Origin of the sequence: Streptomyces sp. XH2 (assembly GCF_049725035.1) — a bacterium.
Lineage (GTDB): Bacteria > Actinomycetota > Actinomycetes > Streptomycetales > Streptomycetaceae > Streptomyces > Streptomyces roseoverticillatus.
The window spans coordinates 1-54,027 of record NZ_JBMMMZ010000004.1 but is presented as its reverse complement, the minus strand read 5'-3'; the positions used below and the strand labels follow the sequence as shown (position 1 = coordinate 54,027).

57 protein-coding genes and 1 riboswitch (1 of these 58 only partly in view) are annotated in these 54,027 nt (G+C 74.2%); of the genes, 20 read left to right on the top strand and 37 right to left on the bottom strand.

Translation table 11 applies throughout. From position 1 onward, the window contains the following. Positions 1–432: the 3' portion of an NADPH-dependent FMN reductase gene (locus ACOTKD_RS09710; protein ID WP_424888466.1), read on the top strand. It extends 231 nt beyond the left edge of the window; the window shows 432 of its 663 coding nt (coding positions 232–663); its start codon lies off the left edge, out of view; it ends in the stop codon at positions 430–432. Here ACOTKD_RS09710 and ACOTKD_RS09705 read toward each other — a convergent pair. Beyond that, a complete protein-coding gene (locus ACOTKD_RS09705; protein ID WP_424888465.1) occupies positions 410–1,405 on the bottom strand; it encodes an NAD(P)/FAD-dependent oxidoreductase in 996 nt (331 codons plus the stop codon). The two genes, ACOTKD_RS09710 and ACOTKD_RS09705, sit on opposite strands and share 23 nt — an antisense overlap. Positions 1,406–1,658: 253 nt before the next feature. On the opposite strand from ACOTKD_RS09705, the gene ACOTKD_RS09700 reads away from it, so the two are divergent. The 4 genes from ACOTKD_RS09700 (at position 1,659) to ACOTKD_RS09685 (ending at position 5,481) form a co-directional block, all read left to right on the top strand. Continuing rightward, positions 1,659–2,321, top strand: a complete 663-nt coding sequence (locus ACOTKD_RS09700) for a DUF4360 domain-containing protein (RefSeq protein WP_424888464.1) — start codon at positions 1,659–1,661, stop codon at positions 2,319–2,321. Positions 2,322–2,419: 98 nt separating this feature from the next. Continuing rightward, positions 2,420–3,712 carry a cytochrome P450 gene (locus ACOTKD_RS09695; protein WP_424888463.1) on the top strand — a complete coding sequence of 431 codons (1,293 nt, stop codon included), beginning with the start codon at positions 2,420–2,422 and terminating at the stop codon, positions 3,710–3,712. 141 nt (positions 3,713–3,853) lie between these two features. Next, positions 3,854–5,134: a hypothetical protein gene (locus ACOTKD_RS09690; RefSeq protein WP_424888462.1), complete on the top strand. Its 1,281-nt coding sequence runs from the start codon at positions 3,854–3,856 to the stop codon at positions 5,132–5,134. Positions 5,135–5,271: 137 nt separating this feature from the next. Further along, entirely contained in the window at positions 5,272–5,481 is a 210-nt protein-coding gene (locus tag ACOTKD_RS09685; protein ID WP_424888461.1) for a hypothetical protein, read from the top strand. A gap of 4 nt (positions 5,482–5,485) precedes the next feature. Here ACOTKD_RS09685 and ACOTKD_RS09680 read toward each other — a convergent pair whose 3' ends face one another. The 3 genes from ACOTKD_RS09680 to ACOTKD_RS09670 all read right to left on the bottom strand — a co-directional run bounded on the left by ACOTKD_RS09680 (position 5,486) and on the right by ACOTKD_RS09670 (position 8,357). Beyond that, on the bottom strand, positions 5,486–6,622 hold the full coding sequence (locus ACOTKD_RS09680; protein ID WP_424888460.1) for an amidohydrolase family protein: 1,137 nt from the start codon (positions 6,620–6,622) through the stop codon (positions 5,486–5,488). Between the two features lie 31 nt (positions 6,623–6,653). Then, entirely contained in the window at positions 6,654–8,057 is a 1,404-nt protein-coding gene (locus ACOTKD_RS09675; protein WP_424888459.1) for a glutamine synthetase family protein, read from the bottom strand. A gap of 144 nt (positions 8,058–8,201) precedes the next feature. Then, positions 8,202–8,357 (bottom strand): DUF5670 family protein, encoded by a 156-nt coding sequence (locus tag ACOTKD_RS09670; RefSeq protein WP_235482257.1) that lies wholly within the window; start codon positions 8,355–8,357, stop codon positions 8,202–8,204. A 238-nt stretch (positions 8,358–8,595) separates the two neighbouring features. Here ACOTKD_RS09670 and ctaD point away from each other — a divergent pair, with 238 nt between their 5' ends. Together ctaD and ACOTKD_RS09660 are read left to right on the top strand one after the other, a co-directional pair. Further along, entirely contained in the window at positions 8,596–10,200 is a 1,605-nt protein-coding gene (gene ctaD, locus ACOTKD_RS09665) for a cytochrome c oxidase subunit I (RefSeq protein WP_424888799.1), read from the top strand. After that, complete coding sequence (locus ACOTKD_RS09660; protein ID WP_424888458.1) at positions 10,197–10,586, top strand: cytochrome c oxidase subunit 4; 390 nt, start codon at positions 10,197–10,199, stop codon at positions 10,584–10,586. The genes ctaD and ACOTKD_RS09660 overlap by 4 nt, the downstream gene beginning before the upstream one ends. Here the strand turns inward: ACOTKD_RS09660 and ACOTKD_RS09655 are convergent. After that, positions 10,583–11,491: a hypothetical protein gene (locus ACOTKD_RS09655; RefSeq protein ID WP_424888457.1), complete on the bottom strand. Its 909-nt coding sequence runs from the start codon at positions 11,489–11,491 to the stop codon at positions 10,583–10,585. The two genes, ACOTKD_RS09660 and ACOTKD_RS09655, sit on opposite strands and share 4 nt — an antisense overlap. 124 nt (positions 11,492–11,615) lie before the next feature. On the opposite strand from ACOTKD_RS09655, the gene ACOTKD_RS09650 reads away from it, so the two are divergent. Further along, positions 11,616–12,173 carry a TetR/AcrR family transcriptional regulator gene (locus tag ACOTKD_RS09650; RefSeq protein WP_424888456.1) on the top strand — a complete coding sequence of 186 codons (558 nt, stop codon included), beginning with the start codon at positions 11,616–11,618 and terminating at the stop codon, positions 12,171–12,173. Positions 12,174–12,194: 21 nt separating this feature from the next. Here the strand turns inward: ACOTKD_RS09650 and ACOTKD_RS09645 are convergent, their stop codons facing one another. Next, complete coding sequence (locus tag ACOTKD_RS09645; protein WP_424888455.1) at positions 12,195–13,841, bottom strand: cytochrome b; 1,647 nt, start codon at positions 13,839–13,841, stop codon at positions 12,195–12,197. 103 nt (positions 13,842–13,944) lie between these two features. After that, positions 13,945–14,238, bottom strand: a complete 294-nt coding sequence (locus ACOTKD_RS09640) for a hypothetical protein (RefSeq protein ID WP_424888454.1) — start codon at positions 14,236–14,238, stop codon at positions 13,945–13,947. Between the two features lie 96 nt (positions 14,239–14,334). Between ACOTKD_RS09640 and ACOTKD_RS09635 the strand changes: the two genes are divergently transcribed. Then, entirely contained in the window at positions 14,335–15,108 is a 774-nt protein-coding gene (locus ACOTKD_RS09635; RefSeq protein ID WP_424888453.1) for a TetR/AcrR family transcriptional regulator, read from the top strand. Between the two features lie 70 nt (positions 15,109–15,178). Here ACOTKD_RS09635 and metE read toward each other — a convergent pair whose 3' ends face one another. Together metE and ACOTKD_RS09625 are read right to left on the bottom strand one after the other, a co-directional pair. Beyond that, positions 15,179–17,503: a 5-methyltetrahydropteroyltriglutamate--homocysteine S-methyltransferase gene (metE, locus tag ACOTKD_RS09630; protein WP_424888452.1), complete on the bottom strand. Its 2,325-nt coding sequence runs from the start codon at positions 17,501–17,503 to the stop codon at positions 15,179–15,181. A gap of 203 nt (positions 17,504–17,706) precedes the next feature. Beyond that, positions 17,707–17,916, bottom strand: a riboswitch (cobalamin riboswitch). A gap of 40 nt (positions 17,917–17,956) precedes the next feature. Then, positions 17,957–18,349 (bottom strand): hypothetical protein, encoded by a 393-nt coding sequence (locus ACOTKD_RS09625; RefSeq protein WP_424888451.1) that lies wholly within the window; start codon positions 18,347–18,349, stop codon positions 17,957–17,959. 216 nt (positions 18,350–18,565) lie between these two features. Between ACOTKD_RS09625 and ACOTKD_RS09620 the strand changes: the two genes are divergently transcribed. From ACOTKD_RS09620 to ACOTKD_RS09610, 3 genes are all read left to right on the top strand, one after another. Further along, positions 18,566–18,922, top strand: coding sequence for a hypothetical protein (locus ACOTKD_RS09620; protein ID WP_424888450.1), 357 nt, complete (start codon positions 18,566–18,568; stop codon positions 18,920–18,922). A gap of 101 nt (positions 18,923–19,023) precedes the next feature. Continuing rightward, entirely contained in the window at positions 19,024–19,338 is a 315-nt protein-coding gene (locus tag ACOTKD_RS09615; protein ID WP_424888449.1) for a hypothetical protein, read from the top strand. 183 nt (positions 19,339–19,521) lie between these two features. Continuing rightward, the gene (locus ACOTKD_RS09610; RefSeq protein WP_424888448.1) at positions 19,522–19,737 is read left to right on the top strand and encodes a hypothetical protein; all 216 of its coding nucleotides are present in this window, start codon (positions 19,522–19,524) and stop codon (positions 19,735–19,737) included. A gap of 111 nt (positions 19,738–19,848) precedes the next feature. Here the strand turns inward: ACOTKD_RS09610 and ACOTKD_RS09605 are convergent, their stop codons facing one another. Beyond that, entirely contained in the window at positions 19,849–20,196 is a 348-nt protein-coding gene (locus tag ACOTKD_RS09605; protein WP_424888447.1) for a hypothetical protein, read from the bottom strand. 326 nt (positions 20,197–20,522) lie between these two features. Here ACOTKD_RS09605 and ACOTKD_RS09600 point away from each other — a divergent pair, with 326 nt between their 5' ends. From ACOTKD_RS09600 to ACOTKD_RS09590, 3 genes are all read left to right on the top strand, one after another. Then, positions 20,523–21,767 (top strand): sulfite oxidase, encoded by a 1,245-nt coding sequence (locus ACOTKD_RS09600; protein WP_424888446.1) that lies wholly within the window; start codon positions 20,523–20,525, stop codon positions 21,765–21,767. A gap of 143 nt (positions 21,768–21,910) precedes the next feature. Beyond that, the gene (locus ACOTKD_RS09595) at positions 21,911–22,261 is read left to right on the top strand and encodes a hypothetical protein (protein ID WP_424888445.1); all 351 of its coding nucleotides are present in this window, start codon (positions 21,911–21,913) and stop codon (positions 22,259–22,261) included. 138 nt (positions 22,262–22,399) lie between these two features. Continuing rightward, complete coding sequence (locus ACOTKD_RS09590) at positions 22,400–23,692, top strand: DUF1266 domain-containing protein (protein ID WP_424888444.1); 1,293 nt, start codon at positions 22,400–22,402, stop codon at positions 23,690–23,692. A 24-nt stretch (positions 23,693–23,716) separates the two neighbouring features. Here the strand turns inward: ACOTKD_RS09590 and ACOTKD_RS09585 are convergent, their stop codons facing one another. Continuing rightward, positions 23,717–24,523 carry a LysR family substrate-binding domain-containing protein gene (locus ACOTKD_RS09585; protein WP_424888443.1) on the bottom strand — a complete coding sequence of 269 codons (807 nt, stop codon included), beginning with the start codon at positions 24,521–24,523 and terminating at the stop codon, positions 23,717–23,719. A gap of 58 nt (positions 24,524–24,581) precedes the next feature. On the opposite strand from ACOTKD_RS09585, the gene ACOTKD_RS09580 reads away from it, so the two are divergent. Next, entirely contained in the window at positions 24,582–24,974 is a 393-nt protein-coding gene (locus tag ACOTKD_RS09580; RefSeq protein ID WP_424888442.1) for a DUF5997 family protein, read from the top strand. On the opposite strand, the gene ACOTKD_RS09575 is transcribed toward ACOTKD_RS09580, so the two are convergent. Further along, positions 24,934–25,524 (bottom strand): GNAT family N-acetyltransferase, encoded by a 591-nt coding sequence (locus tag ACOTKD_RS09575; protein WP_424888441.1) that lies wholly within the window; start codon positions 25,522–25,524, stop codon positions 24,934–24,936. The genes ACOTKD_RS09580 and ACOTKD_RS09575 overlap by 41 nt on opposite strands. 218 nt (positions 25,525–25,742) lie before the next feature. On the opposite strand from ACOTKD_RS09575, the gene ACOTKD_RS09570 reads away from it, so the two are divergent. After that, positions 25,743–26,021: a DUF1540 domain-containing protein gene (locus ACOTKD_RS09570; protein ID WP_223267682.1), complete on the top strand. Its 279-nt coding sequence runs from the start codon at positions 25,743–25,745 to the stop codon at positions 26,019–26,021. Here the strand turns inward: ACOTKD_RS09570 and ACOTKD_RS09565 are convergent. The 6 genes from ACOTKD_RS09565 to ACOTKD_RS09540 all read right to left on the bottom strand — a co-directional run bounded on the left by ACOTKD_RS09565 (position 26,008) and on the right by ACOTKD_RS09540 (position 31,294). Next, complete coding sequence (locus ACOTKD_RS09565) at positions 26,008–26,790, bottom strand: class I SAM-dependent methyltransferase (protein ID WP_424888440.1); 783 nt, start codon at positions 26,788–26,790, stop codon at positions 26,008–26,010. The genes ACOTKD_RS09570 and ACOTKD_RS09565 overlap by 14 nt on opposite strands. A 77-nt stretch (positions 26,791–26,867) precedes the next feature. Further along, positions 26,868–27,392: a GNAT family N-acetyltransferase gene (locus ACOTKD_RS09560; protein ID WP_424888439.1), complete on the bottom strand. Its 525-nt coding sequence runs from the start codon at positions 27,390–27,392 to the stop codon at positions 26,868–26,870. Further along, a complete protein-coding gene (locus ACOTKD_RS09555) occupies positions 27,386–28,300 on the bottom strand; it encodes an ATP-grasp domain-containing protein (RefSeq protein WP_424888438.1) in 915 nt (304 codons plus the stop codon). The genes ACOTKD_RS09560 and ACOTKD_RS09555 overlap by 7 nt, the downstream gene beginning before the upstream one ends. 44 nt (positions 28,301–28,344) lie before the next feature. Further along, on the bottom strand, positions 28,345–29,460 hold the full coding sequence (locus ACOTKD_RS09550; protein WP_424888437.1) for a PP2C family protein-serine/threonine phosphatase: 1,116 nt from the start codon (positions 29,458–29,460) through the stop codon (positions 28,345–28,347). A gap of 69 nt (positions 29,461–29,529) precedes the next feature. Next, positions 29,530–30,084 carry a GNAT family N-acetyltransferase gene (locus tag ACOTKD_RS09545; RefSeq protein ID WP_424888436.1) on the bottom strand — a complete coding sequence of 185 codons (555 nt, stop codon included), beginning with the start codon at positions 30,082–30,084 and terminating at the stop codon, positions 29,530–29,532. A gap of 109 nt (positions 30,085–30,193) precedes the next feature. Next, the gene (locus tag ACOTKD_RS09540) at positions 30,194–31,294 is read right to left on the bottom strand and encodes a polyprenyl synthetase family protein (protein ID WP_424888435.1); all 1,101 of its coding nucleotides are present in this window, start codon (positions 31,292–31,294) and stop codon (positions 30,194–30,196) included. 118 nt (positions 31,295–31,412) lie between these two features. Here ACOTKD_RS09540 and ACOTKD_RS09535 point away from each other — a divergent pair, with 118 nt between their 5' ends. Then, on the top strand, positions 31,413–31,829 hold the full coding sequence (locus ACOTKD_RS09535; protein ID WP_424888434.1) for a hypothetical protein: 417 nt from the start codon (positions 31,413–31,415) through the stop codon (positions 31,827–31,829). Between the two features lie 46 nt (positions 31,830–31,875). Here the strand turns inward: ACOTKD_RS09535 and ACOTKD_RS09530 are convergent, their stop codons facing one another. From ACOTKD_RS09530 to ACOTKD_RS09520, 3 genes are all read right to left on the bottom strand, one after another. Beyond that, a complete protein-coding gene (locus ACOTKD_RS09530) occupies positions 31,876–32,277 on the bottom strand; it encodes an ATP-binding protein (protein WP_424888433.1) in 402 nt (133 codons plus the stop codon). A 104-nt stretch (positions 32,278–32,381) separates the two neighbouring features. Continuing rightward, the gene (locus tag ACOTKD_RS09525; RefSeq protein WP_424888432.1) at positions 32,382–33,041 is read right to left on the bottom strand and encodes a dienelactone hydrolase family protein; all 660 of its coding nucleotides are present in this window, start codon (positions 33,039–33,041) and stop codon (positions 32,382–32,384) included. A 113-nt stretch (positions 33,042–33,154) separates the two neighbouring features. After that, positions 33,155–33,775, bottom strand: coding sequence for a TetR/AcrR family transcriptional regulator C-terminal ligand-binding domain-containing protein (locus ACOTKD_RS09520; protein ID WP_424888431.1), 621 nt, complete (start codon positions 33,773–33,775; stop codon positions 33,155–33,157). Between the two features lie 94 nt (positions 33,776–33,869). On the opposite strand from ACOTKD_RS09520, the gene ACOTKD_RS09515 reads away from it, so the two are divergent. Then, the gene (locus ACOTKD_RS09515) at positions 33,870–34,925 is read left to right on the top strand and encodes an aldo/keto reductase (protein ID WP_424888430.1); all 1,056 of its coding nucleotides are present in this window, start codon (positions 33,870–33,872) and stop codon (positions 34,923–34,925) included. 53 nt (positions 34,926–34,978) lie between these two features. Here ACOTKD_RS09515 and ACOTKD_RS09510 read toward each other — a convergent pair whose 3' ends face one another. From ACOTKD_RS09510 to ACOTKD_RS09480, 7 genes are all read right to left on the bottom strand, one after another. Beyond that, positions 34,979–35,467 carry a glutathione peroxidase gene (locus ACOTKD_RS09510; RefSeq protein ID WP_424888429.1) on the bottom strand — a complete coding sequence of 163 codons (489 nt, stop codon included), beginning with the start codon at positions 35,465–35,467 and terminating at the stop codon, positions 34,979–34,981. Between the two features lie 108 nt (positions 35,468–35,575). After that, the gene (locus tag ACOTKD_RS09505; protein ID WP_424888428.1) at positions 35,576–36,649 is read right to left on the bottom strand and encodes a M48 family metalloprotease; all 1,074 of its coding nucleotides are present in this window, start codon (positions 36,647–36,649) and stop codon (positions 35,576–35,578) included. A gap of 715 nt (positions 36,650–37,364) precedes the next feature. Then, a complete protein-coding gene (locus ACOTKD_RS09500; protein ID WP_424888427.1) occupies positions 37,365–37,889 on the bottom strand; it encodes a Pycsar system effector family protein in 525 nt (174 codons plus the stop codon). Then, complete coding sequence (locus ACOTKD_RS09495) at positions 37,886–39,055, bottom strand: PE-PGRS family protein (protein WP_424888426.1); 1,170 nt, start codon at positions 39,053–39,055, stop codon at positions 37,886–37,888. The genes ACOTKD_RS09500 and ACOTKD_RS09495 overlap by 4 nt, the downstream gene beginning before the upstream one ends. A gap of 61 nt (positions 39,056–39,116) precedes the next feature. After that, positions 39,117–41,417 (bottom strand): hypothetical protein, encoded by a 2,301-nt coding sequence (locus tag ACOTKD_RS09490; RefSeq protein WP_424888425.1) that lies wholly within the window; start codon positions 41,415–41,417, stop codon positions 39,117–39,119. Next, complete coding sequence (locus ACOTKD_RS09485; protein WP_424888424.1) at positions 41,414–42,316, bottom strand: hypothetical protein; 903 nt, start codon at positions 42,314–42,316, stop codon at positions 41,414–41,416. The genes ACOTKD_RS09490 and ACOTKD_RS09485 overlap by 4 nt, the downstream gene beginning before the upstream one ends. A 187-nt stretch (positions 42,317–42,503) precedes the next feature. Beyond that, positions 42,504–43,187, bottom strand: coding sequence for a Crp/Fnr family transcriptional regulator (locus tag ACOTKD_RS09480; protein WP_030364035.1), 684 nt, complete (start codon positions 43,185–43,187; stop codon positions 42,504–42,506). A gap of 253 nt (positions 43,188–43,440) precedes the next feature. On the opposite strand from ACOTKD_RS09480, the gene ACOTKD_RS09475 reads away from it, so the two are divergent. Continuing rightward, a complete protein-coding gene (locus tag ACOTKD_RS09475) occupies positions 43,441–44,994 on the top strand; it encodes an ADP-ribosylating toxin (RefSeq protein WP_424888423.1) in 1,554 nt (517 codons plus the stop codon). Positions 44,995–45,022: 28 nt separating this feature from the next. On the opposite strand, the gene ACOTKD_RS09470 is transcribed toward ACOTKD_RS09475, so the two are convergent. From ACOTKD_RS09470 to ACOTKD_RS09430, 9 genes are all read right to left on the bottom strand, one after another. Further along, the gene (locus ACOTKD_RS09470; RefSeq protein WP_424888422.1) at positions 45,023–46,099 is read right to left on the bottom strand and encodes a 2-aminoethylphosphonate ABC transporter substrate-binding protein; all 1,077 of its coding nucleotides are present in this window, start codon (positions 46,097–46,099) and stop codon (positions 45,023–45,025) included. 52 nt (positions 46,100–46,151) lie between these two features. After that, entirely contained in the window at positions 46,152–46,943 is a 792-nt protein-coding gene (locus ACOTKD_RS09465; RefSeq protein ID WP_424888421.1) for an ABC transporter permease, read from the bottom strand. Then, positions 46,930–47,820 carry a 2-aminoethylphosphonate ABC transporter permease subunit gene (locus ACOTKD_RS09460; RefSeq protein ID WP_424888420.1) on the bottom strand — a complete coding sequence of 297 codons (891 nt, stop codon included), beginning with the start codon at positions 47,818–47,820 and terminating at the stop codon, positions 46,930–46,932. The genes ACOTKD_RS09465 and ACOTKD_RS09460 overlap by 14 nt, the downstream gene beginning before the upstream one ends. Beyond that, positions 47,813–48,877, bottom strand: coding sequence for an ABC transporter ATP-binding protein (locus ACOTKD_RS09455; protein WP_424888419.1), 1,065 nt, complete (start codon positions 48,875–48,877; stop codon positions 47,813–47,815). Before ACOTKD_RS09455 ends, ACOTKD_RS09460 begins: the two co-directional genes overlap by 8 nt. Then, a complete protein-coding gene (locus ACOTKD_RS09450; protein WP_424888418.1) occupies positions 48,874–49,578 on the bottom strand; it encodes a phosphonatase-like hydrolase in 705 nt (234 codons plus the stop codon). The genes ACOTKD_RS09455 and ACOTKD_RS09450 overlap by 4 nt, the downstream gene beginning before the upstream one ends. A 5-nt stretch (positions 49,579–49,583) precedes the next feature. Continuing rightward, the gene (locus ACOTKD_RS09445) at positions 49,584–50,705 is read right to left on the bottom strand and encodes a TIGR03364 family FAD-dependent oxidoreductase (protein ID WP_424888417.1); all 1,122 of its coding nucleotides are present in this window, start codon (positions 50,703–50,705) and stop codon (positions 49,584–49,586) included. 140 nt (positions 50,706–50,845) lie between these two features. Continuing rightward, complete coding sequence (locus ACOTKD_RS09440; RefSeq protein ID WP_424888416.1) at positions 50,846–51,616, bottom strand: GntR family transcriptional regulator; 771 nt, start codon at positions 51,614–51,616, stop codon at positions 50,846–50,848. Between the two features lie 43 nt (positions 51,617–51,659). Beyond that, a complete protein-coding gene (locus tag ACOTKD_RS09435; protein ID WP_424888415.1) occupies positions 51,660–52,118 on the bottom strand; it encodes a hypothetical protein in 459 nt (152 codons plus the stop codon). Between the two features lie 134 nt (positions 52,119–52,252). Beyond that, the gene (locus tag ACOTKD_RS09430; protein ID WP_424888414.1) at positions 52,253–53,764 is read right to left on the bottom strand and encodes an SDR family oxidoreductase; all 1,512 of its coding nucleotides are present in this window, start codon (positions 53,762–53,764) and stop codon (positions 52,253–52,255) included. Between the last annotated feature and the right edge of the window lie 263 nt (positions 53,765–54,027).

Sequence of the window (54,027 nt, the reverse complement as noted above, 5' to 3'; positions counted from 1 at the left end):
CTGACCGCGTGCCACGCGCTGGTCATCTCCTCCCCGGAGTACAACGCCTCGATGCCCGGCGGGCTGAAGAACGCCATCGACTGGGTCTCCCGCGTCCGCCCCCAGCCGTTCAAGGACAAGCACGCCCTGCTGGTCTCCGCGTCGCCCTCCATGGTGGGCGGCAACCGCGGGCTGTGGGCCCTGCGCGTCCCGCTCGAACACCTGGGCACGCGCGTCTACCCCGACATGTTCAGCCTCGCCAAGGCGCACGAGGGCTTCACCGGCGACGGCGACCTCTCCGACAGCGGACTCCACGCACGCCTGGTGGAGGCGGTGACGTCGTTCCTGCGGCTGGTCGAGGCGGACACGCGCTACGTCTGCCTGCGCCGCCGCTGGTACGAGTTCCTCGGCGACTGCACGGACGCCCCCGTCACCCAGCGCGCCCAGGACTGACCGGGCCCTCCCGGCCGCCGTCCCCGCCCGCGAGCTCCGCCGCCGCGAGCGCGCAGCCCCACGACACCGTCACCCCCGCCCCGCCGTGGCCGTAGTTGTGGACCAGGCGTGCCCCGCCCGGCAGCCGGCCGGCCTCCAGCCGCGCGGGGGAGCGGGCCGGGCGCAGGCCCGCCCGGTGGGCCAGGACCCGGGCCCCCGCCAGCCGGGGGTCCACTTGCGCGCAGCGGCTGATGACCGACCGGGCCGTGGCGGGCGAGGGGGCGCGGTCCCAGACGTGCTCGCGGGCGATCCCGCCGAGGACCACGCCGTACGGCTGCGGGAAGACGTGGAGGAACTCTCCCGTCGCGCTGTCCTCGGCGACGAGCCACTCGGTGACCCCCGGGTTCTCCACGACGGCGACCTGTCCCTGCACGGGGTGCACCCGCGGGTCGGGGACGAGGTCGCGGGCGCCGAGCCCGGTGCAGTTGACGACGACCGGTGCGGCGCGGCCCGCCTCGGCCAGGTGCGCCACGGCCCGGTGGACGACGGTGCCGCCCGCCGCGGCGAACCGCCGCTGCAGATATCCGAGATATGCCGGCATGTCCACCAGGGGCGTACGGGCGCGGAGGCCGTGACCGTAGCCCGCGGGCAGTTCCTCACGACCGGCCGGCCGCAGCCCCGGAACGCCCGCGGCCCAGTCGGCCCGCTCCTCCGGCTCCGTGCTCGCGTGCGTCCCGTCGACGAGCCGGACGCCCGTCTCGTCCGGCCGGTCCGCGAGGCGGGACAGCTGCCGGAAGGACGCGAGGGCCCAGGGGGCGACGGCCTCCCGGGGCTCGATCCGGTACGGCCACCAGAGGCCGCCGGCCACGGCGGAGGTGGTCTCCGCGGGCCGCTCACGGCTCCAGGCCTCCACCCGCAGCCCGGCCTCCGCCAGCACCACCGCGGTGGTCAGCCCGATGACCCCGGCCCCCACGACGATCGCATCGCTCGTCATGCCGACACGGTAGCGCCGCGGGCGCCGGCCCGCGGCCGTGCGGGCAGCCGGTTCCGCACGGGATTGCGGCACCGGTTTCCGGCGCAGAGAACAGCGGGGTTCAGGTGTCCGGAACGTCGTTTCCCAGATATCGCGCTGTTGACTTCTCCACCGCCCTGTGGAATGGATTCCTCACCCGGATCCGGCCTTTCTTCACTCCGATCCTCCGGGAGCGATCCCCTTGAGCACGGCGACGACTAGCCATGGGAGCGCCATGTCCAGATCCAGAGTGCTCGTCCTCTGCGGTGCGGCACTGGCCGCGATATGCGGCCCGGTCCTGCCCGCGCACGCGGCGGCCCCGGCGATCGCCGTGCCGCCCGACAAAATAGTGATCGAAGTCGCGACGGTGAACGGTTCCGGCTGTCCCCAGGGCACCGCGGCCGTGGCCGTCTCCCTCGACAACACCGCGTTCACCGTCACGTACAGCCAATACCTCGCCCAGGTGGGGCTGGGAACGAAACCGACGGACTTCCGTAAGAACTGCCAATTGAATCTGATCGTCCATGTGCCGCACGGATTCACGTACGCGATTGCGAGCGTCGACTACCGCGGATATGCCCATCTCGAACCCGGCGCCACGGGCGAGCAGAAGGCCTCGTACTACTTCCAGGGACAATCGCAGACCGCCGTCAAAGCGCACCAGTTCAAGGGTGCGCTCGACGACAGCTGGCAGGCCACCGACACCAATGAGATCGCGCAGTACGTGTGGGCGCCCTGCGGCGAGCAGCGCAACTTCAACGTCAACACCGAGCTGACCGTCGGAGCGGGCACCTCCGACCCCACGAAGACCACCAGCTTCATGGCCATGGACTCCACGGACGGCGCCATCAACACCGTCTACCGCCTGGCCTGGAAGGAGTGCCCGCCCAAGCCGTAGCCACCCCCGGGGTTGTGGGAACCGAACAAGGCAGCCCTCGCCGGCACTGGTATCGGCCCCGCTGTCCGGAAGCCGCCGGGACCGGCGAGGATGAACAGGTGCTCGACACCCTCGACCCCGCGGACCCCTCGTTCGCACGCGACCCCTACCCGTACTACGCCCACCTGCGTACCACGGGCCCCGCGGCACGCGTGGCGCTGGCCAACGGCACGGACGCCTGGCTGGTCACCGGCTACCGGCAGGCCCGGGAGGTCCTGGCCGACCCGCGCTTCTCCAACGTGCCCCCGCGCGCCGCGGGCCGCCCCAAGCCGGACTCGCCGGCCCAGCGCGCCCGCGGCTGCCTCGCCCGCCACATGCTCAACACCGACGCCCCCGACCACACCCGGCTGCGCCGGCTGACCACCGCCGCCTTCACCCCGCGCCGGGTCGACGCCCTCCGCCCCCGCATCGAGCAGCTCACCGCGGAACTGGTGACGGACGTGGCGGGCCGGCTGGCCCGCGAGGGCACGGCCGACCTCGTCGACGCCTTCGCCTTCCCGCTGCCCGTCCTCGTCATCGGCGAGGTGCTCGGCGTCCCCACCGCCGACCGGGCCGACCTGCGCACCTGGACCTACCAGGTCGGCTCGCCCGCGGACGCCCTCCCCGCCGGCGCCGTCGACCGGGCGTGGACCAGCCTCCACGGCTACTTCACCGCACTCATCGCCCAGAAGCGGCGGGCCCCCGGCGACGACCTCTTCAGCGCCCTCGTCCACGACGAGGCCGAAGGCGGGCTGGACGACGGCGAACTGCTCGCGATGGCGTTCCTGCTGCTCTTCGCCGGCTACGAGACGACCATGAACCTGCTCGCCTCCGCCTCGCTCCTCCTGCTCACCCACCCCGAAGAGCTGGCCGCGGCCCGGAAGGGCGGGCCCGCGCGCTGGGCCGCCGTGGCCGAGGAGGCCCTGCGCCACGCCAGCCCGCTGGAGGGGACGACGTGGCGGCGCACGACCGAGGAGGTCGACCTGGGCGACGGCGTGGTCCTGCCCGCCGACGCCTCGGTCCTCGTGGTCCTCGCCGCGGCCAACCGCGACCCCGGCGTCTTCCCCGAGCCGGACGCGTTCCGGCCCGGCCGCTACGCCGCCTCCGGCGAACGGGCGGCCGAAAGGGCGGGTGCAGGGGCAGCTGAACGGGCGGCGCCCCACGCGGCCTTCGGACACGGCCCGCACTTCTGCCTCGGCTCCCGGCTCGCCCGGCTTGAAGCGGAGGTGGCTCTTCCGATGCTTTTCGGTGAGGACGGCCGGATGCCGGCCTTCACCCTCGCCGCAGACCCCGCCACGCTTCCCTACCGCCCGGGCCTCCTCGTCCGCGGCCCGCGGCACCTTCCGGTGGTCCGCGCCGGCTCCGCCGGCTGACCCGGCCGGCTGCGCCCGGGTGCCGGGCCCGGCACCCGCGGGCCCGCCGGCCGGGCGGTCGGAGGGACTTCCTCCCCCGGCCGTACGCATGGGCTCTACAGTGGCCTGTGCCTTTGTGTGCTGCCAGGGAGGAAGTGCGTAGTGGTCGACACGGTCCGGGGTTGTGTGCTGTTACTGGACGGTACGCCTGACCGGCGGCGAGGTGTCCTGCCGAATCCGACCGCGCACGCCGTCGCGGGCGCCCACCCCCGCCGCTTCCTCGCCGCGGACGCCGTGGACGTGGTCCAACTGCCCGCGGTGGAGGGCCCGCAGAGCGCCCTCGCCTACCTGCAGCACGCCGCGGCGGTGCCCGGCCCGCTCCTGGTCTGGGTGACGGGGCGGCTGATGGTCCCCGCCCGCCGCGGCGGCGAGCTGCACCTGGCCCTTTCCGGCAGCACCCCGGCCGCCGTCCGCTACACCGGGCTGCCCTGGGCGTGGCTGCTGCGCACCCTGCAGGCCCACGCGGGACCGCTGCTGCTGATGGCGGACCTGGAGGCCGACGCCGCCGCCTGGCCGCACGTCGTGAGCGGGGCGGGCTCCGGAGAACTCGCCCAGGGCGTGCCCCTGTTCGGCGTGATCAACCCCGTCCCGCCCGCGCCCGCGCGCGAAGCCGGCCCGTACACGCGGGCCCTCATCGAAGCCCTGCAGACCGGCGACCCCCACGCCGGCCCCGTGCTCGACGTGCCCACGATCCACCGGCGCGCCCTGCTCGCAGCGGGAGCGGGCCCGGACACCGTGCCCCTGCAGTGGGGAACGCCCGGCCCGGTCCTGGCCAACGTCGCCGCCGCGGCCCGACCGCACCCGCAACCGGAGCCTTGGGCGCCCGCCGAACCGGCTCCCCCGCAGCAACCGGCTTCCTTGCGACAGCCCGAGCCCGAGCCCGAGCCGGCCCCGGTCCTGCCCCCGGACCCCGGCCCCGCACCCGCCGCCGTCCCGGCTCCCGTCCCCGCCCAGGACGACCTCCTGCCCGGCATCCTGGCCGCCGCCCACGCCGGCCGGCACAACGAGGCCGCCGCCATGGCCGCCGCGGGCGAGCAACAGGCCCTGCGCCACTACGGGCCCGACAGCCCCGAGGCGGGGCTGTGGGTCGAAGTCCGTGCGGACCTCGCCCGCATGGCCGGCGACCACTCCCGGGCCGCCGAGCTGTGGATGACGGCCGCCGCCGCCCGCTTCGGCCGCAGCGGACCCGTCGACGGAGAGGCCCTGGCAGCGCTGAAACGCGCGCACTACTGCTGGCAGCACAGCGGCGATCAGGCACACCGTCTCGCCCCCGCCCTGCTCGCCCTGTGGGAACGGGTCCCCGGCGGCGAGGGCGCGGCCGGCCACATCCGGGCGCACCTGCAGGGAGCGGAGGAGAACGCCCCGCCCACGGTGGCCCGCTGACGCTCCGCCGGGCGGCCCCGGCTCACCACCGGGGCGCGCGGTGGCGCGCGTCGGCGCGTGCGGGCAGAACGGGGGTGACGGGCGTGCCCGGAAGGTAGCAGTCGGGTGACAGATCCCCACATAGCGAGGAGTTCGTGATGAAGCGTCTGCGCTCCGCCCTGACGACGGCTGCCGCCACCGTCCTGCTGAGCGTGTGCGGGGTGGCGCTGGCCTCACCGGCGCACGCGGATGTCGATGCCAGCGTTCTGGGCGGAACCGTCACGGCGCTGGCGGACGGAGTGATTGACGTGGGCCTCTTCAGCGGCCGCGTGCTGTCCGTTCAGAATCCGCTCGAAGGCATCGTCTGACGGCTCAGGGCACCAGCCCGTACAGCCGCCGCGCGTTCCCGGAGCCGATCAGTGCGGCGATCCGGGGCGCGTCGGCGGCGGGCCACGCCCCCTCGGCCACCCACGCGTGCGTCAACTGCCGGACCGCCTGCGTGAACAGGCGGGCGCCGGCCACGTACAGCTCGGGCAGCCCGTAGGCGTCGGTGGAGAACATGACCTTCCCGAACGGGACCAGTTCCAGCACCTCGGCGAGGACGGCCGCGGCGCGCGCCCCGGTGTACGAGAGCGTCAGCCCGATGTCGGCGTGGACGTGCGGGAAGACGTGGGCGAGATAGGCCGCGTTGCGGTGGTACGGGTAGGCGTGCAGGAGGACCAGCGGGCAGCCCGTGGGCCGTACGGCCTTGATGAAGTCGGTGAGCAGGGCCGGGTCGCTGCGGTGCAGGCGCAGGTCGGGGTCGCCGAACCCGGTGTGGATCTGCAGCGGCAGCGCGGTTCCGGCGGCCGTCCACAGCAGGTGGCGGAGGAGGACGGGGTCGTGGAGGCGGCGGCCGGCGTCGCGCGCGGCCAGCAGCCGGTCCACGGCGGCGCCGAGCTCCCCGGGGCCCGGCGGCGCGGGGTCGAAGCCGAGGCCGTGGCGGTAGGCGGCCACCGATTTGAAGCCCACGGCCGTACGGGCCGCTTCGTGCACGGCCTCCTGCAGGCCGTCGAGGAACTCCCGGCCGGTGCCTGCCTTCTGCGCCGCGTGCTCGGCGACGGTCTCCAGCCGGACGATCTCGTGGGCGCGCCCGCCGCCCGCCGCGGCGAGCTCCTCGGGGGTGGTGAGGCCGTCGGCGAGGCCGGTGTCGACGACGTAGTCGCTGATGCCGGTGGCGCGCAGCAGCCGCCTGCGGGTCTCCTCTTCCCCCAGTGCGGCGCGGCGGGCGAGGTAGTCGGCGGGCGGGCAGTGGGCGGGGAGCCCGAGCAGCGGCGGGCACCAGCGGCGCACGGCGAAGCCCAGCTGGCTGTCGAAGAACGTGGTGCCGCCGGCGGCCGGCGCGTCGGACTCGGTCAGGTAGGACAGGAACCGGGCCTCGTCGAGGGGGCCGCGGGCCACGCCGTGGCAGTGGTGGTCCACCAGGTCCGTCGGGTCCGTCAGGTCCACCGGATCCGCCGGGTTCACCATGGCGCAGCCCCTCCGTGGAGTCGAGTCCTCGTCAGTACCGGTGCCGGAGGCCCGAGACGACGGCCTCCGGGGAGTCGTGCCGCGTGCGCGCGTGCTCGCCCTCGCGGACGGCCAGGAACGCCTCGTAGAGCGGCTCCCCGAGGGCGTCCCGCAGGAGTTCCGAGCCGCGGAGGCGGTCGAGGGCCTCCGGCAGGCTCGTGGGCAGCCGGGGCACGGCGGCGCCGGTGACCGCCGGGTCGCCGCTGACGGGGTCGGGCAGGGTGTGCTTCCGCTCGATGCCGTTCAGGCCCGCGGCGATGACCGCGCCCGCGGTCAGGTACGGGTTGGCCGTCGCGTCGATGCACTTGATCTCGGCGTTGGCGCTGCCCGGGTCCCGGGCCGGGCCGGGGATGAAGCGCAGCGCCGCCTCCCGGTTCTCGGGGCCCCAGCACTGGAAGGCGCCGGCCCACCGGGAGGGGGCGAGCCGGAGATAGCCCGCGGGGTGCGGGGCGGTGATCGCCAGCAGGGCGGGGAGCTCGTGGAGGACACCGGCGAGGAACGCCTCGCCGGGCCCGGTCATGCCGAACGGCCCGTCGCCGCCGCGGAAGAGGTTGCGGCCGTCCCGCCAGAGGCTGAGGTGGAGGTGCGCGCCGTTGCCCACGGTGCCGGGCTCGACGAGGGGCGCGAACGTGGCGTCCAGGCCGTGGCGCGCGGACACGGCGCGGATGGTCTCCCGGACGAGCACGGTGTGGTCAGCGGCGGTGACGGGGCCGGCCGCGGCGGTGGAGACCTCGAACTGGCCGGGGGAGTACTCCGGGTGGATCTGCAGCACGTCGATGCCCTGGGCGGCCAGGGCCCGCAGGACGTCGCGCACGTAGTCGGAGAGCCCGACGACGCGCGTCATGCCGTAGGCGGGGCCGGGGCCGGCGTAGCGCGGGGAGCCGTCCGCCGCGCGGGCCCCGCCGCCCGCAACGGCCTGCTCGCCGGCCCGGTCCGCGGCGTGGGTGACGACCCACTCGGTCTCGTACCCCATGCGCAGTTCGAGGCCGGCCTGCGCGGCCCGGTCGGTCATGCGGCGCGCGAACAGGCGCTGGCAGGCCGCGTACGGGGTGCCGTCCTGTTCGTGGCGGTCGACCGGGGCCCAGGCCCAGCCCGGCTGGGCGGCGAGGACGGTGAGCCGGTCGAGATCGGGGAAGAGGCGCAGGTCCCCGTCGGGGCCGCCGATGTGACGGCTGGTGACGGCGGAGTCGTCGCTGAGGTACACGTCGAAGACGGGCGACATGCCCACGCCCCACTGTGCCGCGTGGGCGAGCCGGGCGGTGGGGACGGCCTTCACGCGGGTGATGCCCGCGTTGTCGACCCAGGTCAGGGCGATGCCGTGGATGTCCTTGGCGGTCAGGCGCGCCGCTTCCTGACGTGCGGCCGAGGCCGCGGCTTCGTGCGGTGGTGTGTCCACGCTCGCTCCTGGGGATGCCCGGTGTCTCGCCACTCCTGTGGGCCATTACACCCCACGAGGGCGCGCCCGGTGACGAAACGCCGTACCCCTGGCCCGATCCGGCCGCCGGTCGCCGGCCGCGGAGCCGAAGCCGGGGCCCGGCTGCTACCAGCGGTACCAGCGGCCCCCGCCGGAGCGGACGAGGAAGCCGAGGAGCCAGAGGACCAGCACGATGATCGCGACCCACCAGAGGATCTTGAGTGCGAAGCCTGCGCCGAAGAGGAGCAGCGCGAGGAGAAGAACGATCAGCAGGGGAACCATGAGTCTTACCTCCTTTTCCCTCGTCTGCCCGCATCCGGGCCGGCTAAGGGCGGTGTGCTTCCGGCCGCCCGTCCGAATGGCCGATTCGTGGTTTGCGCTCCGGCGCACCCGGCTACACACGAGGCGCCCGCCGCAACGGGCACGGGCCCACGGAGGGGCGATGCCGCAGCTGGAGCAGGAGAGAACCGACGGGGCGACGGAGACCGCCGACGGCCCCCCGGTCCGGCTGGGCAGCAGGATGCTGGCGTACCTCACCACCACCGATCACAAGGTGATCGGGAACATGTACCTGGTGACCGCCTTCTGCTTCTTCCTCCTCGCGGGGCTCATGGCGATGGTCATGCGGGCGGAACTGGCCCGGCCGGGGCTGCAACTCGTCAGCACCGCGCAGTACAACCAGCTGGTGACCATGCACGGCACCGTCATGATGCTGCTGTTCGCGACGCCCATGTTCGCCGGGTTCGCCAACGCCGTGATGCCCCTGCAGATCGGTTCCCCGGACGTGGCGTTCCCGCGGCTGAACGCCATGACGTACTGGCTGTTCCTCCTCGGCGGGCTGATCGTCGTCTCCGGTTTCGTCGTCCCCGGCGGTGCCGCGCCCTTCGGCTGGTTCGCCTACGCCCCGCTCAACAGCGCGGTCTACTCGCCCGGCGCCGGCGGCGACCTGTGGGCGATGGGCCTGGTCGTGGCGGGCCTGAGCACGGTCCTGGGGTCGGTGAACTTCATCGCCACCATCGTCTGCCTGCGCGCGCCGGGCCTGACGATGTTCCGCATGCCGGTCTTCACCTGGAACATCCTCTTCACCTCCATCCTGGCGCTGCTCGCCTTCCCCGTCCTCACCGCCGCCCTGCTCTGCCTGGAAGCGGACCGGAAGTTCGGCGCCCACGTCTTCGACGCGGCCAACGGCGGCGCCCTGCTGTGGCAGCACCTGTTCTGGTTCTTCGGCCACCCCGAGGTCTACATCGTCGCGCTGCCGTTCTTCGGTGTGATCACCGAGATCATCCCGGTGTTCAGCCGCAAACCGCTCTTCGGCTATGCCGGGATGGTGGGCGCCACCATCGCCATCACCATGCTGTCGGCCTCCGTGTGGGCGCACCACATGTTCGCGACCGGAGCCGTCCTGCTGCCCTTCTTCTCCCTGATGTCCTTCCTGATCGCCGTCCCCACCGGAGTGAAGTTCTTCAACTGGATCGGCACGATGTGGCGCGGCAGCGTCTCCTTCGAGACGCCCATGCTGTGGGCGGTCGGCTTCCTGGTCACCTTCCTGCTCGGCGGCCTCAGCGGCGTCCTCATCGCCTCGCCGCCGCTCGACTTCCACGTCACCGACACGTACTTCATCGTCGCCCACCTGCACTACGTGCTCTTCGGCACCGTCGTCTTCGCCATGTTCGGCGGCTTCTACTTCTGGTGGCCCAAGTGGACGGGCCGCATGCTCGACGAACGGCTGGGGAGGATCCACTTCTTCACGCTCTTCGCCGGCTTCCAGATCACGTTCCTGGTGCAGCACTGGCTCGGCGAGTCCGGAATGCCCCGGCGCTACGCCGACTACCTCGCCACCGACGGGTTCACGCTCATGAACACCGTCTCGACCATCGGCGCGTTCCTGCTCGGCATCTCGACCCTGCCGTTCCTGTACAACGTGTGGCGCACCGCCCGCCACGCGCCGAAGGTGACCGTCGACGACCCCTGGGGCTACGGCCGTTCCCTGGAGTGGGCCACGAGCTGCCCGCCGCCGCGCCACAACTTCCGCGCACTGCCGCGGGTGAGGTCCGATTCCCCCGCCTTCGACCTGCACCACCCGGAAGCCCTGGAGACGGCGCCGACGAGGAGCATCCCGAAGTGAAGACAGAGGCGGTCCTCTTCGCCGGCGTCGCCGGTTTCTTCCTGGCCACCGGGGCCGTCTACGTCTGGCTCTCCGGCCGCGAGCCCGCGGGGACCGCGGCGCTGACGGTCTCCTTCGTCATGGCGTCGCTGATGTCCTTCTTCTTCGCCATGAACTACCGCCGCCGGGGCGCCCGGCCGGAGGACGACGAGAAGGCCGCCATCGCCGACCGCGCGGGCCCGCTGGACTTCTTCCCGCCGCGCAGCGCCTACCCGCCCCTGACCGCCCTGGGCGCCGCCCTCTCGGCCCTGGGCATCGTCTTCGGCCTGTGGCTGTTCATCATCGGCTTCGGGGTCCTGGCCGCGGGCGTGGCCGGGATGTCCTTCCAGTACGTCCAGCGCGACTAGGCGGTGCCTGACGGCCCTTCGGCGTTCCGCCCGTCCGGCCGCGGCCGCGGTCGTGCGCTCAGTACGGTGAGAGCGGCGTTGAGGCCGAGGGAGACCGGACCGACCGGCGGCAGGTCGGGGGCTGTCCCGAGCGCCTTCGTGACGGCCCACGAGACCGCCAGGGCCGTCACCAGGAGGGCGACGTAGGCGAGGAGGAACCGGCCTGCTTCCGTGCGCGCCCGCAGTGCCCACACCACGGTCAGCGGGACCGTCCAGAACAGCACGCAGCTGAAGAGCCACATCGCGTACAGGGTCAGTTTCGGGCCGAGGGCGGTGTCGCTGTCCAGCAAGTCGGCCGGCCAGGAGTCGAAGGTGCCGCTGACGGTGTGGAAGGCCGCCATGAAGGCGGAGAAGGCGATCGCGAGCCACAGCAGCACCAGCCGTCCGCGGCTGCGGCGGGCCTTCGGCGCCGGCCCGCCCGGGGGCCGGGCCGGACGGGCCAGCCAGGCCAGGACCGCAACGGGGGCGTGCAGTGCCCACTCCGGCAGCGACAGGAGCCCGGACACGCCGTGGCCCGCCAGCCCGGTCGCCGCGTACATCACCGCTTGTGAGCCGTTCAGCAGCGCGACGCAGCCGAGCGCCGGCCTGGTGACGGCGGCCGGCCGGTGCCGCAGGAGCACCAGGACGACCGGATAGCTCCAGGCGATCGCCGACATGCCGTGCCACATCATCCGGAGCCCCTGCTGAGCCTCCGCAGCGGCGTCGCCGGCCATCAGCGCGTCGACGGTCGGGGCGGCCTGCACGAACGTGTGCAGCGCCGCGGTGACCGTCGCCACGGCCACGGCGGCCCACAGGGCCCACGGCCGCGCGACGGCCGCCGTCGCGGCGCCCGTGTCCCGCGTCATGGTCTTCGCCGAGGTGTTCATGCAGTACCTCCCGCTGTCGGGGAATCAGCCGTACTCACCCTGCGCACTTCCGTACAGCGCTGTATGGAAGACGATAGGGTGATCCATACAGTGCTGTATAGATGCTGGAGAGGTGACCTGTCTCATGGCGACGACGCGTACCCCGCGCGGCAGTTGGATTGCCGCCGGCCTTCAAGCTCTGACCTCCGGCGGGGTGGAGGCGGTGCGGATCGAGTTGCTGGCCAAGGCGCTCGGCGTCACCCGGGGCGGCTTCTACTGGCACTTCGCCGACCGGCAGGCCCTGCTCGAGGAGATGCTCGACGCCTGGGAAGGGGACGCGACCACGGCGCTCATCGAGAAGGTCGAGGCCGCCGGCGGAGACGCGCGGACCAGGCTGCGGCGGCTGTTCACCGTCGCCGCTTCCGGCGACGGCCTGCTCACCGACATCTTCACCGACTTCGCGGTGCGCGACTGGGCGCGGCGCGAGCCGGCCGTGGCGGAACGGCTGCGACGCGTGGACAACCGGCGGATGGAGTACCTGCGCGAGCTGTTCGGCGGATTCTGCACCGACCCCGACGACGTCGAGGTCCGCTGCACGCTGTGCTTCACGGTGTGGATCGGCAACCGCCTCTTGGACGTCGACCACGGCGGACGCAGCCCGGCCGAGGTCATGGAGCTCATCCAGCGCCGGCTGCTGCAGTAGGGACAGTGCCCGTCCGGACGGCTAGGTGCCCCGCTCGGCCGGTGCGTTCGGTCCCGCGGGCGGGGCCGGTTCGGCGGGCTCGACCGGCGCGGCCGTCCGCTCCTCGATGGCACGCCGCTGCTCGGGCGTCACCGGGACCTCGACGCGGTCGCCGTAGTACCAGGAGCTCAGGGCCAGCCGTAGCCGCTGCCGGCGGGGCAGCTCCCCCGCGGGGGCCGCGAGCGGCCGCGGGATCTCACGCACCATCAGACGGTAGCCGCGGGTGGCGGACAGCGCCTCGTGACCCTCGCCGAGCCCGCCCTGGACGTCCTGCTCGACGTTCCCGCTCTCGTGGCCCTCGGTGAGCAGTCTGCGGTCGTGCGCCTGCAGGGCCAGGCAGATGCGCCGGGTGACCCAGAAGGCGAGCGCCGGGCCGAGGACCACCGCGATGCGGAAGATCCAGGTCAGGGTGTTGACGGAGACCCGGAAGGAGAACGCGATCACGTCGTTGCCGCCGGCCGCCAGCAGGACCGCGTAGAAGACGATGCCGGCCACGCCCAGGGCCGTGCGGGCGGCCTGGTTGCGGGGGCGGTCGGCCAGGTGGTGCTCCGAGCGGTCCCCGGCGATCCACTTCTCCAGGAAGGGATACAGATAGAGGCCCGTGAACAGCAGGCCCGGCAGGACGACCGCCGGGATCAGCACGTTCCACATGAAGGTGTGCCCCCACAGCACCGTCTCCCACGGGGGCATCACGCGCAGGGCGCCCTCCAGGAACCCCACGTACCAGTCGGGCTGGGCGTCCGTCGCCACCTGGTCGGCCCGGTAGGGCCCGTACGCCCAGACGGGGTTGACCTGGGCGAGCCCGCCGAGCGCGGTCAGCAGGCCGAAGATCATCAGGAACAGGCCCGTGGACTTCGTGACGAACTGAGGGAACATGGGCTGCCCGACGGCGTTGCGGTTCGTCCTGCCGCGCTCCGCCCAGTGCGTGTGCTTGAGGTAGACCACCAGGATCAGGTGCACGGTGATCAGGGCGATCAGCACACCGGGCACGAACAGCACGTGCACGACGTACAGCCGGGGAAGGATCACGTGCCCCGGGAACGGCCCGCGCCAGATGAACGAGCTCAGGTACGTGCCCACGACCGGGATCGACAACACGATCGTGTTCGCCGTCCGCATCCCCGTCCCGGAGAGCAGGTCGTCCGGCAGCGAGTAGCCGGCGAAGCCTTCGAGGAGCGCGAGGACGAACAGCGTCAGGCCCACGACCCAGTTGACCTCCCGGGGCCTGCGGAAGGCGCCGGTGAAGAACACCCGGAGCATGTGGACCGCGATCGCCGCCACGAAGACGAGCGCGGCCCAGTGGTGGACCTGCCGGATGAGCAGCCCGCCCCGCACCTCGAAGCTCAGGTCGAGCGTCGACAGGTACGCCTGCGACATCCGCAGGCCCCGCAGCGGCTCGTACGGCCCGGCGTACACGCTCTGCGTCATGCCCGGGTCGAAGAAGAGCGTCAGGTAGGAGCCGGTGAGCACCAGGACGGCGAAGCTGTAGAGGGCGAGTTCCCCCAGGAGGAACGACCAGTGGTCGGGGAACGCCTTGCGCAGCAGCGCCTTCGCCGCCTCGGCGGCCGGCAGTCGCCGGTCCAGCGCCACGAAGCCGGTCAGGGCCGCCTCCCGGACCTTCTCTTTCACCCGCCACGCTCCCTGTCGGCTCGCCGGCACCCGCTTCCGCGCGCGGGACCGCGGCTGATGGGTAACCGGCGTGCCGGGAGCTCAACCGCACGATCGCCGGGTGTCACCCGGACTGCGCGGCGCTCCGGGCGTCGTCCCGCGCCTTCTGACGGGCCAGCGCCTTCTCGCGCCCGGCGTCGAGCACGGCCAGCACGCCGTACAGGAGGACCGCCGCCGTGACCGCCGCGGGGTAGCACCAGGGCGAGGGGAGGTAGTTCGCCGCTCGCAGGACGGTGCCCTCGTCGTCGCTGACGAGCCGGTAGAGGATCGCCAGCGGGCCCTCCCAGACACCCACGACGAGCACCACGATGGACATCACCCTGTACCAGGCCTCGTGCACGACGCCTCCTCCGATCATGGTTCGGTTGGTTGATACGACTGTATCCATGATGCAGGAAAATCGGGCATGTAGGAGTATTTCATCACGGAATTCCTCGCGGAGTACAGTGTTTTCATGCGTGACGAAAATCCGGTGGGGTGTCGTGTCTGCTCGGCCCCGCTCGCCGCGGCCGACCGGGGCCGCCCGCCCGTCTACTGCTCGCGCAGCTGCCAGGCCAAGGCGTACCGGCGGCGGGCCGGCGCACGTGGCCGTGCGGCTGCCGCACCGCCCGCGGCCGCCGGGCCCGCCGCCCGTGCCGAGGGGGGATCGCGGCGGCAGCAGATCGCGGAGGCCGTCTGGCGGATCGCCGCCGAGCGGGGCCTGGAGGCCGCCAGCATGCGCGAGGTCGCGGCCGCGGCGGGGGTCTCCCTGCGGGTGGTCCAGTACCACTTCGGGAGCAAGCACGGCCTCCTCGTCGCCGCGCTGCACCTGCTGCACGAGGAGAACGAGCGGCGGGCCCGGGCGCGCATGGCGCGCCTCGCCCACCCGGCGGACCCGAGGGCCGTGCTGGGCGCCGTCCTCGGCGAGTTCCTGCCGCTGGACGAGCAGCGCCGCCATGCGCTGCGCGTCTTCGTCGCGTACTACGTGCGCAGCCTGAACGACCCGGCCCTCGCCGCGGTCTTCCTGCACGGCGCCCAGCCCGTGGAGCGGCTCGTCGCCGGCCTGATCCGGCAGGCGTGCGCGGCGGACGGGGGGCCGGCGCCCGGCCTCGACCCCGAACGGGAGGCCGATCTGCTGGTGTCGGGGGTGACGGGGCTGGGCATGGACGTGCTCCACGGCCGGCGCACCCTCGCCGACGTGCGGACGACGCTGGACTACCACCTCGACCGGATCCTGCCCGCGCGGTGACGCCACGGCAGGAGGGGCGGGCGCCGTGCCGCACCGGCGCCCGCCCCTCCGTCACTTCGTCACTCCGGCGTCAGGAAGCGCCGCCGGGCAGCTCCGCCCGGACCTCCCGCGCCGCCGTGACGAGGTTCTCCAGCGAGGCCCGGACCTCGGGCCAGCCGCGGGTCTTCAGCCCGCAGTCCGGGTTGACCCACAGGCGCTCGCCGGGGATCGCTTCCAGGCCCTTGCGCAGCAGCGCCGCGGCCTCGTCCGCGCCGGGGACGCGCGGGGAGTGGATGTCGTAGACGCCGGGCCCGACCTCGCGCGGGTAGCCCGCCGTGGCCAGCTCGGCGGCGACCTGCATGTGCGAGCGGGCGGCCTCCAGGCTGATGACGTCGGCGTCGAGGTCGTCGATGGCCCGGAGGATGTCGCCGAACTCCGCGTAGCACATGTGCGTGTGGATCTGCGTGTCCGGCCGGACGCCCGCGGTGCTGAGGCGGAACGCCTCGGTCGCCCACGCCAGGTACTCGGCGTGGCCGGCCGCGCGCAGCGGCAGCGTCTCGCGCAGCGCCGGCTCGTCCACCTGGATCACCGAGGTGCCCGCGGCCTCCAGGTCGGCTACCTCGTCGCGCAGGGCGAGGGCGACCTGCCGGGCGGTGTCGCCGAGCGGCTGGTCGTCGCGGACGAACGACCAGGCGAGCATGGTGACCGGCCCGGTCAGCATGCCCTTGACGGGCTTGCCCGCCACCGACTGGGCGTAGCGCGTCCAGCGGACCGTCATCGGCTCCGGGCGGGAGATGTCACCGGCGAGGACCGGCGGGCGGACGTAGCGCGTGCCGTACGACTGGACCCAGCCGTGCTGCGTGGCCAGATAGCCCGTCAGCTGCTCGGCGAAGTACTGCACCATGTCGTTGCGCTCGGGCTCGCCGTGCACGAGGACGTCGATGCCGGCCTTCTCCTGGAACGAGAGCACCTCGCGGATCTCGGCCTTGATGCGCTCCTCGTACGCCTCGGCGTCGATCCGTCCCGAGCGCAGGTCGGCGCGGGCGGTGCGCAGCTCCGTCGTCTGCGGGAAGGAGCCGATGGTGGTGACCGGCAGCAGGGGCAGGCCGAGGTGGGCCCGCTGGGCGGCCGCCCGCTGCTCGTACGGCTGCGAGCGGCGGCCGTCGGTCTCGGTGACGGCGGCGGCGCGGGCGCGGACGGCCGGGTCCCGGGTGATGGCCGAGCCCGCCCGCGAAGCCAGGTCGGCGCGGTTGGCGGCCAGCTCGGCCGCGATCGTGTCGGGGCCCTGCGCCAGGCCGCGGGCCAGCGTGACCACCTCGGCGGCCTTCTGGCGGGCGAACGCGAGCCAGCGGGCGATCTGCGGGTCGATGTCCCGCTCGGCCGCCGCGTCCAGCGGCACGTGCAGCAGGGAGCAGGACGGGGCGACGTCGACCCGGCCGGCGAGGCCGAGGAGCGTGCCCAGGGTGGACAGGGACTTCTCGAAGTCGTTGATCCACACGTTGCGGCCGTTGACGACGCCGGCGAGGAGCCGCTTGCCGGGCAGCCCGCCGGCGGCCGCGAGGTCGTCGAGGTTGGCGGCGGCGGGGCCCGTGAAGTCCAGGGCGAGGCCCTCGACGGGGGCCTTGGCGAGGACCGGGAGGGCCTCGCCGAGCCGGTCGAAGTAGGAGGCGACCAGCAGCCGGGGCCGGTCGGTGAGGCCGCCCAGTTCGCGGTAGGCGCGGGCGGCGGCGTTGAGCTCGGCGGGGGAGCGGTCCTGGACCAGGGCGGGCTCGTCGAGCTGCACCCATTCGGCGCCCGCGGCCCGCAGGTCGGCGAGGACCTCGGCGTACACCGGCAGCAGCCGGTCGAGGAGGGTGAGCGGCTCGAAGCCGGCGGCGACGCCCGGCGCGGGCTTGGCCAGCAGCAGGTACGTGACGGGGCCGACGAGCACCGGACGGGCCGTCAGGCCGAGCGCGAGGGCCTCCTTCAGCTCCGCGACCTGCTTGGTGGAGTCCGCGGTGAAGACCGTGCCGGGGTCGAGTTCGGGGACCAGGTAGTGGTAGTTGGTGTCGAACCACTTGGTCATCTCCAGCGGCGCCACCTCCTGCGTGCCACGGGCCATGGCGAAGTAGCCGTCCAGGGCGTCGGCGTCGACGGTCGCGCGGTGCCGCGCGGGAATCGCACCGACCATCACACTGGTGTCCAGGACGTGGTCGTAGAACGAGAAGTCGCCCGTGGGCACTTCGTGCACACCGGCCCCGGCCAGCTGCTGCCAGTTCGTACGGCGCAGTGCGGCGGCCGTGTCCCGCAGGGCCTCGGCCGTGACACGGCCCTTCCAGTACCCCTCGATCGCCTTCTTCAGTTCCCGGCCCTGACCCTGCCGGGGGTAGCCGTGGACGGTGGCCTGTGCTGCCGCGGCTGCGGACTTGCTGGTCACGGAACTCTCCTTCGCGAGCGTGCGTGCGTCCATGACCCCGGGACGGACGGAGAGCGCGAAGGAACGGCAGACCGGGCGGGCCGCCGCCGCGGTGCGGTCGCTCGTAGCGCCGCCGCGTGTGCCCGCCTGATGTGTGCTCCCCCAGACTTCGTCCGGGGGTGCCCCCAACCGCCCTCGAGGTCACCGGGATCTCCGTGCGCTCGGCAGCGCACGGGCAGTTGGCAGGTCTTCGGACTCGCGGGCACGCCACATGGCACCTACTGGCCGTCGCTTCCCGGACCCGTACGGATCCAGTGCGTATGACGGCGGTCGTTCCCGCTCACCGCTGCGGGGCAGTCCCGGATTCCCACCGGGTTCCCTCTTGCGACGCGCCTGCCTGGCGAGCAGGGCGAACCAGCTGCACCGTCACTCTAGGCCGCGGGGCAGGGTCACGGAAGAGTGAAGTGGCGCGCCTCACGAGGCGGTTCGCGTCGCCAGCCGCAGCCGCAGCTCCATCTCGTGCTCACCGGAGACGTGACCGCGGTGCTCGGCGGCGAAGGCGCGCTCCAGTTCCTCCTTGACCTGGCGGACGGGGTCGGCGGCGCCGAACAGGTCGGCCGTGACCGTGCCCGAGAGGGGAGCCTTCCCCGGCTGCGCCGCGCCCTCGCCCAGCCGCGTGCGGGTGTCCACCGTCATGCACCAGATCATCGGGCCCGCGCCGGGCGCGCCCGGGCTGGTCTCGCTGCGCGGCGGGCCCGCTTCGGGGAAGGCGGCCTCCAGAACGCCGAAGACGGCGCCCGCGTCCTGGTGGCCGCAGTCCGTCAGATGCACGCTGACGTGGTCCGCACTCTCCCGGGCATCCGTCACCTGCTCCTCCTCCGCCGTCGTTGCCGTGACCGGGGCCGCCGCCGTGCGCGGAGAAGCCCTGCTCCGACCGTACGGCGCGCCCGGGTTCCGTGCCGCGGGCTGTGCGACCATACGGGCCAGGTGCCCCGTTCCCGCCGGGAGATGCCGCCCCGGTACCGGTGGCCTCACCCGAACGGTGGAATGCGCCCAAAGTAATTGACTGATTACGCTTGGTGCATGACCCTGTGGAGCCCCGCACCGCCGCCGTCGCAGCCCGCGTTGCGCGCCGCGGTCGCCGTGCTGGTCTCCGTCCTGCTGCTCTTCTCCGGGGGGAGCGGCACGGTGTTCGCCCTGGGCTCCGGCCCGGAAGAGACCCCCGTGTCCGTGGAGTTCGCCACCGCGGACGACTGCGTCGCGGACAACCGCACGCCCCGCGTCCAGGCGTCTCCGGGCAGGCGCACCTGCGTCCCCGCCTCGCGGGACTCCGCGGGAGCCGGATCCCCGCCGGCCCCCGGCTGCCGGCCCGCACCGCCGGCCCCCGAAGGCCCCGCGGCCACCGCGGGCCGCGCGCGCAACGACGTCCTGCGCTGCTGAGAGGAACCCCCGCCCGTCCCGCCCCGTACGGGACGGGCCGCCGCGTCCGGCACGCCCGGAACTTTCCTCACACCTGCAGGCACGAGAAGCAGAGAGACGTCATGCCCCTCGATCCCGCGCGTGTCCTGAGCGCCTATCTGCGCGCCCAGGTCTACCGCGCCCCCGAACCCGACCCCGAGCACGCCTCCGCCGGCGGCGAGCAGCCCCCGGCCACCGCCCCGGATCCGCAGGACCCGCCGAGCCCGCCGAGCCCGCCGGGCGGTCCGCGCACCACGCCCCCCGCGAGCCGGGCCGGGGAGAAGCCGCCCGCCGCTCCCGAAGCCCCCGGCGCGGAAGCCGGGCCCGCCGCGCCCCGCGGCGCGCCGCGCCGGCCCGGCCTGTTCGCCCGGCTGCTGCTGTACGTACGGCAGGAGTAGCCCCGCCGTCGCGCGGCTGCCCGCTCCCCTCGCTTTCGCGGGGACGGGCAGCCGCCCGGCCGCCGCCGCTCCTCCTGCCGGCGCCCGCCCGGTCCCCTTTCAGGTGAAGCGGAGGAGCCGGTTGATCCGGGGGCTCCCGGCAGCGGGAAGGGGATGGCCGTCGACGCTGACGAGGGAGAACCCATGCCGACCGACGAAGTCTCGCGATTCCTGGAGGCCCTGAGCCCGGCCCACCGCGAGGAGGTCCGGCGGCAGCCGCGCCGGCAGCAGGAGAAGCTGGCCGCCGCCTGGGAGACCGAGCTCCGGGAGGACACCGACCTCGACACGCTGAGCGAGCTGTCACCGGCCGCCGCGGAGAGCGAGGCGGCCCGGCGCGTCGTGGAGGGCAAGGACTCCTGAGACCGTGGTGAGTGCGGCCCTACGAGCCGGCCGCAACGCTCAGCCACCGCGCGGGCCCCAGCGCGGCCTGGGCAGGGCCTCCCGGGCCGCGTGGCTGAGGATGCGGGTCGCTCACTCCTCGGCGGTGACCCTGGCGAGCGCCTCGTCGCGGACGTCCGGGTGGGCGTGGCGGCGCAGGGCCCGCAGTTGCTCGCGCCAGGGAGCGGACCAGCCGGTGCGGCGGCCCCCGACGACGGTGAGGGCGACCGCGCACAAGCCCGCTTCCGGGCCCCCGTCCCCGGCCAGGGAGCGGGCCGCGCGGGCGAGCGCCTCGTCGCTGCCGTGGCGGCTGCCGAACCGCCCGTCGAGGGAGCCGGCCGTCCTCGTCGCGAGCACGGGCCTGCCCTCGTGCAGCCGGGCCAGGCGCGTGAGCTGCGCCGTCAGGTCGCCGGGCGCCGCGTCCGGGTCGAGGGTCCGCACCAGCAGGCCGGCCGCCTCACGGGCGTAGTCCCCCGAGCCGTAGGACGCGCGCCCGGGTGGACCGGTCGCGGCCGGGCTCCGCGTCCGGCGTGCCCGGCAGGGCGTCGGTGACGGCGAGGGCGGGGACGAGTGGATTCTTACGGACGGGGCCGGACCGCCAGGCCCCGGGGCACCGCTGGTGCGGCCGGATTGTGGTGGGGACAGTGCGCCGGGCGTGTTCTAGCGTGTGTGGAGTCCGCTTCCAGCATGGGGCCGAGTCTGCACGTGGTCGAGTCTTCGGCCCGCTCTTCGGGACGCTCTTCGTGACGTCGGGGAGGAACGGGTACATGTCCGAGCGCGCCTACGACCGCGACCGGCTGCGGCAGTTCCTGTCGGGTGATGCGGCGGGGGAGGGCCTCTCGCGCCGGGGCGTGCTGCGCATGCTCGGCGCCGCGGCGGGGCTCGCCGCCGCCGGAGCCGGCACCGGAGCGGGCGCGGCGGCCGCCGCGGGGAGGCCGGGGATCGTCAAGCCCCTGCCCGCCGAGCTGTTCACCGTACGGGACACCAACGCGGAGACGAACTGGGCGGCGCTGCGGGGCACGGGCTACCACACGCCGGTCGACCGGTTCTTCGTCCGCAACCACACGTCGACCCCCGTCCTGGACCCCGCGCGGTGGCGCCTCACGGTGTGGGGCGGCGGACTGCGCGGCCGGGCGGTGGAGTTCTCCTACGACGACCTGAGGTCCCTGCCGGCCGTGACGTCGAGCGCGTGCCTGGAGTGCGCGGGCAACGGCCGCAGCTACTACGCCACCCAGCAGGGCGACAGGGTCACCGGCACCCCCTGGACGATGGGCGCGGTCGGCGCGGCGCGCTGGCGGGGCGCGCGCCTGTCGGACGTCCTGCGGGCGGCGGGCCTGTCGCGGCGGGCGGTGGACGTGATGCCGCGCGGCCTCGACCCGGTGTACACCGCCGCTGGGACGGACTACGGGCACGTGCGCCGGCCGTTGCCCGTGGCGAAGGCCCTCGACGACGTCCTGCTGGCGTACGAGATGAACGGCCGGCCGCTCCTGCCCGACCACGGCTGCCCGGCACGCCTGGTGGTGCCGTCCTGGGTGGGCATCGCCTCCGTGAAGTGGGTCGGGGACATCGAGGTGTCGGACCGTCCGCTGTTCTCGCCGTGGAACACCGTGTTCTACCGCCTGTTCGGCGCTGCCCACCCACCCGGCGGCAGCGCTCCCTTGACCCGCCAACCCGTGCGCAGCGCCTTCGAGGCGGCCCCCGGAGAGGCGTTCGCCGCGGGCCGGGGGCACCGGCTGACGGGCCGGTCGTGGTCCGGGGGAGGGGGCATCCGCCGGGTGGAGGTCAGTACGGACGACGGCGCCTCCTGGCGGGAGGCCCGCCTGCACGACGCGCCCCGGCCGGGCGGCTGGGTCCGCTGGAGCGCCCACTGGCACCCGCGTGAGCCCGGGGCCGCCCGTCTCATGGCCCGGGCGACGGACACCGCAGGCGTCACCCAGCCCTTCCGCTCCGTCCCCAACGACCAGGGCTTCTTCTTCGACGCGGTGGTCCGCCACCCGGTCCGCGTCGTCTGAATCCCAGAGCCCGGCCGCCGCACCACCCCGGGCCTCTGCCCGGCTCGGCCCGCACCGGGGCCACAACGCGCCCTGACGTTCCCCCTGTTGCGCCCGGTACGGCCCTGCCTCAATGAGACCGAAATGGCCCGAATGGCACATCCGTGGACGTGACCGTCCGGACCCCGCCGCCCGCGGCGGCCGCCCTCACCCCGCACGAGCGGCGCATCAACCACCTCGTCCTGGCCGGGCCCGCGGCCGCCCTGGCCCGGGCCCGCCCGGCCCGCATGCCGCGCTCGCTCCCGCCGGCGCTCGGCCGGCTCGGCTCGGGCTCGCTGTCCGCCTGGAGCGGCTGGAAGCTTCCCGCCACGCTGGTCGTCGCCCTGGTCCACCCGGCCGGCGCCACCCCGCCGGAGAACCCGGCCGCGGCCGCGCTGCCGCACCCCGCCGCTGTCGCGGAGGGCGCCGGAACGCTGCGGACGCTCGTCACCACGGACCGCCGGCACGCGTCGTGACCGCACGTCACGCCCGGAAGGGCCGGGCCGCGGAAGGCCGGGCCGCCCCTCTCCGCACCCCCGGAACCGCCACCGCTACCGTACTCGGGCGATCTTGAGCCGGAACCGGCCGGCCGGACCGGAGCGAACAGGAGCCCCATGCACGCCGCAGCCCAGGACGAGGACCACGACGAGATCTTCCCCTTCGTCGCGGCGCCGGAGGACGGCTCCCGCTGGCAGGCCCCCACCGACGTGGAGCAGTACCTGTACAAGGTGACGAGGTCGGACGACTCGTACGCCTACCTGCGCACCCTCGCGATCGAGGGCGTCTACTACCCGGTCCGCCTCGACGAGGCGCAGGCCGCCGGCGACGACGCCCACCCCATGCTGACCATCGAGACCCCGGACGGGCGCACCGTCCTGCAGGTCTACACCTCCGGCGTGCTGCCGCGCCCGCACCCGTTCCTCGTCTACGAGTACACGACCCTCGGCGCTCTCGCGCAGATCGTCCCGGACGGCGTGGACGTCCTCGCCGTCAACGCGGCCACGCCCTGCGAGCAGTACTTCCTGGTCAGCGACGAGGAGCGGGAGGTGTGGCTGGACCTGCACCACGAGCTGTTCTCCCCGGACGACCTGATGGACCGCGTCGTGACCCGCCGCACCGGCGCCCCCGCCCCCGGCCCGCTGCTGCACGGCCTGGCCTGCGGCGCGCACCTGTGCTTCCGCAACGGCGACGCGTGGAACACCCTCCACTGGCACGGCATGGGATACAGCGGCGAGGCCGAGCGGATCGCCGACGACTGGGGCGTGCACGGCCGCGAGGACTGGCTGGAGACCGAGGAGCGGCTCCTCGGCCAGGACGTGAGCCCCTGGTACTGGGATTTCGTCCTGGGAGCGCGGAACGCACTGCTCCGGTCGCAGGGCGGCGGCCGCGTCGACCCGGGTCAGTGGCGCGACACCGTCGAGGCCACCGTGCGCGCCCGCGCCCAGGAGAACGGCACCGCCGCCGGCGACCCCGACTTCGCCGGGTTCGTGGCGCACCTGCGCGACCTCGTGGGGCAGGTGCTGCGCTACGAGGCCCGTTTCCGCGCCGACGGCCTCCTGCCGCCCGACGGCCTCGTGCGCACGGTCGCGGCCTGGGACATCGGCCGCGGCTCGAAGATGGCCCGCTGGGGCCGGGGCGCGCGCTACGCGACGGAGACCGAGATGCGCGCGGCGATCGAGCGCGCGGCCGTCGCCGCGCGGGCCGCGTACGACTCGTGGGAGGAGTTCTCCGCGGGCTACATACTCGGCCGGTGCCTGCACTTCGACGACGAGGAGTTCGGCCCCTGGTACACGACGGTCCTCGACGCGCACCGCGCACTGACCACCGACCCGGACAGCCCGTGGCGGACGGTGCCCTTCAAAGACCAGGCCGAAGACCCGGCCGAAGACACCGCCCCCGGGGTGTGAGCTCCGCCGTGCGGCGGCCCCCCGCTACGAGCGGCGGCGGGGCTTGCCGCGCTTGGCGCCGCCGGAACCGCCCCGCGGGCTCTTGCCCGCCGCGGCCTTGCGCTGAGCGCCGCCGCCCGCACCGGGACGCTTCCCCGTGGGCTGCGCCTTGCCCCGGCCCTTGCCCGGGGACTTGGCCGCGGCCTTGGAGGACCGGGCCTGGGCCTCGGGCTGGGTGCGGCCGCGCGAGCTGTTGACCGTCCGCCCGCGGACGATGCCGATGAAGTCCTCGACCAGGTCGGTGGTCGCGTCCTCGGGCCACGACAGGGCGACCCGCGACTGGGGGGCGTCCGTGAGCGGCCGGTACGTGAGGTCCTTGCGGTGGTGCAGGCGGGCCAGCGACTGGGGGACGGCGAGGACGCCCACCCCCGCGGCCACCAGCTCGATGGCGTCCGCCGTCGTGGCCGGCCGCTCGATCGCGGGCCGCCCCGGCAGCCGCTCCCAGCCGAGCACGTCGTCGAGGGGGTGCAGGACGATCTCGTCGGCCAGGTCCTCCGAGGTGACCTCCTCGACCGCCGCCACGACGTGGTCCTTCGGGATCACGACGACCGTGGTCTCGGTGTACAGGGGGATCGCGCTGAAGTCCGTACGGTCGGCCGGCAGCGGCAGCCGGACGAAACCCGCGTCGGCGTCGCCGCCCAGCAGCACGTCGCACGCTTCGGCGGCGGGGACCGCCACGAGGTGCAGAGGGATGTCGGGCAGCCGCTCGTTCCAGATTCGCACCCACTTGGCGGGCGTCACTCCCGGGACATAGGCGAGCCGGAACGAAGGGGAAACTTCCGAGCCTGTCACCCCGCCAGGCTACCGGTCGTGGTCGAGGTAGCGCACATGCTCGAATACCCTTGACACCATGACGTCGCACAAGACCACCCAGACGATGAAGCCCGCGACCGCGGCGAAGAAGCTGGGTGTGTACCTCCAGGCCACCCCCACCGAGTTCCAGGAGGGGGTCGTCACGCGCAGCGAGCTCAACGCGCTGCAGGCCGAGCCGCCCGCGTGGCTGCAGGAGCTGCGGCGCAACGGCCCCCACCCCCGGCCGGTGGTCGCGGCGAAGCTGGGCGTCTCCATCGCGGGCCTCGCCCGCGGCGGCATCACGGACCCCCTCACCACCGAGCAGATCGAGGCGCTGAAGAAGGACATGCCCGAGTGGCTGCAGCGCGAGCGCGCCACCCAGGCCGAGGTCCGCAAGGAAGCCGCGCGCATCAAGGAGAAGCAGGCGAAGCAGGCCGAGCAGGGCGCCTGACCCCCGCGCCCGTCCCCGCCTCGCCGAACGAGATCCACACGTCGGGCGGCAGGTCCGGCCGCCCCGGCACGGGCCTGCGCTCCTCCTCCCACGCGCCGCCGGCGACCTCGGCGGCCACGCGCCGCCAGAAGCGCACCGCGGCCGCGTTCGCGTCCTGGAACGGGATCTCCCACCGGCCCGGGTGACGGGCCACGACCTCCCGGGCGGCACGCAGCCCCGCCCCCTTCCCACGCGCCCCGCGGGCCACGAAGAAGCTGTTCATCACGCGCGCCGGCCCACCGACGCCGCGCACGAGGGCCAGGCCGGCGGGGTACGGGCCGCTGCGCAGCAGGTACGCCGCCCAGCCGGCGCCGGCGAGGGCCGCGTCGAGCCGGTCGCTGCGGAACGTCCCGTCGAGAGCCGGCATCGAGCCGTCGAACGCGGACATGTCGTGGCGGAACATCAGCCACAGACGCTCCAGTACGGGCCGGTCGGCCTCGCTTGCAAGCTGTACGGATACGGATACGGGTGCGGGTGCGGACTCGGGTGCGGTCGATCGGTATGCAGGCATGAAAAAAGCCTCCGCGCGGATGGGAGCCGCGGCCGGAGGCTGAAGTGCTGACGGAAAACGTACCACGCGGTCGCCGTGGCCGCCGCTGCCGTCCGCCGGTCCGGCGTCCGGGTGAACACCAGGGGTCACCGGTGTCGCCCTCGGGCGCCCGAGGAAGGCGTCGGGGGAACGGACCGTGGCCGGGTCGGGACGTCGTGCCGAGGAGAAGCGCCGTGGAAATGCCTCAGGTGAGCGTATGTCAGGTGGACGAGTGCGCCTACAACCAGGACAGCGCCTGTCACGCGCTCGCGATCACCGTGGGCGATTCCGCCCACGCGCACTGCGACACCTATTTCGTCTTCCCCTCGAAGGGCGGCGACGCCTCGTCCGTCGGCAGGGTCGGCGCCTGCAAGATGGCCGGGTGCCTGCACAACGTCGGGCTGGAGTGCCAGGCTCCCGGCATCACGGTGGCCGCTCTCGGCGCCTCGGCGGACTGCCTGACGTTCACGGCGAGGTAGGGGGCCGCTCCGGCCGCTCCCCGGCGACGAACAGGTCGACCACGTAGGTCTCCTCGATCTCCTCGTCCGGGAAGGCCGTACGCAGGCGGTCGCGCTCGGCGGTGAGGAACTCCCGGGTGCCGGCCTCGCCGAGCACGAGGAACGCCGAGTGACTGCCGATGTTGGCGAGGTGGACGTCGAGGGGGACGACCCGGCTCCAGCGCACCAGGCGGCGCACGCAGCGCAGCCCTTCGAAGCCCGCGAGCCGGACGGCTCGGCCGTCGTCCGGCTCCCTGACCGGTGGTTCCGTTCCGGTGTGGCGCGCGATCCGCTCGTGCTGGGCGGCGATCCACGGCACGTCGAGCGCGGTCGTGTTCCACCAGACGGCGATCGCACCGCCCGGGCGCAGCACCCGCAGCGCTTCCGGGAGGGAGCGGGTGACGTCGGTCCAGTGCCAGGCCTGCGCGTACGTGACGAGGTCGACGGAAGCGCCCGCGAGCGGCAGGGCATTGCCGTCGCCCCGGACGACCGGCACGCCGGGGAGCTCGCGGCGGAACCGGGCCGCCATGCCGTCGCCCGGCTCGACCGCGACGACCTCCGCGCCGCGCTCGCGCAGCAGGGCCGTGGCGATCCCGGTGCCCGCGCCGACATCGGCGACGCGGGCACCGGCGAGGGGACGGCCCGAGAGCTCCTCGACGGCGTCCAGGAGGGCGGGCGGGTAGGAGGGCCGGTTCGCGGCGTACCGGGCCGCGGCCGCGTTGAACGACCGGGCGCGGGAGAGGGCGTCCATCCGCCCATCCTCGCTGCTGCCCTTCTCCTCCCGCCGGGAATTCCGGGTACGGGAGTGCCCGGTGCGACGGGCCGTGGTCAGCGCAGTTCGCCTTCGAGGAGTCCCATGAGGATCATGTCGTGCCACTTGCCGTCGCGGCGGAAGCACTCCCGCTGCCGGCCCTCCTCGACGAAGCCGGCCTTCTCGTACACGCGGCGGGCCGGCTCGTTGTCGGCGACGACGGTCAGGGCGATGCGGTGCAGGCGCAGCTCGTCGAAGCCGAACCGGCAGATCACGCGCACGGTGTCGGTCGCGTAGCCGCGCCCCCAGCAGTCCTTGTCGCCGATGCGGAGGTCGAGTTCGGCCGCGCCGGTCTCGGGCGCGGCGTCGCGCAGCCGCACCGAGCCGATCAGCCGCTCCTCGCCGAGCGGCTCGACGCCGAGGAACGTGCCCGCGTACGAGTTCCGGGGGAGGGCCGCGAAGCGCTCGGTGATCTGCGCCAGCGATTCCGGGTAGCCGCCGAACATCCAGCGCCCGATCTCCGGGTCGTTGTTCCACCGCCACATCGTCTCGGCGTCGGCCGGTTCGAGGGGCCGGAGCCGTACAAGATCACCAGTCAGCATGGCGGCAGGCTACCGGTGGGCCGTGTCTCCCCGGACGGCGCGGTGTCCGCCAGGGCCAGCGCCCGGAACAGCGGCTCCGGACCGGCGTCCCGCGGCAGGTCGCTGACCTGCCCGTCCCCGACCTCGACCACCCGCCACACCCCGTCCTCGCGCCGGGCGAGGTCGGTGGTCACGAAGCGGCAGCCCAGGGCCGCGACCAGGGGCGCCACGGCGTCGAGCGCCGGTGCGGGCCGCAGCCCGGGGCTGTCGGGGTGGGCCGTGACGAGGACGGGCCGGCCGTCCACCCACCACACGCGGGCCTCGCCGGCGTCGGTGAAGCGCTCGAAGGCGCGCACCACCACGCCTCCGGCGAGGAAGGCGTCCTGGAGCGCGACGAAGCGGGCCACCACCGCGGCCAGCCGGTCCGCGTCGGCGAGGTCGGGCACGTAACAGGCCTCGTGCCACTCGTGTTTGCGGGACTTGACGAAGTCCTTGACGATGCCGGGCCCGCCGCCGAGCGGTGCCGCGAGCGCGGCGAGCTCCGGGGCGCCCGGGGCGCGGCCCGGCCCGGCGGGGAGCCACGCGCTGGCGGGCGTGGCGGACGCGAAGGTCGCGTACCAGCCCGGGAGTTCGTGCGCGCGGCGGTAGGCCTCGGGCGGGGTCAGCAGCGTGACCCCGCGGGCGGCGAGCGCGCCCGCCAGCTCCGCGTACCGCCCGGACGGCACCATCCAGCCCCGGTACCAGGCGCCCCCCGCCTCGCGCGGGACGCCGCGGACGGCGCCTTCGGCGTCCCCGGCGAGCAGGGCGTCGTGATCGAGGAGGGCGGTCCGCAGCCCCGCCTCACGGGCGGCCCGCACGTCGTCCGCGAAGTGCGCGTCCGCCCGCCGGGGGTTCAGCGGGTCGCTGCAGAAAAGGATCGAGGACGCCATGCGGGCACCCTAGCGGGTGCTGCTCGCCCGTACGGACGTACGTGCTATCGGGCGGCTCCAGGGTCCTCGCTGCGGGTGATTGCGAGCAGGACCAGGTCGTCGGTGATGCAGCCGCCGGTGTGGCGGGCGACGTCGGCGAGGAGGGCGTCGAGCAGGGCGTCCGGCCCGGAGAACTCCCGCCCGGTCAGCCTGGCGCCGGGGTCGTAGAAGACCCCGGCGCGGTCCCGTGCCTCGGTGAGGCCGTCGGTGTAGAGCAGGAGCGTCGTCCCCGGCGGGAAGGGCACCGTGTCGGTGCGGTCCTCGCCGGCGCCCAGGTCCGCCAGGCCCAGGGGGAGGGCCGGTTCGGAGGGCTCCGCGTAGCGCGCCCGCCCGCCGTGCAGGAGCAGGGGCGCCGGGTGGCCGCGGTTGAGTAGCTGCAGCTCGTCGCCGGAGTGCGGGATGCCGGCCAGGATGCTCGTGACGAACCCTTCGGTCCGCTCGACCCCGTTCCGCCGCTCCGCCTCGCGGCGCAGGGCCCGCTCCAGCCGGGCCGATACCGCGGTGATCGCGGGTTCGTCGTCGGCGGCCTCCCGGAACACCCCCATGGCGACGTCCACGGCCTTGACCGCGTCCATGCCCTTGCCCCGCACGTCGCCGACCAGGCAGCGTACGCCGTACGGGGTGTCCTGCACGCCGTAGAGGTCGCCGCCGATCTGCGCGTCCTTCACGGCCGACTGGTAGCGCACGGCGATCCGCAAGGGCCCGATCGAGGCCGGCGGCCGCGGCAGCACGGCGCGCTGCACGGCCAGGGCGATCCTGCGTGCGGACTCCAGCCGCACGTTGCTGTAGTACATGAGGCGGTTGACGACGACGGCGAAGGCCGAGACCGTGGTGACGGTGGCCAGCTCGCTCTGCCCGCCGGAGTCCCCGAGGAAGCCGAAGTGGATCAGGAGGGCGGTGTCGGCCGCGCACGCGCCGATGCCCGCCAGGATCGTCGCCCGCAGCGACAGCAGTGCGGCGGCCGACATCGGAGCGGCCGTGTAGAAGGCCTCGGCGCTGAAGTGCGGAGGGGTGTTGTAGTCGAGGGCGGCGCCCCCGACGAGCAGGAAGGCGGGCACCCACTGCAGGTGACGCAGGCACCAGCGCCCGACGCCGGTACGCTCCGTGCCCGGTGCCCTCACGTGCCCGCTCCCGCTCTTCCGCGCCTCACGACACGCTCCAGCATCGCCGGGCCGGAGGGGGGCTGCCAGTCATGAGGCGCCCGTATGGCGCAGCCACTCGCGGCGGGTGAGCACGTACTCCACGTCGCCGTGCTCGTCCCCCTCGACCGGGTGGGGCCAGTCCTCGAAGTAGGTGCGGGAGTGGGAGAGCCCGCACTTCTCCATGACGCGGCGCGAGGGGGCGTTCACGTACATCGTGTTCGCGGTGATCCGTTCGAGGCCCGGCTCGCGGAACCCCTGCTCGATGAGGGCGAGGGCGCCTTCCGTCGCGTACCCCTTGCCCCAGGCGGCCCTGCGCAGGCGGTAGCCGAGGTCGGCCGAGCCCGCCGGGGCGCCCGGCAGGCGGCGCAGGCAGTGCCAGCCGATGAACTCGCCGGTCTCCCGCAGGTGCGTCGCCCGGAAACCGCCCCGCAGCATCCGCTCGAACGACTCGGCACGGATTTCGGCCCGCGTCATCGGGCGGCCGCCGGTGATGTAGCGCATCACCGCCGGGTCGCTGTCGAGCTCGACGACGAGATCGAGGTCGTCCTCGGTGTCGGCGAAGGGGCGGAGAGCCAGGCGGGGGGTGGTGAGGCAGGCGTCCATGGCGCGATCATCGCCGGGCGGTGCGCGGGAGGCGAGCGAATTCGGGCGCCGGCCGGGCCCGGGCGGGCCGGGCCGGGTGCCGCACGCGGTCGCCGGGTGCCTCACGCGGTCACTGTGTGCGCTGCGCGTTCCACAAGGGCAGGCCTTCGAAGAAGGACACGGCTTCCGTGCGCCAGTGCGGTCGCCAGGAGGAGGCTTCGGCGGCGGCGTCCTCGGCGTAGCGGCGTACGGCGGAGCGGAGTTCGTCGTCGACCCCGCGGTCCCGGGCGATGCCGCGTATGCGGTCGATCGTGGCGGCCGTGCAGCCCGGGTCTCCCAGCGCGGACTCCAGCAGCGCGCGCTCCGCGGTGGTCGCGGCGGCCAGTACGGCGCGGACGGCGTAGCTGCGGCGCCCGGAGCGGATGTCGGAGCCGGGGGACTTGCCGGTGGTGTGTTCGTCGCCGAAGAGGTCGAGGTAGTCGTCGCGCATCTGCCCGCTGATGCCGGCGAGGGTCGCGTAGCGGCGCAGCCGTCCGTCGTGGCCGGCCAGGTGTTCTCCCGCGGCGAGCAGGCCCAGCCGCAGCGGGGCGAGGATGGAGTACCGGGTGGACTTGTACTCGCAGACGGTGTGCAGCAGGTCCTCGGAGGGGAGCGGCTCGAAGTCGCGCTCCAGGTCGGCGATCTGGCCGGCGACGGTCTCCGCGCCCGCGCGCAACTGCACCTCCAGCATGGCCTGCTTGAGCGCGGCGGGCGTGTCGGCCTCCAGCAGGACCCGCATCGACAGGAACGCGGCGAGGTCCCCCGCCAGGACGGCGAGCCCCAGCGCGGTCCGGGGGTCTCCGGGGAACTCGCTGCGGTAGGCGTAGTACGTGGACGGGCCGCCGCGCCGGACGGGGGCGTCGTCGATGATGTCGTCGTGGACCAGCCCGTGCGTCTGCAGCAGTTCGATGCTCAGCGCGGCCTCCTCCAGGCCGGGCGGCTCCTCGTCGGTCACCAGCCGGGCCGCCTCGTACATCAGGGCGACGCGCAGGCGCTTGCCGCCGCGCAGGGAGAGGTCCCGCAGGAGGTCCAGGCAGCGGGGGGTGAAGCGGCTGAGCGGCGGGGTGTCCAGGTGCTCGGCGAGGGAGTCGAAGTACGCCTCGAAGCGGGCGTCGAAGCGGTGCCGGTATCCGGCGAGCCGTTCCCGGGCGGCGGCCGTGGTCGTGCGCTGCGCATGGTTCGTGGTGCTCATGGGGTCCACCCTTCCAGCAGCCGGGGAAGAGAGTGACCGTCACTACGTCTTGTCACCGCCGCAACACTCTACGTAGCATTGTGGAATCAGTGGTTCCGGACGTCCGGAGGGGGTCACGATGAAACGTATCGCCAGCCTTGCGTGTGCGGCTGCCGCCGTCCTTGCCTGTGGTGTGGCGACCGCTGACGCGCACGGGGGGCAAGGGGCGTACAGCGAACACGAGAAGACGCAGGGCTTCGCCTCCACGCCCCACGCGGGCCCGCAGCAGGCCGCCGGGGCCGGAGCGGAGGCGGCGGGGGGATTTTTGCGGGTCTTCGGGGACCCCGTCGAAGTCGGGCCGGGGGCGAACGCCCCCGCCGTGGCGGTCTGTCCGGTCGGGCACGTGCCCGTCGGTGGCGGCGGCGAGACCTCCGCGCACCGCATCTACCTCACCGACTCCTTTGCGCAGGGCCCGCAATGGGTCACGCGCGGCACGAACACCAGCGCCGGCAGCGAGTCGATGCGGGCGTTCGTGGTGTGCGCGGCCCGCGGGTGAGGCCCGCGCGCGGAGGGATCCGGCGCGGGCGGCTCCTGCGTGAACGTCAGCCGGTCGGCAGCCCGGCGATCGGGAGCGGGCCCGGCAGCGGAGCGGGCGCCGACCTGCCCTGCGAAGCCGTCATCGTGCTGCCCACGCCCTGCCCCGCCGCCCCCGCGGCGGTGCCGACGGTCCGCTGAACCGGCTCCGTCGTCTTCTTCACCGCCGAGCCGGCCGCCTTGCCCACCGCGGGAACGGCCTGCTTCATCAGCTCGGCCCCCGACGCCCCCGCGAGGGTGGTCGCCTTCCGCGCGACCCCGTCGAGGCTGTCGCCCAGGTTGCCGGCGTCGAGGGCGGCCAGCTCCCCGAGGTCCGGAGGCTTCGGCCGGTCGGCGGCGTGCGCGGCGGCGGCCGGTCCCAGCGTCAGGGCGGCTGCGGCCAGCGCGGCGGTGGCAAGGGCTCGGCGCATCAGGTCTCCTCCGGGGGCGCGAGCGGGTTCTTCTCACGAGAACGACCGGCGGGCCTCACGGACACGCACCGCCCGGTCGCCGCCCGGTCCGTCTCACGCTCCGTTCACGCTCGGCCCGGAGGCTGCGACGGCCGGAGGAACCAGCGGCCCGCCACCTCGGCGACCTCCTCCAGCGCACCCGGCTCCTCGAACAGATGGGTGGCGCCGGGAACGACGTGGACCTCGTGGGGGGCCCGCAGCCGGGCCGCGGCCTCGTTGTTCAGCCGCAGCACCTCGCGGTCCTCGCCGCCCACGATCAGCAGGACGGGCGCCCGGACGCGGCCGAGCGCGTCGCCGGCGAGGTCGGGGCGGCCGCCGCGCGAGACCACCGACCGCACCCGGTCCGGGAGCTCGGCCGCCGCCGTCAGCGCCGCCGCCGCACCCGTGCTCGCCCCGAACAGGTGCACCGGCAGGCCCGCCGTGTCCGCGTAGCCGCCGAGCCAGTCGATCGCCGCCCTCAGACGGCCGCTCAGCAGGGCGATGTCGAAGCGGTGCCCGGCCGTGAGGGCGTCCACTTCCTCCTCCTGCTGGGTCAGGAGGTCCATCAGCAAGGTGGCCAGCCCGGAGCGCTGGAGCGCGGCGGCGACCGCCCGGTTGCGCGGGCTCAGCCGCGAGCTGCCGCTGCCGTGGGCGAACAGCACCACCGCGGCGGCAGGAGCGGGAACGACGAGGTCGCCGGCGAGTGCCGCGCCGCCGGCGGGTATGCGCACTGCGTCGGAGGTCATCGCGATCCACCCTCTTCCGCCCCTCTCCAGCCTCTCTCTGTACGGGCGTCACGACCAGCCGGGCGCCGTCGCGGTGCCGCGCGGGGCGTCCGCGCCGTTCGGGGCGCTTTGCCTCAGGGGGCTTCGCTGACGAAGGCGCCCGCCCGCGCCGCTGCCGCCGCGGCCACCGCCGCACGCTCCGCCGCCGCCTCGTCGAGCGGTTCGCCGGTGGTCAGCAGGCGGTAGTAGAGGGGGGCGGAGACGGCGCGGACGACCTCCCGGGTGTCGGTCCCCGCGGGCAGCTCGCCCCGCTCGACGGCCTGCTGCGCGCAGGGCTCCCATTCCGTGACCCGGGTGTCGTAGAAGCGGCGCAGGGCCGCGGCCGCCTGGTCGTCGCAGGTCGCCGCGGCGATCACCGCCTTGAACAGCGCTCCCTGCCGGGGGTCGGCCAGTGTGCGCTGCACGAGGCGGGCGTTGGCGCGCAGGTCGCCCAGCAGCGTGCCCGTCTCGGTGCGCGGGAGCGACTGCTCGGCCATGTCCGCGAGCAGGTCGGCGACGAGGTTGGCGGGCGTTCCCCAGCGGCGGTAGACGGTCGTCCGGCCGACTTCCGCGCGGCGGGCCACGTCGGCGAGGTCGAGCCCGGCGAGCCCGCCCTCGGCCAGCGCGTCTCCGGCGGCCCGCAGGACGGCGGCCCGCACGCGCGCGGTGCGCCCGCCCGGGCGCAGGGTGCCGGGGTCCGCACTCCTCGATGTCATAACGGGACTCCCATTCCATTAGCGGCTGAGCTCTGTTACGGTGAACCCATCTTAACGGGATGCGGGTCCCGATAGTGAGGGGAAGGGAACGGCTGTGGAATACCGACGACTGGGCGCTTCAGGACTGATGGTTCCGGCGCTGAGCTTCGGCGCGGGCACCTTCGGGGGGCGCGGCGAGCTCTTCGGCGCCTGGGGCGACACCGACGCCGCCGAGGCGCGCCGCCTCATCGACATCTGCCTCGACGCGGGGCTCAACATGTTCGACACCGCCGACGTCTACTCGGCAGGCGCCTCCGAAGAGGTGCTCGGCGCCGCCGTCAAGGGACGCCGCGACCGGGTGATCCTCTCCACCAAAGCGGGCCTGCCGACGGGCGACGGCCCGGCGGACGCCGGAACCTCCCGCGCACGCCTGATCAAGACCGTCGACGACGCGCTGCGCCGCCTCGGCACCGACTACATCGACCTCTTCCAGCTCCACGCCTTCGACGCGGCGACCCCCGTCGAGGAAGTCCTCTCCACCCTCGACGACCTCGTACGGGCCGGGAAGCTCCGCTACACCGGCGTCTCCAACTTCGCCGGCTGGCAGCTGATGAAGTCGCTCGACGCCGCCGACCGGCACGGCCGGCCGCGCTACGTCGCCCACCAGGTCTACTACTCCCTCATCGGCCGCGACTACGAGTGGGAACTCATGCCCCTCGGGCTCGACCAGGGCGTCGGCGCCGTCGTCTGGAGCCCGTTGGGCTGGGGACGGCTCACCGGAAAGATCCGCCGCGGCCGGCCCCTCCCGGCCGGCAGCCGCCTGCACGCCACCGCGGACTACGGCCCGCCCGTGGACGACGAGCTCCTCTACCGCGTGGTCGACACGCTCGACGAGATCGCCGGCGAAACCGGCAGGACCGTCCCGCAGATCGCCCTGAACTGGCTCCTGCAGCGCCCGACCGTCTCCTCCGTCATCATCGGCGCCCGCAACGAGGAGCAACTGCGCCAGAACCTCGGCGCGCTCGGCTGGAACCTGACCGCCGATCAGGTGGCACGGCTCGACGCCGCGAGCGCGAAGGAGGCTCCGTACCCCTACTTCCCGTACGAGCGTCAGGAAGGCTTCGCGCGGCTCAACCCGCACCCCGTGCGGCGCGCGGACGGTGCGGTCTGACGCGCCCTTGCCCGCCCCCGGTGACGGCCAGGGCAGCGGGCAACGACGGACCGTCAGGAGGCCAGAGCGGCCTCGACGGCCGCCAGCACCTCGGGGGCGTCCGGCTCCGTCCGCGGGCTGAAACGGGCGACGACGCTCCCGTCGCGGCCGAGGAGGAACTTCTCGAAGTTCCAGCGGATGTCACCGGTGTGCCCCTCGGCGTCCGGCGTGCCGACGAGAGCGGCGTACAGGGGGTGCCGGTCCGCGCCGTTGACGTCGGCCTTCTCGGTCATGGGGAACGTCACGCCGTACGTGGCCGAGCAGAAGGAGGCGATCTCCTCGGCCGTGCCGGGCTCCTGACCCATGAACTGGTTGCACGGCACGCCCAGCACGGTGAAGCCGCGCTCCGCGTACTTCTCGTGCAGCTTCTCCAGCGCCGCGTACTGCGGGGTCAGGCCGCACTTCGAGGCGACGTTGACGACCAGGACGGCCTTGCCGCGGTACTGCGCGAGATTCGCGGGGCCGCCCTGGAGGGCGCCGATCTCCACTTCGTGGACGGACACGTCGTGCTCCTTGCTCTCTGCATGATCAGGTCGGGTCATCCGCGGCCCAGTATGCCCGCCCCCATCCGGACCACCGCGGCCGGCCGCCGGGCCGGAGAAGCCGTCGTCCTACGGCTGCCCGGTGGGGCGGTGGCGAGTGGCGGCGTTGCGTTGCAGGTGCCTCAGACGCTCTTCGAAGCGCGAGTGGGCGCCGCGCACCACCGGGTGGGCGGCGGGCTCGGCCTTGGTGGGCTGCGGGGGCGGCGGCGGAGTGCCCGGCGGCAGGGGAGGACCGTAGGCGTCGTACGGTGCCGGAGGCGCCGCCGGCACGGGCGGCGTCGTCCGCGCCCGGTGCTCCTCCGCCAGCACCGCCATCAGCTCGTCGCCGAACCCCAGCCCGGCCGCGTAGTCGTCCGCGCGGCACTCGGCCCTGCGGTGCAGCCAGGCGACGAAGAGCGGACCGATCGCCACCGGCAGGGTGAGCCACCACATCGACTCCGTGAACGTCAGCACGTACACGAACCACAGGAACGTCAGGGAGAGGCACCCTCCGCAGGCGATCCCCGCCACGTTCCTCGACCCCAGCAGAAGGAGCAGGCCCGTGGTGATCAACCGCCACACCGTACGGGCCGGCAGCGCGTACCAGTCGGCGAGCATGCCCGCCCACGTGTGCCCGCCCACGTGGTGGCCCAGCTCGTGCGCCAGGACGGCCGCCAGCCGGGAGTTCGGCAACCGCTCCAGCGCGTGCCGGGTGACACCGACGATGTGGCCGGCCGCGGCCGTCGCGTTGAGCTCGGCACGCTCCTGCACCCACAGCTCGTACGTGCCCTGGTTCACGCCTGCACGACGCGTCACCTCCTCCCACACCGCGGCCAGCCGCTCCGCTTCCGCCGGGGTGGGCCGCCTCATGCCCAGCAGGCGGCGGGCGATCGCGGCTTCCGTGGAACGGTGGAACACCAGCGGCCCGGACAGCAGCCACACCACGGGCAGCAGCAGGCCGAGCACGGGGTTGAGCAGGGCGGAGGCGAACGAGACCACGGCGAGGCTGATCAGCGCGGTGGGAATCGTCACCACGAGCTGGGAGAGGGCCGCGCCGTCCACTCCGCGCTGATGGGCCTTGAGGTGCTTGCGCCCCGACTGCAGCGCCAAGTCGTCGTGTCCGGCGGCGTTGACGACGGCGTCGGCGGTGCCGGGCTGCGGCAACCCGGGGTCCCCTGCCGGGGGAGGCGGAACGATCCCGGGGCCGGTCCGGTCCGGCGCGGCCTCCTCGCCCGGAGGGAACGGCTCGCCCCCGGGACGGACGGGAGCGGCCGCATCGGCGGGGTACGGCGGTGGCGGTGCGCTACCGCCCGGGTACGCCGCGGGTGCCTCCTGCGGGTAGGCGGGCGGGGTCTCCTGACCCGGATACGGGGGCGGAGGAGTTGCTTCCTGCGGGTACGGGGGTGGCGCCTCCTCGCCCGGGTAGGCGGGAGGTTCTGCCGGGTCCGGACAGACCGGAGGGTCTGCGTGTTCGGGGTAGGACGGGGGCGCGGTCCGATCCGGGTAGGCCGGGGGCGTTTCCGCGCCCGGGTGCGCCGGGGATGCTGCCGGGCCCGGGTACGCCGGAGGCTCTGCCGGGCGCGGGTGGGCCGGAGGGCCTGCGTGCTCCGGGTATGCCCGGGGAGCGGCTTGTCCCGGGTGCGCCGGAGGTTCCGCCTGCCCCGGGTGCTCCGGGGCATCCGCCTGCCCCGGGTACCGCGGCGGAGGCGCCGCCGCATGCGCCCGCGGATACGGCGGCGGTGCCGGCGGCTCCGGGTGTGGCGGCGGATCCTGCCGTAACGGAGCCGTCGGCGGTGGTGCCCCGGGCGTGGCGGGACGGTCCTGTTCGGGCATGGCGGTGTCGCCTCCTGACTGGTCGTACGAAAAAGGTGGTCGGCGGTCAGCCGACGAGGAGCGCGCCCGGCAGCAGCACCATCGCGGCCGTGAACCCGGCCATGCCCGCGCGCAGCCACCCGTACTTGCCGGCGACGATCCGGCTGTTTTCCGTGAGTGCCGCGAGGACCGCGGCCGTGGGAGCGCGCTCGGTCTCCCGTAGCGCTTCTTCCAGCGCCGCAGGGCCTCGGCGGGAGGCGCCGCGGATGTCGGCGAAGTGGGTGATCGGCAGGCCGGGGCGCCAGCCGTGCGTGCGGTAGCGCGGGATCACCGACATCAGCAGCGAGAGCAGCGAGCCGAGGAAGCACACCGCGCCCGCCCACCACAGCACCTCGCCGAAGAGCGAGAGGGACGCCGGCTGCCAGCCCCGGACGGCGAGCACGCCGACGAGCACGGAGGCGGCCATGCCCTGCGCCGCCACGAGGACGGAGCCCTTGGTGTCGGCCCGGGCCGCCTCTTGGCGCAGTTCGGAGAGCAGCCGCTCGGCGGTCCGCGGTGCGGCGGCGGCCGGCGCGGGCTCGCCGGCCGTCATCGGCCGGGAGGCGGGGTGGGCGGACGGTATCCGAAGACGGGGCCCGCGTCCGGCGGGGGCGTACCGTCCCGGGGCTCCTGCGGCGGTGCGGCCTGCGGTGCGGCGTCGCCCCCCGCCGCGGGCCCCTCGACCGCGGGCGCGCTGTCGGGCATGAGAGCCCCCCTCGCCGCGTTCATGGTCTGCCTGCGCAGCTCGTCCAGCTGGTGCTCTTCGAGCCGGCCCGGCCCGCCGCCGAAGGCCTGCAGTGCGACCTGCAGCTGGTTCTGCATGGCGTGGGTCTGGTCGGCCCGGAGGCTCTCCAGGACCAGGCGTCCGTCCTCGGGGTGCTGGGCGAGGTGGAAGGCCAGGGCGGCGGGCCCGCCGCGCTCCAGGTAGTACGCGTAGTACTGGATCTTCTTGGCCTCGATCTCCTGCAGTTCCAGCTCCTGCTGCCCGCGGATCAGCTGCCGCTCGTGGCCGAGGTTCTGGTGCTGCAGCTCGATCCGGTGCTCGTGCTGCCCCTGGGCGAGCGCCCGCTCGGCCGCCAGTTCGTCCTCCCGCATCAGCAGCGCGTGCCGGGGGTCGAGCTTCTGCCGCGCGAACTCGATGTCGCGCAGTTCCCGCGCGTGCGTCAGGGCCGCCTCGTCCCGGCGGATCTGGAGGCCGCACCGCACGTGCAGCCCGGCACCCGCGCCGAGCGGCCCGGCGGCTTCGAGCGCCTGCTGCGCCTCCTTCTCCGCCGCCGCGCTGTCCTCCATCGCGTACGCGCGCAGGACGGGCCGTACGGCGTCGTCGACGCGCCGCTGCACGAGGCCGGGCACGTTGCGCTCCCCGCTGGCGACGAACGCCGCGGGGTCGTGGACCTGCCAGCTGCAGGTCAGGGTCACCTCGAAGAGGAAGGCGTCGTTGCTGCTGGGCAGCGAGAGGACCGCGCCGGCGTCGTGCAGGCCCGTGTCCACCTCGTACACGGTGGTCCACCGGCGGGTGGCGACCTCGGCGCGGCTCGGGCGGCTCGGCGGCAGGAAGGTGTCGAGGCCGCCCTGGGCCGTGGTGAAGACCAGGGCGTAGTCGATGCGCGTGGTGCGGAGCGGCTTGAAGCGCGACAGCTCCTGGATCGTGACGACGGGGTCGACGAGCTGCGAGTGGCGGTTCGCGTCCTGCTGCCACTGGTGCTGCGGGCTCATCATGGTGCTGCTTCTCCTCGGGACGGTTGCACGCGGGATCGAGTGGAGCGGGGCTGCCGGGTGGTCACGGCGCGGGCGGCGGGGACAGCGCGCCGCGCAGCCGGAGGGCCACGGAGGGCGGAGCCGGGTCCGCCCCGCCGCGCAGGTTCTCCAGCAGGTAGACGAGCCGCTTCGTGTCCTCGACCGACACGGCCAGCAGCGGCAGCAGCTCGGCGAGGGCGCGTTCGGCGTCCCGGTCGCCGGCGGCGGACCGGACCCAGCCGCGCATGGCCGCCAAGCCGGACGCGGAGTACAGCGGGTCGTTGAGGACCATGCGCCACAGGGCGGCGAGCGACTGCCGGAGCAGCGCGCCGGGGGTGCCGGCGGTGGCCTCGGCACGGCCGAACAGGTCGAGGAGGAGCGGGCGGCCGCCGGCGCCGTCGGCGGGGCCGCAGGCGTGGACGACCGTGCGCAGGGCGAAGTCCCGGGCGAGGCCGCCGCGGGTCAGCGGCACGAGGGCGGGCCACAGCTCGGCCGCGGCGCCCCCGGCCTCCCACGCGCCCGCGTTCTGGCCGGCCGCGAGGAGCACGGCGGCGGCGGACTGGGCGAGTTCGTCGAGCTCGGCCGGCCACGTGCGGACCGGTCCGCCCCGCGCCTCCATGGCGCGCACCGCCGCCAGGAGCGCCTCGACGGCCTCCCCGGCGAACGCGTCGCCCACGAGGGCGTACGTCCGCACGGCCGCCCGGCGCAGCCGGTGGTCGTCGGCCGTGCACCACTCCCGCAGGATGCGCGGCACGTGGGGCGTGCCCAGGTGGTGGGCGAGGGCGAGCGCGTTGGCGGCGGCCAGCCGCGCGCGGAGCCGTGTTTCGAAGACCCAGGGGCGGACGAGGAGGGCCATGGTCGACGGCAGGTCGGCGTGTGCCAGGACCGCCGCGGTGGAGGCGGCCCGGGTGCGGACGACAGGGCGGGGGTCGTCCGCCAGGCGGCGCAGCCAGGTCACGAGGGCGGGGCGGGCCGACGGGTGGCCGGTCCAGACCTCGCGGAGCAGGGTGATGGCCGTGAGCGGGTCCCGGAACTGCACCTTCGTCTGCAGCACCGGCCCCCATTCGGTCTCCTCGGTCTCCAGATAACGGTCGGCCTGGGCGTGTTCGACGCGCTGGGCGCTGGAGGTGCCGAAGACGGGGATGCGGGCCGGCTCCCCGGGGTTTTCGATGCGCTGCAGCAGGCCGAAGAGGACATCGCTGAGCTCTGCGGTGAGCGGGTACGGGGCCTCGTTGAAGGTGGCGAGCGCGATCAGGAACGCCTTGTCGTGCAGGGTCTGTTCGGTGCCGTCGAACCAGGCCCGCACTTGCCGCTCGGCGGCGTAGTGGCCGTAGGCGGCGAGGCCGGCGAGGGGAAGGAGCCCCTGGGCGTGCGCGGCGATGCGGTCGGCGAAGGCGGCCAGGTCGGCGACGGGGCGCCGGTGCCTCAGGACCGCCCGCACTTCGGGGAGGGCCAGGAGCGTTTCGACGCCGTGACCGGCCAGGTCCTTGTGGCGCAGATGGCTGCGGAGCAGGGCCGCGGGCTCCGGCGGCCGCCACGGGACGGGCCCGGCGCCGCCGTGGACGACGGGGTGCGGCCCGACCACGACCACGAGGTGGCTCCCGGCCGCGCCGAGCTTCTCGCTCAGGGCGCGTAAGTGGTGCTCGCGCAGGGGCTGTTCCGCGCTGGTGGGGAAGTCGTCGATGAGGTGACCGCACGCGTCGCGCACCTCTCCGGCAAGGCGTCCGGGGGAGAGCGCGGGGTCAAGGGCCCGGTAGGCCGTCGAGCCGACGGCGCGCAGCAGCATGAGGGCCGCGGCGCGGCGCCCGGTGGTCGCGGGGCCGGAGAGGACGGCGACGCGGTGCTCCTTGAGCCGGGCGAGCGCGAGGGCGAAGGGGCTGCCGGGCTCCCATGTGTCGCCCGGGGTGCCGTCTTCGCCTTCGCCGCCGGAGGGGAAGGCGAAGTTCCGTGCGAGGGCCTCGACTTCCGCGGCGGGGATCTCGCCGGACCGCTCCTCGTCGTCCCCGCCGAGACGGTATTCGACCTTGCTGCCGCCGAGGATGACGTCTCCGGTGACCTGTCCGCCGCTCACGCCGTGCTGGTCGCCGCCGACGAGCGAGCCGCCGAGCCGCGCGGAGCGGCCGAGCATGATGCCCGGGCTGTGGCGGTAGAGGTCGCGGCGGGAGTCCCAGGCGTGCTCCGTCTCGGGGTCGGGCTCCGGGTCGGCGGCGGTTGCGGAGGCCGGGCCGGCCGGGCCCGGTCCGGGGTCCGCGTCCGGAGCGTCGCCCGCGGCCCGGCCCGGCGGGGCGGACTCCGCGGGCGCCGGCTCGTCGGCGGCCGCCCGGCCTTCGTGCGGGGCGTTCACGACCGGTCTCCGTCCTCGATGCGGGGTTCCCCGGCGGGGTCGGCCGGGGCGGACCCGGCGCCGGATCCGGAGCCGCCGAGGATGACGTCTCCGGTGACGTGCCCGCCGCTCACGCCGTGCTGGTCGCCGCCGACCAGCGAGCCGTGCACCACCGGAGCGCCGTGGAAGTGGAAGACAGCGCCCGTGGGGCGCGCGGGAGCGGGAGCCGGAGCTTGTGCCCGGGCCGGGGGCCGGGGTGCGGGGGACGGAGAGGAACCGCCCCCGGTCTCCCGGCTCCCGGCCGCCTCGGCCTCCCCGCCCACGGCTTCCGCCGCCGCCCCGCCCCCCTGGATCCACGCGGACAGCACCCCGTCCTTCACCGTCACGTCCGTGTGCCGGAACAGTTCCGGCCGGACCCCGTGGTGACCGTGGCGGACCACCCCCTCGTACACCGGCGTGCTCACGGCCAGGACGCAGTGCCCGTCCGCCTGTTCGGCGAGAGCCCGGCGCAGGGCGTCCGAGTCGAGCAGGCGGAAGGCCTGGTTGAGGTCGTGCCCGACGAGCCCTCCGGTGGTGCCGGCCTGCGGGTCGTGGGCGACCTCGCCGGCGGCGAGCACCATCCGCAGGCGCATCTGCGCGCCGCCCGAGGCGAGCCGGTTGTGGTCGTGGAGGAGTTCGGGCGTGACCGTGAGGAGCGCGCGCAGGACCGCGGTCTTGGCCACGTCGCCGCTGATGAGCACGATCAGGCCGTCACCGCGGTCCTCGCGGTACTGCTGGGTGGCCTCGACGCCGGCCGTCACCAGGGTCTGGTCGACGACCGTGTTCAGGGTGCGCCGGAGCACGGCCTGCACCACGTCGTCGCGGCGGCTGAACCGCTCGATGTCGAGGAGCAGGATGGTCCGGTTGACAGGCTCGCGCATGGCCGCCTTCCGCTGGGGACGTGGACGTGAAGGGCTGTGGGGGCGTGGGCCGTTGAGGCCTTCTTGACACCGGAAAGATGCCACTGGGACGGAGTTTGAGGCGACGGAAACTAGCACACTCGCGATGTGACGACGTACACACAAGCGCAACACGGCCGGCCGCGGGCCGGCACCGGCCGCGGCCCCGTCACCGGTCGCCCTGGCGCGCCATCCTCCGCAGCACGTCGGGCCGCATCACCACCAGCCCGCGCCGTCCCGTGCGGACGATGCCCCGCTCCCGCAGCCCCTTGAGCAGCCGGGCGACGGCCTCTCGGGAGGCGCCGACCGAGCCGGCGAGTTCGCTCTGGGTGAGCCCGGGCGTCAGCTGCACGCCGTCCTCCGCTTCCTCGCCGTGGCTGCGGATCAGCTCCAGCAGGAGCAGGGCCAGCCGCTCCTGGACGTTCAGGGCCGCGTACTGCAGGCGCCGGCGGTCGCTGTCGCGCATCCGGTCCGCAGTAAGCGCCAGCAACTTCCGGGAGATGTCGGGCCGTTCGTCGAGGAGGCCGCTGAACCGGTCCGCGTCGACGGCCAGCGTCTCGACCCGTCCCAGCGCCGTCACCGTCGCCCCTCGGGGCCGCCCGCTGAGCACGGCCCCCTCCCCGACGATGTCGCCGGGCCCGCGCAGCGCCAGCAGGGCCTCGTAGCCGTTGGCGGCCGCGGAGGTCACCTTCGTCCAGCCGGAGAGCAGGATCAGCACGTGCGCCGTGGGCTCGTGCTCGCGCAGGAGCACCTGCCGGGCGCTGAAGACGAGGGGCGTCGCGCTTTCGAAGAGCGCCTGCCGGTCCTCGGCCTCCAGCCGGACCACGAAGGGAACACGGTCCTCGAACTCCATCGCCTGCCTCTCCTCCCTCTCCCGCCTGCCCGACGGTCTCCGTGCCCGGTCCGGGGGCGGGAAGACGGAGAGTACGGCCACCACAGCGGACTAAACCCCTCCGGTTGGCGGGGGCGAGTCGTTCCCCCGGCGGGGGTCGCGGCGCGTACTGCCCTACTTGAGGCCAATGTTCCCGGTCTCGTCCTCTACGGCAGGATCATCCTCAACTTCCGCATCACCCCTCCCGTCCCCCCTGTCACGCATGAGGAGCAGTATGCGCATATCGACGCAGCGCGTTTTCGCCACGACGGCCTTCGCCGGAATGATGGCGGCCGCTTCCGCCGAACCGGCCCACGCCGCCCCCGCCCCCGGCGGCGACCGGATCACCCGGGCCACGCAGACCGGCCTGGAGGCGTTCCACGGCTACAAGCCCGGTCACCTCGACTCGATCCTCGAAGGGCTCCGCCCGGTCGGCAACGCCGGGAACCACGACCCTGACTGGAAGGGGCTCTACCTGGCCGAGACCACCGGGCACGCCGCCGGCTACAGCACCAACGAGGAGGGCACGGCCGCCGGTGGAGTCGTCCGCGTGACGCTGCCGGACGAGGTGAACGTGGCCACGGTCCACCTCGCGCACAGAGCCGACGAGACCGGCGAGGCCTTCCTCGACCGCCAGCTGAGATTCGTCAAGGAAGAGTTCGGCGTTCCCGCCGGCAAGCCGCTGATGGACGCGCTCGGGGAGAAGAACACCGTCCTGAAGATCGCCGACGACGGCACGGGGCAGAGCGAGTTCATCGTCCCCTGGAAGATGGCCGAGCGCGCCAAGGCCGAGAAGGCGGTCGAGTTCCGTGGCAAGAACTCGGCCATGGACGCCGCGATCTACGCGGCGGCCCCGGCCAATTGCCTCGCCCCCACCGGACGCGTCAAGCGGTCGGCCGACCGCTGCCTGCCCGTGGACTGGGACAAGGTCGAGGAGAAGGCCAAGGCCACGGCGAAGAAGGTCGTCCAGGACGCCGAGCACGTGGAGCGACTGCCCAAGCGCAGCCCCGAGGGCCCGACCTGGGGCGAGGCGCACTCCACCGCGGAACTCACCCGCGCCAAGGTCCGCGAGGTCAGCGGCGCCCACGTCGCCGCCTCGGCCGCCGGCGTCGGCACGTGGGTGTACGGCATGGCGAAGACGTTCTCCGACAAGAACGCCACCACCCTCGACAAGGCCGCCGTCACCGGCGCGGTCGTCCCCGGTCTCGGCCAGGCGCTCGGCATCGCCGACGGGATCCAGCACGGCGACGCCGAGGCGATCGCCGTCAACGCCGTGGCGCTCGCCGCGCTCGCGGCCGCCCAGGTCGTCCCCGTCGTCGGCGAGGTCGTCGACGCCGTCCTCCTCACCGAGCAGCTCGTCGAGGTGCTCGTGGACGTCTTCCGCACGGCGACGGCCGACCCGCCCCCGGCGCCGCGCCTCGACGCCGGAGCGCTGCCGATCCTGCCCGTGCCGCGGGCGTCCCTGCCGTGCAGCGTGTGGTGGACCTACATGGACGTCCTGTGGGAGACGGCCGGGAAGGTGCCCGCGAACGAGAAGGTCCCCTCGAAGACGCAGGTCGTGGTGCGGGAGCGGGGCGGCAGTGAGTACACGTACCCGGTGGCGGACGGGAAGTCCCCCGGCTGGCTCGTCCCCCACGGGCTCGGCTCCAGCCGGACCTTCGACGTCTTCTACCGGCTGAAGACCGACCAGGGCCGGGTCCTGGAGTCGAAGCAGCGGGCCGTGGTGCAGGCCAAGGCCGAGGTCGCGCAGTGCAACACCCTGATCTGGAACGAGGACTGGGACCGCTGACGCGTGCGCTCCCGCCACCGGCGGCCGCTCAGCTGCCGGTGGCGGATTTCCAGGCGTCCACGTACGAGGGCAGGTTCTCGCCGACCTCGGCCCAGTCGGGGCGGAAGATCTCCACGCCCCGCATGACGCGGGCGAGGGCGACGGCATTGGGGTCGGTCGCCTTGACGTCCGTACGGGCCGCGAAGCCGCCGCCGACGGCCGAGACGTCGCGCTGCACGCCCTCGCTGAGGAGGTAGTCCAGGAACTTCCTGGCGTTCTCGCCGTGCGGGGCGTTCTTCACAAGCCCCGCCGCGTAGGGGAGGGCGAACGTGGTGGGCTTGCCGTCGTCGCCCGCGGGGAAGAAGATGCCCTGGTCAGGCATCGACTTGCTGTTGGCGAAGTTCATCTGGACGTCCCCGTTGGCGACGAGGAGTTCGCCCTTGTTCACCTTGGGGGCGAGCTGGCCGGTGGAGCGCGACGGGCCGACGTTGTTCTTCTGCAGCTCCTTGAGGTACGCCATGGCGGGTTCCTTGCCGCCGAAGTCGTGCACGGCCTTGACGAGGACGGCCGTGCCGTCGCCGGCCACCCCGGGCGTCGAGTACTGCAGCTTGCCTTCGAAGCGCGGGTCGAGGAGGTCCTTCCAGGTCCTGGGCCGGGCGTCCTTGAGCTCCTTGGAGTTGTAGATGAAGCAGAGGTAGTTGCCGGCGATCGTGGTCCAGGTGCCGGAGGCGGCCTTGTCGCCGTCCGCGACCTTGTCCGAGCCCTGCGGGCGGTAGGCGGCGAGCAGTCCCTTGCCGTCGGCCTGCTGGACGAAGGGCGGCAGCGTGACGACGACGTCCGCCTTGGTGTTGGACTTCTCCCGGGCCAGGCGCTGCACCATCTCGCCGGAGCCGCCCTCGACGTAGCGGACCTTGATGCCGGTCTCCTTCTCGAAGCCCTTGAAGACCTTGTCGTAGAAGCCGGAGCCGTCCTCGGCCTTGAGCCCGTCGGCGCTGTAGAGGGTGATCTCCTGCTCGTCGGCGCCCGCCGTCCCGCCGCATGCGGTGAGCGGGAGGGCGAGGAGGAAGGCGGCGGCGGAGGCGAGCGGGACGCGGGAGGAACGGCGGGGGCGGGGGGAACGGGGCATGGGGGATCGCGCTCCTTCGAGTGCGTACGGGGGAGAGGGGGAGGGGACGGGCTCAGCGGTAGGCGGCCCGGGTGCGGATCCGGGAGACCGCGGTCAGGGCGAGGAGCGTCGTGGCCATGAGCACGACGGCGAGCGCGGCACCGGGGAAGAGCGCGCCGCGGTCGGTGGCGGCGAACACCTTGACGGGCAGGGGCAGCCAGTCCGGCGGGTAGAGCATCATCGTGGCGCTGAGCTCGCCCATGGACAGGGCGAAGCAGAGCCCCGCGGCGGCGGAGAGGGAGGGCAGCAGCAGCGGCAGCCTCACCTGGACGAGCACGCGCAGGGGGCTCGCGCCCAGGCTCGCGGCGGCCTGCTCGCAGGCGGGGTCGAGGCGGTCCAGGGCCGCGGCCACGGACTGGTGCGCGAAGGCGGTCACCAGGATCGTGTGCGCCAGGACGACGATCGCCGGGGTGCCGTTGAGCAGGAACGGCGGCTTGGAGAAGGCGACCAGGAGGGACAGGCCGACGACCACGGACGGTACGGCGACCGGCAGCACGAACAGCACGTCGACCACGCGGCGAGCCCGTGTGCCCCGGGCCGCGAGGGCCGCCCAGGTGCCGGTGACGAGGGCGGCGGCGGAGGCCCCGAGGGCGGTCAGCACGCTGGTGACGAGCGCGTCGAGGGAGTCGCCCCGGGCGACGGCCCGGTAGTGGTCGAGGGTCGCCCCCGAAGGGAGTGCTCCGCTCCACCCGGTGGCCAGGGACGCGGCCACGATGACGAGGAACGGCAGCGCGAAGACGGGGAGGAAGAGGACGAGGAAGGCGGCCTGGACCGCCCGGCGGGCACGAGGGCTATGCACGAGCACGGCGGACTCCGTCCATGCGGGTGGTGAGCATCCGGTAGAGCCCGTACAGCGCCAGAGAGAGGGCGATGTTGACGACGGCCACCACACAGGCACCCGTGTAGTCGCCGTCGAGGATCGCCTTGCCGTAGACGAGCACGGGAAGGGTCGTCACGCCCTTCGCGCCGGTGAAGAGGACGATGCCGAATTCGTTGAGGCACATCACCAGGACGAGCGAGCCGCCCGCCGCCAGCGCGGGCAGGGCCTCGGGCAGGATCACCTGCCTGATGATCCGCGGCGCCCCGGCCCCGAGTGAGGCCGCGACGTCGAGCTGGGCCGTCTCCAGTTGTGAGAAGGCGCCGAGCAGCGGTCGCATCACGAACGGCGTGAAGTACGTGATCTCCGCGAGCAGCACGCCCCAGGGCGTGTGCAGGAAGTCGAACGGGCCGGACGCGGCGCCGGTCACCCCGGTCCACACGCCGTTGGCCATGCCGGCGCTGCCGTAGACGAAGAGCAGCGCGAGGGTGATGAGGAAGGAGGGGAAGGACAGGAAGACGTCGACGAACCGGCCGACGGCCCTGCCGCCGGGGAACGGCACGAAGGCGATGACCAGGGCGAGGGAGAAGCCGAGGACGAGGGCCCCGGCGGTGGATCCGGCGGCGATCAGCACGGTGTTGCGCAGGGCGTCGCGGAACGCGTCCTGGGCGAACACGTCGGCGTACGCGGAGAATCCGTGCCCGCCGCCCTCCGGGGACACCGACTGCCACAGGACGAGCGCGAGGGGGTGGAGGAAGACGAGCCCGAGGGCGGCGACGGGCGGCAGGACCAGAGCCCACGCCGGCACCCTGAGCCGGGGCAGGGCCGCGGGCGGCCGCCCGGACAGCGCTTCGGTGCTAGCCACGGGCCCCGCCCCCGCCCGCGCCGGCCGGCAGCAGCACCGCGTCGTGCGCGGCGAAGTGCACGGTGACCTCGGTGCCGAGCGGCGGCGTCTCGCGGAGTTCGCGCAGCTCGGCCGTCACCCGATGACCGGCGACGTCGACGCCCAGGCGGTGCGTCGCACCGCGCCACTGGACCTCCGCGACCGTCCCGCGCAGGGCGTTCGGCCCCTCTCCGAGGCCGACCAGGTGCGGGCGGACGCACAGCGTGGCGGACGCCCCCGCCGCCGCGCCGCCGGCCGGCACGTCCAGCCGCGTGCCGCCGAGGCGGACGCCGCCGTCGGTGACCGTCACGGGCAGGAGGTTCGCGCTGCCGACGAAGGAGGCCGTGAACGCGGTGCCGGGCCGCCGGTAGAGGTCCTGCGGGGTGCCGCAGTCCTGCAGGCGCCCGCCGTCCATGACGGCGATCCGGTCGGCGAGGGTCAGCGCCTCGACCTGGTCGTGGGTGACGTACAGCATGCTGACGTCCGGCAGTTCGCGGTGCAGGCGGGCCAGCTCGGCGAGCATCCCGGAGCGCAGCTGCGCGTCCAGCGCGGACAGCGGCTCGTCCAGGAGGAGCACGCCCGGCCGGACGGCCAGCGCCCGCGCGATGGCCACGCGCTGCTGCTGGCCGCCGGAGAGCTCGCGCGGGTAGCGCCCGGCGTACGCGGACATGCCCGTCATCTCCAGCGCCTCCGCGACCCGCGCGGTGATCTCGCCGCGCGGCGCCTTGCGCGCCTTGAGCCCGAAGGCGACGTTTGCCTCGGCCTTCATGTGCGGGAAGAGCGCGTACTGCTGGACCACCATGCCGACGCCGCGCCGGTGCGGCGGAAGCCCGGTGACGTCGCGGTCGCCGATGAACACCCGCCCGGCCGTGGGCCGCACGAAGCCCGCGACGGCGCGCAGGGCGGTCGTCTTGCCGGACCCGGAGGGGCCGAGGAGGGCCATGACCTCGCCCGGTTCGACGGTGAGGCCGAACGATTCGAGGACGGTGGTGCCGCCGTAGGCGACGGTGACGTCCTCGAAGCGGATGCCTGTGGTCACCGGCCGGCCTCCGCTCGTGCCAGGATGCCGGGCAGCTCCGCGACGGAGCCCAGGACGTGGGTCGCGCCCGCGGCGAGCAGCGCGGCTTCGTCGTGGGCGCCGGTCAGGACGCCGGCCACGACGCCCGCTCCCGCCCGGGTGCCGGACCGCATGTCGTAGGAGGTGTCGCCGGCGACCGCGACCTGCCGGACGTCGTCCGCGGCGCGGGTGCGCAGCAGGGCGGTGAGCACCATGTCGGGGTACGGGCGTCCGCGCCCGCCCGCGTCGGCGGGGCACAGGGTCAGGTCGGCCAGGTCCGTCCAGCCGAGGGCGGTGAGGATCGCGTCCTGGGTGACGCGGGCGAAGCCGGTGGTGAGGACCACGGTGCGGCCCTCGCGGCGGAGCTGCTCGACCGCCTCGCGCGCCCCCGGCACCGGCTCGCAGCGGCCGTCGGCGACCAGGCGCCCGTAGACCGACTCGAAGGCGGCGTTGGCGCGCTGCGCCGGTTCCTCGTCGCCGGCGAAGAGGTGCCGGAAGACGGAGATCTTCGACTCGCCCATCGTGGCCCGCACGTGGGCGAGCTGTTCGGTGTGGCGCGCGGTGCCCGGTGCGACGCCGAGCTCCTGGACGGCTGCGGTGAAGGCCTCTTCGACGAGGCCGTCGTCGGCGACGGTGGTGCCGGCCATGTCGAGGACGACGAGGGTGGTCTTCCCGGAAGTCATGTGTCTCACCAGCCCAGTTCGTTCGCGGTGGTCTCGGCGATGGCGGGCGAGCAGGTCATGCCGCGCCCGCCCGGGCCGGTCACCAGCCAGACGGCGTCGCGCACGCGCTCGCGGTGCACGACGCGGGAGGTGTCCAGGCACTGTGCGTAGACCCCGGCCCAGCGCCGGCGGATCTGCGGCAGAGGGCGGCCGAGGAGCGCCTCGGCGACGGAGGCGAGGTGCGCGTACGGGGCCTCGTCGACGTCGAAGGCGAACGGCTCGGCGTACTCGTGGGTGTCGCCGATCGTCAGCCCGCCGTCGGCGCGCTGGACCATGAGCAGCTGCATCTTGTGCTCGGCGGCGGCCGGGGGCCGGGCCTGGGCGGCGGCCATCGCGTCGAGGGCGGCGCCGCCGTAGGCGGGGTAGTAGCGGAAGCTGTCGGCGTCGGCGACGGAGGTGGTGAGCCGCTCGCCCAGCGGGGCCGTCTGCATCATCTGCAGCCGTACGCGGCGCACGGGCAGCCCGGGGGCGAGCTCGCGGGCGAGCCCGCCCAGCCAGGCGCCGGTGCACAGCACGACGGCGTCGCCGCTGTGCAGTTCGCCGCGGTCGTCGCGGACGGTGTTCCCGCCGGTGACGTCGCGGACCTCGCGCCCGCCGAGGAAGGTGTAGCGCCCCGAGCGGTGGAGGGCCTCCTTGAGCACCCGCTGGGCGGTGCGCGGCTCGACGGCCGCGTCGCGGTCGCAGGCCAGGGCGCCGAGGAGCTCGCCGCGCAGAGCCGGCTCGGCCTCCCGGACCTCGCCGGGCGTGAGGAGGCGGAAGCCGCGGGCGGCGGCGTCGGGCCGGGCCAGGGCGGCGCGGGCGACGGCCAGTTCGGCCTCGGTGGTGACGGCCGTCAGCGAACCGTTGGCGCGGAAGCCGAGGCCGGGGACGGCGTCGCCGATCTCCTCCCACAGTTCGCGGGCCCGCAGGGCGGTGGCCAGCTCCTCTCCCGCGGCGCGGCCGCTGACCCAGATCAGGCCGAAGTTGCGGACGGAGGCCCCGCGGGCCTCGGCCTCGCGCTCGATGTGCACGACCTCGTGGCCGCGCCGGACTGCCTGCCAGGCGTGCATGGTTCCCAGCACGCCGGCTCCGATGACGATGACTCGCATGACGTGAACGGTCGTCGGGGCGGGTGACGGGCAGAGGGCCGAGCGGCGAACCGGCGGAAAACGCGCCGCCAAACTTGGACCAGACCCGTTATCATTCCGTTACTTCTGGAGGCGGGGTGGTGTTCGTGCTCGTGCTGTGCTCAGTCCTCGCCGCGCAGGTGGGTGGTGAAGGAGAAGCGGTCGCCCCGGTACAGCGACCGCACCCGCTCCAGCGGCCTGCCCGCGGTGTCCCGGGAGACGCGGTGGATCAGCAGCATGGGCAGCGCGGGCGGCGTGCCGACCAGCAGGGCCTCGCGCGGCGTGGCCAGCACCGTCTCCAGCCGCTCGTCCGCGTCGCCGAAACCGATGCTGAGCCGCTCGCGCAGATAGCCGTAGAAGGAGGAGTCCGGCTCGAAGTCCGCATCCAGGCGCGGCGCCCGCTCCACCGCCACGTACGTGCTCTCCAGCCCCACCCGCTCGTCGTCGGCGAGCAGCACCCGCTCCAGGTGCCAGACGGGGGCCAGGGGTTCCACGCCGAGGTCGGGGGCGAGGGCGGCCGGGCAGGCGAGGCGGTCCAGGCCGACGAGGCTGCGCCCCGGGCGCCGGCCCTGGCGGCGCACCCCCTCGGTGTAGCTGGCGAGCGCGAGCGGCTGCTCCAGCTTCGGGCCCGCCACCACCGTGCCGCGCCCCCGGCGCCGCAGCCGTCCCTCCAGCAGCAGCTCGCGCAGGGCCTGGCGCACGGTCTCGCGCGACACCTCGAAGCGCGCGGCGAGCTCCCGCTCGGTGGGCAGGAGCCCGCCCTCGCCCAGCTCGTCGAGGAGCCCGGCGACCTGTGCCTTCACCGCGTAGTACTTGGGGATCCGGCCGTGCTCGGGGATGCCGGCGCGGACGGGGGCGCCCGGAGACCGGCCGGGCAGGCCGTGCGTGTGCATGTGCGTAGGGTCCACGGCGAGATCCTCGCATCCCGCCGCCGGTTCACCCGTCGCACGTCACGTCGTACAGCTTCATCGGCAGGCTGCCCTTCAGGCCCACGTAGGCCGTGAGGTGCTTGTCCGGGCCGGACTTCCACCGCGTGGTGACCGTGGCCCACCCCATGTCCGACGGCTCGGTCGTGACCTTGCCGACGACGATGTGCCGCGGAACGCCGCGGGCGCAGAGCAACACGTCCTGGCCTTTGGCCGCCGCGGCTCTCTTCCGGAGCTCCGCATCGACCTTGTGGATCCGGTCGGACGCGCTCGGGCCGTGCTGGCCGTAGAACTTCACGAGGAAGCTGTGCACCTGCGCCGCCGTGTAGTGCTTCGCCTTCGGCCGGGCTTCGGCCACCGGCGCCGGGCCGGCGACGCCTGCCGCACTCAGCGCGAGGGCCAGGGCGCAGCCGGCGGTGACGCCGGCGGTACGCGAACGGTACGTGGACGGGGGCGTGTGCGTGGGCATGGATCGGTCTCCTTTTTCCGCTTTGCCCCTATCAGACACGGGGCGACGCCCGAACAGTGCGGTACGGCTCGGACGAGCGGTGGTGCGGGAGGCGGCGCGCGCCCCCCGGGCCCCACCGGAGGCGTGGGCTTCCCTCACGTGCCCGCGACGGCACGCCCCGCGATGTTGCGCGCCATGCCGCCGAAGACGACGGCGTGGAAGGGTGCCACGCTCCACCAGTAGGCGTGCCCGGCCAGGCCGTGCGGCCGGAACAGGGCCCGCTGCCGGTAGACGGCGCGCGACGGCCCGTCAGGAGTGACCGTCAGCTCCAGCCAGGCGCGCCCGGGCAGGCGCATCTCCGCGCGCAGCCGCAGCAGGTGCCCGCGCTCGATCTCCTCCACGCGCCAGAAGTCGAGGGAGTCCCCGATGCGCAGGGAGTGCGGGTCCCGCCGGCCGCGGCGCAGCCCGACGCCGCCGGCGAGCCGGTCCAGGAGCCCGCGCACCGACCACGCCAGCGGGAACGAGTACCAGCCGTTGTCGCCCCCGATGCCCTCGACCACCCGCCACAGCTCCTCGGCCGGCGCGGCCACGGCCACCTCGCGGCGGTCCTCGTAGAGGCTGCCCCCGGACCACCCGGGATCCGACGGCAAGGGGTCGCTCGGAGCGCCGGGCAGCGACGCGGAGGACCAGCGGGTGGCCACGTCCGCGTCCCGTACGCGCTTGAGGGCCAGGCGGACGGCCTCGTCGAAGCCCAGCAGCCCCTCGGGCGGATCAGGGGCGTAGCGCGCGAAGTCGTGCTCGCGGCAGACCACCTCGTGGCGCAGCGACTCCACCAGCGGCCGGGCGATGCTGCCGGGGACCGGGGTCACCAGGCCGACCCACAGGCTCGACAGCGCGGGCGTGAGCACCGGCACCGGAAGGATGAGGCGCCGCGGCAGGTGTTCGACGGCCGCGTAGCGGTCCATCATCTGCCGGTACGTCAGGACTTCGGGGCCGCCGATGTCGAAACCGCGGTTGAGCTCGTCCGGCAGCCGGGCCGCCGCCAGCAGGCAGCGCAGCACGTCGCGGACGGCGATCGGCTGGATGCGCGTCTTCACCCAGCGCGGTGTGATCATCACGGGGAGCCGCTCGGTGAGGTGGCGCAGCATCTCGAAGGACGCCGAACCCGAACCGATGACGACCGCGGCGCGCAGGTGCGCCGTGGGCACGCCGCTGTTGAGCAGGATGCGGCCGACCTCGGCGCGCGAGCGCAGGTGGGGCGAGAGGTCCCGCTCGGGCACCTGCCGGGGAGCGAGCCCGCCGAGGTAGACGATCCGCCGTACGCCGGCCTCCTTCGCCGTCCGGGCGACCGCGAGAGCGGCCCGCCGGTCCTTCTCCTCGAAGTCCGTGCCGGTGCCGAGGGCGTGCACGAGGTAGTAGACGACGTCCACGCCCTCGAACGCCGGGGGAAGGGTGCCGGGGTCGGTGACGTCCGCCTTGACGGTCTCGATCCGGTCGGCCCACGGCTGGTCCCGCAGCCGCCGCGGCTCGCGGACGAGGCACCGCACCCGGTACCCGGCCCCGAGCAGCACGGGCACGAGCCGCCCGCCGATGTAGCCCGTCGCACCGACGACGAGCACGCGGGACGCTTCCGCTGCGGGGCCGGGGACGTGCGCGCTGGTGTCCATGGGCTCCACGTTTCCCTACGCGTCCCCGGGTTGGTCGACGCCACGCAGCAGCGCGCTCGCCCTGCGTGACGACGGGGCCCGCTCCGTGTGAGGCGGCCCATGAGGCGTGGGTCACTTACGAAGCGGGTTAGTGGGTGGGGTGGCGGAATGGTGGGGAATGGGGGGTGTATTTCCGGGGGCTATGAGCGGGGGTAGTAGGTCACAGTGCTTGTCAGGGGTTTTGGGTGCCGCTAACAATTGCGGGGTCGCTGGGCGCCGTCGAC

Bases quoted from the DNA above. Each gene is read 5' to 3' on its own strand.
- ACOTKD_RS09445 (WP_424888417.1), bottom strand. From the start codon at position 50,705: ATGCGAGTCATCGTCATCGGAGCCGGCGTGCTGGGAACCATGCACGCC.
- ACOTKD_RS09430 (WP_424888414.1), bottom strand. From the start codon at position 53,764: ATGGACACCAGCGCGCACGTCCCCGGCCCCGCAGCGGAAGCGTCCCGC.
- ACOTKD_RS09545 (WP_424888436.1), bottom strand. From the start codon at position 30,084: ATGGACGCCTGCCTCACCACCCCCCGCCTGGCTCTCCGCCCCTTCGCC.
- ACOTKD_RS09485 (WP_424888424.1), bottom strand. From the start codon at position 42,316: ATGCGCGAGCCTGTCAACCGGACCATCCTGCTCCTCGACATCGAGCGG.
- ACOTKD_RS09650 (WP_424888456.1), top strand. From the start codon at position 11,616: ATGGCGACGACGCGTACCCCGCGCGGCAGTTGGATTGCCGCCGGCCTT.
- ACOTKD_RS09620 (WP_424888450.1), top strand. From the start codon at position 18,566: ATGACCCTGTGGAGCCCCGCACCGCCGCCGTCGCAGCCCGCGTTGCGC.
- ACOTKD_RS09700 (WP_424888464.1), top strand. From the start codon at position 1,659: ATGTCCAGATCCAGAGTGCTCGTCCTCTGCGGTGCGGCACTGGCCGCG.
- ACOTKD_RS09500 (WP_424888427.1), bottom strand. From the start codon at position 37,889: ATGACGGCCGGCGAGCCCGCGCCGGCCGCCGCCGCACCGCGGACCGCC.
- ACOTKD_RS09475 (WP_424888423.1), top strand. From the start codon at position 43,441: ATGCGCATATCGACGCAGCGCGTTTTCGCCACGACGGCCTTCGCCGGA.
- ACOTKD_RS09470 (WP_424888422.1), bottom strand. From the start codon at position 46,099: ATGCCCCGTTCCCCCCGCCCCCGCCGTTCCTCCCGCGTCCCGCTCGCC.
- ACOTKD_RS09575 (WP_424888441.1), bottom strand. From the start codon at position 25,524: ATGCCTGCATACCGATCGACCGCACCCGAGTCCGCACCCGCACCCGTA.
- ACOTKD_RS09570 (WP_223267682.1), top strand. From the start codon at position 25,743: ATGCCTCAGGTGAGCGTATGTCAGGTGGACGAGTGCGCCTACAACCAG.
- ACOTKD_RS09565 (WP_424888440.1), bottom strand. From the start codon at position 26,790: ATGGACGCCCTCTCCCGCGCCCGGTCGTTCAACGCGGCCGCGGCCCGG.
- ACOTKD_RS09555 (WP_424888438.1), bottom strand. From the start codon at position 28,300: ATGGCGTCCTCGATCCTTTTCTGCAGCGACCCGCTGAACCCCCGGCGG.
- ACOTKD_RS09655 (WP_424888457.1), bottom strand. From the start codon at position 11,491: ATGAACACCTCGGCGAAGACCATGACGCGGGACACGGGCGCCGCGACG.
- ACOTKD_RS09520 (WP_424888431.1), bottom strand. From the start codon at position 33,775: ATGACATCGAGGAGTGCGGACCCCGGCACCCTGCGCCCGGGCGGGCGC.
- ACOTKD_RS09705 (WP_424888465.1), bottom strand. From the start codon at position 1,405: ATGACGAGCGATGCGATCGTCGTGGGGGCCGGGGTCATCGGGCTGACC.
- ACOTKD_RS09530 (WP_424888433.1), bottom strand. From the start codon at position 32,277: ATGCGCCGAGCCCTTGCCACCGCCGCGCTGGCCGCAGCCGCCCTGACG.
- ACOTKD_RS09580 (WP_424888442.1), top strand. From the start codon at position 24,582: ATGACGTCGCACAAGACCACCCAGACGATGAAGCCCGCGACCGCGGCG.
- ACOTKD_RS09640 (WP_424888454.1), bottom strand. From the start codon at position 14,238: ATGATCGGAGGAGGCGTCGTGCACGAGGCCTGGTACAGGGTGATGTCC.
- ACOTKD_RS09590 (WP_424888444.1), top strand. From the start codon at position 22,400: ATGCACGCCGCAGCCCAGGACGAGGACCACGACGAGATCTTCCCCTTC.
- ACOTKD_RS09610 (WP_424888448.1), top strand. From the start codon at position 19,522: ATGCCGACCGACGAAGTCTCGCGATTCCTGGAGGCCCTGAGCCCGGCC.
- ctaD (WP_424888799.1), top strand. From the start codon at position 8,596: ATGCTGGCGTACCTCACCACCACCGATCACAAGGTGATCGGGAACATG.
- ACOTKD_RS09560 (WP_424888439.1), bottom strand. From the start codon at position 27,392: ATGCTGACTGGTGATCTTGTACGGCTCCGGCCCCTCGAACCGGCCGAC.
- ACOTKD_RS09685 (WP_424888461.1), top strand. From the start codon at position 5,272: ATGAAGCGTCTGCGCTCCGCCCTGACGACGGCTGCCGCCACCGTCCTG.
- ACOTKD_RS09440 (WP_424888416.1), bottom strand. From the start codon at position 51,616: ATGCACACGCACGGCCTGCCCGGCCGGTCTCCGGGCGCCCCCGTCCGC.
- ACOTKD_RS09670 (WP_235482257.1), bottom strand. From the start codon at position 8,357: ATGGTTCCCCTGCTGATCGTTCTTCTCCTCGCGCTGCTCCTCTTCGGC.
- ACOTKD_RS09435 (WP_424888415.1), bottom strand. From the start codon at position 52,118: ATGCCCACGCACACGCCCCCGTCCACGTACCGTTCGCGTACCGCCGGC.
- ACOTKD_RS09615 (WP_424888449.1), top strand. From the start codon at position 19,024: ATGCCCCTCGATCCCGCGCGTGTCCTGAGCGCCTATCTGCGCGCCCAG.
- ACOTKD_RS09680 (WP_424888460.1), bottom strand. From the start codon at position 6,622: ATGGTGAACCCGGCGGATCCGGTGGACCTGACGGACCCGACGGACCTG.
- ACOTKD_RS09495 (WP_424888426.1), bottom strand. From the start codon at position 39,055: ATGATGAGCCCGCAGCACCAGTGGCAGCAGGACGCGAACCGCCACTCG.
- ACOTKD_RS09535 (WP_424888434.1), top strand. From the start codon at position 31,413: ATGAAACGTATCGCCAGCCTTGCGTGTGCGGCTGCCGCCGTCCTTGCC.
- ACOTKD_RS09540 (WP_424888435.1), bottom strand. From the start codon at position 31,294: ATGAGCACCACGAACCATGCGCAGCGCACGACCACGGCCGCCGCCCGG.
- ACOTKD_RS09600 (WP_424888446.1), top strand. From the start codon at position 20,523: ATGTCCGAGCGCGCCTACGACCGCGACCGGCTGCGGCAGTTCCTGTCG.
- ACOTKD_RS09480 (WP_030364035.1), bottom strand. From the start codon at position 43,187: ATGGAGTTCGAGGACCGTGTTCCCTTCGTGGTCCGGCTGGAGGCCGAG.
- ACOTKD_RS09525 (WP_424888432.1), bottom strand. From the start codon at position 33,041: ATGACCTCCGACGCAGTGCGCATACCCGCCGGCGGCGCGGCACTCGCC.
- ACOTKD_RS09635 (WP_424888453.1), top strand. From the start codon at position 14,335: ATGCGTGACGAAAATCCGGTGGGGTGTCGTGTCTGCTCGGCCCCGCTC.
- ACOTKD_RS09450 (WP_424888418.1), bottom strand. From the start codon at position 49,578: ATGACTTCCGGGAAGACCACCCTCGTCGTCCTCGACATGGCCGGCACC.